Source organism: Pseudofrankia sp. DC12, assembly GCF_000966285.1.
Classification (GTDB): Bacteria; Actinomycetota; Actinomycetes; order Frankiales; family Frankiaceae; genus Pseudofrankia.
This window is the reverse complement of record NZ_KQ031391.1, coordinates 5,545,802-5,603,472: the sequence shown is the minus strand read 5'-3', so window position 1 is coordinate 5,603,472 and position 57,671 is coordinate 5,545,802. Positions and strand designations below refer to the sequence as shown.

The 57,671-nt window shown below is 72.7% G+C and carries 45 protein-coding genes and 1 tRNA gene (2 of these 46 running past the window's edge); 13 read left to right on the top strand and 33 right to left on the bottom strand.

The features are described 5' to 3' along the window. The 3 genes from FRADC12_RS22540 to FRADC12_RS22530 all read right to left on the bottom strand — a co-directional run. A protein-coding gene (locus FRADC12_RS22540) for an SRPBCC domain-containing protein (RefSeq protein WP_045878133.1) crosses the window boundary here: on the bottom strand, positions 1–152 show its 5' end (the start). The gene continues 343 nt to the left of window position 1, outside the view; 152 of the gene's 495 nt are visible here — the first part of the coding sequence; the start codon lies at positions 150–152; its stop codon lies off the left edge, out of view. Positions 153–254: 102 nt separating this feature from the next. Continuing rightward, on the bottom strand, positions 255–1,079 hold the full coding sequence (locus FRADC12_RS22535) for a GNAT family N-acetyltransferase (protein ID WP_045878132.1): 825 nt from the start codon (positions 1,077–1,079) through the stop codon (positions 255–257). 201 nt (positions 1,080–1,280) lie between these two features. Continuing rightward, complete coding sequence (locus tag FRADC12_RS22530) at positions 1,281–2,111, bottom strand: aldo/keto reductase (RefSeq protein ID WP_045878131.1); 831 nt, start codon at positions 2,109–2,111, stop codon at positions 1,281–1,283. 164 nt (positions 2,112–2,275) lie between these two features. On the opposite strand from FRADC12_RS22530, the gene FRADC12_RS22525 reads away from it, so the two are divergent. Further along, entirely contained in the window at positions 2,276–2,680 is a 405-nt protein-coding gene (locus FRADC12_RS22525; RefSeq protein WP_045880050.1) for a ChaB family protein, read from the top strand. A 225-nt stretch (positions 2,681–2,905) separates the two neighbouring features. On the opposite strand, the gene FRADC12_RS22520 is transcribed toward FRADC12_RS22525, so the two are convergent. The 10 genes from FRADC12_RS22520 to FRADC12_RS22475 form a co-directional block, all read right to left on the bottom strand. Then, positions 2,906–3,427, bottom strand: a complete 522-nt coding sequence (locus tag FRADC12_RS22520; protein ID WP_045878130.1) for a flavin reductase family protein — start codon at positions 3,425–3,427, stop codon at positions 2,906–2,908. A gap of 63 nt (positions 3,428–3,490) precedes the next feature. Next, positions 3,491–4,591, bottom strand: a complete 1,101-nt coding sequence (locus FRADC12_RS22515; protein ID WP_045878129.1) for an LLM class flavin-dependent oxidoreductase — start codon at positions 4,589–4,591, stop codon at positions 3,491–3,493. A gap of 93 nt (positions 4,592–4,684) precedes the next feature. Continuing rightward, complete coding sequence (locus tag FRADC12_RS22510) at positions 4,685–6,391, bottom strand: ABC transporter ATP-binding protein (protein WP_052711093.1); 1,707 nt, start codon at positions 6,389–6,391, stop codon at positions 4,685–4,687. After that, positions 6,388–7,446 carry an ABC transporter permease gene (locus FRADC12_RS22505; RefSeq protein WP_045878128.1) on the bottom strand — a complete coding sequence of 353 codons (1,059 nt, stop codon included), beginning with the start codon at positions 7,444–7,446 and terminating at the stop codon, positions 6,388–6,390. The genes FRADC12_RS22510 and FRADC12_RS22505 overlap by 4 nt, the downstream gene beginning before the upstream one ends. After that, positions 7,443–8,432: an ABC transporter permease gene (locus tag FRADC12_RS22500; RefSeq protein WP_045878127.1), complete on the bottom strand. Its 990-nt coding sequence runs from the start codon at positions 8,430–8,432 to the stop codon at positions 7,443–7,445. Before FRADC12_RS22500 ends, FRADC12_RS22505 begins: the two co-directional genes overlap by 4 nt. 119 nt (positions 8,433–8,551) lie before the next feature. Continuing rightward, a complete protein-coding gene (locus FRADC12_RS22495) occupies positions 8,552–10,249 on the bottom strand; it encodes an ABC transporter substrate-binding protein (protein WP_045878126.1) in 1,698 nt (565 codons plus the stop codon). Positions 10,250–10,479: 230 nt separating this feature from the next. Further along, positions 10,480–11,667, bottom strand: a complete 1,188-nt coding sequence (locus tag FRADC12_RS22490) for an acyl-CoA dehydrogenase family protein (protein WP_045878125.1) — start codon at positions 11,665–11,667, stop codon at positions 10,480–10,482. Then, a complete protein-coding gene (locus FRADC12_RS22485; RefSeq protein WP_045880048.1) occupies positions 11,664–12,881 on the bottom strand; it encodes an LLM class flavin-dependent oxidoreductase in 1,218 nt (405 codons plus the stop codon). Before FRADC12_RS22485 ends, FRADC12_RS22490 begins: the two co-directional genes overlap by 4 nt. Positions 12,882–13,021: 140 nt before the next feature. Further along, positions 13,022–14,887, bottom strand: coding sequence for a rhodanese-like domain-containing protein (locus FRADC12_RS22480; RefSeq protein ID WP_045878124.1), 1,866 nt, complete (start codon positions 14,885–14,887; stop codon positions 13,022–13,024). Continuing rightward, complete coding sequence (locus FRADC12_RS22475) at positions 14,880–15,644, bottom strand: alpha/beta hydrolase (protein WP_045878123.1); 765 nt, start codon at positions 15,642–15,644, stop codon at positions 14,880–14,882. The genes FRADC12_RS22480 and FRADC12_RS22475 overlap by 8 nt, the downstream gene beginning before the upstream one ends. Before the next feature lie 518 nt (positions 15,645–16,162). On the opposite strand from FRADC12_RS22475, the gene FRADC12_RS22470 reads away from it, so the two are divergent. From FRADC12_RS22470 to FRADC12_RS22455, 4 genes are all read left to right on the top strand, one after another. Further along, on the top strand, positions 16,163–17,062 hold the full coding sequence (locus FRADC12_RS22470; RefSeq protein WP_045878122.1) for a LysR family transcriptional regulator: 900 nt from the start codon (positions 16,163–16,165) through the stop codon (positions 17,060–17,062). 314 nt (positions 17,063–17,376) lie between these two features. After that, on the top strand, positions 17,377–17,790 hold the full coding sequence (locus FRADC12_RS22465; protein WP_045878121.1) for a Fur family transcriptional regulator: 414 nt from the start codon (positions 17,377–17,379) through the stop codon (positions 17,788–17,790). Positions 17,791–17,816: 26 nt separating this feature from the next. Continuing rightward, on the top strand, positions 17,817–20,045 hold the full coding sequence (katG, locus tag FRADC12_RS22460) for a catalase/peroxidase HPI (protein WP_045878120.1): 2,229 nt from the start codon (positions 17,817–17,819) through the stop codon (positions 20,043–20,045). Between the two features lie 426 nt (positions 20,046–20,471). After that, positions 20,472–21,704 carry a nucleotide disphospho-sugar-binding domain-containing protein gene (locus FRADC12_RS22455; protein ID WP_045878119.1) on the top strand — a complete coding sequence of 411 codons (1,233 nt, stop codon included), beginning with the start codon at positions 20,472–20,474 and terminating at the stop codon, positions 21,702–21,704. 19 nt (positions 21,705–21,723) lie between these two features. Here FRADC12_RS22455 and FRADC12_RS22450 read toward each other — a convergent pair whose 3' ends face one another. Beyond that, a complete protein-coding gene (locus tag FRADC12_RS22450; protein WP_232303966.1) occupies positions 21,724–22,299 on the bottom strand; it encodes a hypothetical protein in 576 nt (191 codons plus the stop codon). A 302-nt stretch (positions 22,300–22,601) separates the two neighbouring features. Here FRADC12_RS22450 and FRADC12_RS22445 point away from each other — a divergent pair, with 302 nt between their 5' ends. Both FRADC12_RS22445 and FRADC12_RS22440 read left to right on the top strand, forming a co-directional pair. Further along, positions 22,602–24,341 carry a bifunctional lysylphosphatidylglycerol flippase/synthetase MprF gene (locus FRADC12_RS22445; protein ID WP_045878117.1) on the top strand — a complete coding sequence of 580 codons (1,740 nt, stop codon included), beginning with the start codon at positions 22,602–22,604 and terminating at the stop codon, positions 24,339–24,341. Continuing rightward, positions 24,338–25,159 carry a hypothetical protein gene (locus FRADC12_RS22440; protein WP_045878116.1) on the top strand — a complete coding sequence of 274 codons (822 nt, stop codon included), beginning with the start codon at positions 24,338–24,340 and terminating at the stop codon, positions 25,157–25,159. Before FRADC12_RS22445 ends, FRADC12_RS22440 begins: the two co-directional genes overlap by 4 nt. 285 nt (positions 25,160–25,444) lie before the next feature. On the opposite strand, the gene FRADC12_RS22435 is transcribed toward FRADC12_RS22440, so the two are convergent. Next, on the bottom strand, positions 25,445–25,858 hold the full coding sequence (locus FRADC12_RS22435; protein WP_052711305.1) for a nuclear transport factor 2 family protein: 414 nt from the start codon (positions 25,856–25,858) through the stop codon (positions 25,445–25,447). 192 nt (positions 25,859–26,050) lie between these two features. Here FRADC12_RS22435 and FRADC12_RS22430 point away from each other — a divergent pair, with 192 nt between their 5' ends. Continuing rightward, positions 26,051–26,698 carry a TetR/AcrR family transcriptional regulator gene (locus FRADC12_RS22430; protein WP_045878115.1) on the top strand — a complete coding sequence of 216 codons (648 nt, stop codon included), beginning with the start codon at positions 26,051–26,053 and terminating at the stop codon, positions 26,696–26,698. Positions 26,699–26,876: 178 nt separating this feature from the next. On the opposite strand, the gene FRADC12_RS35095 is transcribed toward FRADC12_RS22430, so the two are convergent. The 6 genes from FRADC12_RS35095 to nadD form a co-directional block, all read right to left on the bottom strand. After that, complete coding sequence (locus FRADC12_RS35095; RefSeq protein ID WP_232303965.1) at positions 26,877–27,191, bottom strand: PfkB family carbohydrate kinase; 315 nt, start codon at positions 27,189–27,191, stop codon at positions 26,877–26,879. A gap of 87 nt (positions 27,192–27,278) precedes the next feature. Beyond that, positions 27,279–27,851 (bottom strand): hemerythrin domain-containing protein, encoded by a 573-nt coding sequence (locus FRADC12_RS22420; protein ID WP_045878113.1) that lies wholly within the window; start codon positions 27,849–27,851, stop codon positions 27,279–27,281. 482 nt (positions 27,852–28,333) lie between these two features. Beyond that, positions 28,334–28,410: transfer RNA gene (locus FRADC12_RS22415), tRNA-Ala, on the bottom strand. A 152-nt stretch (positions 28,411–28,562) separates the two neighbouring features. Then, entirely contained in the window at positions 28,563–29,318 is a 756-nt protein-coding gene (locus FRADC12_RS22410; RefSeq protein ID WP_045880046.1) for a histidine phosphatase family protein, read from the bottom strand. Next, positions 29,315–29,782 (bottom strand): ribosome silencing factor, encoded by a 468-nt coding sequence (gene rsfS / locus FRADC12_RS22405; RefSeq protein WP_045878112.1) that lies wholly within the window; start codon positions 29,780–29,782, stop codon positions 29,315–29,317. The genes FRADC12_RS22410 and rsfS overlap by 4 nt, the downstream gene beginning before the upstream one ends. Before the next feature lie 344 nt (positions 29,783–30,126). Continuing rightward, positions 30,127–30,768, bottom strand: coding sequence for a nicotinate-nucleotide adenylyltransferase (gene nadD, locus FRADC12_RS22400; RefSeq protein WP_045878111.1), 642 nt, complete (start codon positions 30,766–30,768; stop codon positions 30,127–30,129). Positions 30,769–31,560: 792 nt separating this feature from the next. Between nadD and pgm the strand changes: the two genes are divergently transcribed. Beyond that, entirely contained in the window at positions 31,561–33,237 is a 1,677-nt protein-coding gene (gene pgm, locus FRADC12_RS22395; RefSeq protein WP_045880045.1) for a phosphoglucomutase (alpha-D-glucose-1,6-bisphosphate-dependent), read from the top strand. Between the two features lie 63 nt (positions 33,238–33,300). Here the strand turns inward: pgm and FRADC12_RS22390 are convergent, their stop codons facing one another. Further along, positions 33,301–34,509 (bottom strand): DUF4349 domain-containing protein, encoded by a 1,209-nt coding sequence (locus FRADC12_RS22390; RefSeq protein WP_052711092.1) that lies wholly within the window; start codon positions 34,507–34,509, stop codon positions 33,301–33,303. Between the two features lie 326 nt (positions 34,510–34,835). On the opposite strand from FRADC12_RS22390, the gene FRADC12_RS22385 reads away from it, so the two are divergent. Next, the gene (locus FRADC12_RS22385; protein WP_052711091.1) at positions 34,836–37,403 is read left to right on the top strand and encodes a tetratricopeptide repeat protein; all 2,568 of its coding nucleotides are present in this window, start codon (positions 34,836–34,838) and stop codon (positions 37,401–37,403) included. A gap of 65 nt (positions 37,404–37,468) precedes the next feature. On the opposite strand, the gene FRADC12_RS22380 is transcribed toward FRADC12_RS22385, so the two are convergent. The 5 genes from FRADC12_RS22380 to aceB all read right to left on the bottom strand — a co-directional run bounded on the left by FRADC12_RS22380 (position 37,469) and on the right by aceB (position 43,345). Next, positions 37,469–38,746: an FxsB family cyclophane-forming radical SAM/SPASM peptide maturase gene (locus tag FRADC12_RS22380; RefSeq protein WP_084011110.1), complete on the bottom strand. Its 1,278-nt coding sequence runs from the start codon at positions 38,744–38,746 to the stop codon at positions 37,469–37,471. A 6-nt stretch (positions 38,747–38,752) separates the two neighbouring features. Continuing rightward, complete coding sequence (locus FRADC12_RS22375) at positions 38,753–38,953, bottom strand: hypothetical protein (RefSeq protein WP_157488985.1); 201 nt, start codon at positions 38,951–38,953, stop codon at positions 38,753–38,755. Between the two features lie 136 nt (positions 38,954–39,089). Beyond that, positions 39,090–40,511 (bottom strand): vWA domain-containing protein, encoded by a 1,422-nt coding sequence (locus tag FRADC12_RS22370; RefSeq protein ID WP_045878108.1) that lies wholly within the window; start codon positions 40,509–40,511, stop codon positions 39,090–39,092. 58 nt (positions 40,512–40,569) lie between these two features. Continuing rightward, complete coding sequence (locus FRADC12_RS22365; RefSeq protein ID WP_045878107.1) at positions 40,570–41,454, bottom strand: AAA family ATPase; 885 nt, start codon at positions 41,452–41,454, stop codon at positions 40,570–40,572. 247 nt (positions 41,455–41,701) lie between these two features. Beyond that, on the bottom strand, positions 41,702–43,345 hold the full coding sequence (aceB, locus tag FRADC12_RS22360; protein WP_084011109.1) for a malate synthase A: 1,644 nt from the start codon (positions 43,343–43,345) through the stop codon (positions 41,702–41,704). A 269-nt stretch (positions 43,346–43,614) separates the two neighbouring features. On the opposite strand from aceB, the gene FRADC12_RS28670 reads away from it, so the two are divergent. Continuing rightward, positions 43,615–44,595, top strand: coding sequence for a glycosyltransferase family 2 protein (locus FRADC12_RS28670; protein ID WP_052711090.1), 981 nt, complete (start codon positions 43,615–43,617; stop codon positions 44,593–44,595). A gap of 126 nt (positions 44,596–44,721) precedes the next feature. Here the strand turns inward: FRADC12_RS28670 and FRADC12_RS22350 are convergent, their stop codons facing one another. Together FRADC12_RS22350 and FRADC12_RS22345 are read right to left on the bottom strand one after the other, a co-directional pair. Further along, positions 44,722–45,978, bottom strand: a complete 1,257-nt coding sequence (locus tag FRADC12_RS22350; RefSeq protein WP_045878106.1) for a glutamate-5-semialdehyde dehydrogenase — start codon at positions 45,976–45,978, stop codon at positions 44,722–44,724. Positions 45,979–46,233: 255 nt separating this feature from the next. Continuing rightward, positions 46,234–48,486 (bottom strand): MMPL family transporter, encoded by a 2,253-nt coding sequence (locus FRADC12_RS22345; RefSeq protein WP_045878105.1) that lies wholly within the window; start codon positions 48,484–48,486, stop codon positions 46,234–46,236. 723 nt (positions 48,487–49,209) lie between these two features. On the opposite strand from FRADC12_RS22345, the gene FRADC12_RS22340 reads away from it, so the two are divergent. Both FRADC12_RS22340 and FRADC12_RS34080 read left to right on the top strand, forming a co-directional pair. Continuing rightward, entirely contained in the window at positions 49,210–50,604 is a 1,395-nt protein-coding gene (locus FRADC12_RS22340; RefSeq protein WP_045878104.1) for an exonuclease SbcCD subunit D, read from the top strand. Next, positions 50,604–53,912 (top strand): AAA family ATPase, encoded by a 3,309-nt coding sequence (locus FRADC12_RS34080; protein ID WP_045878103.1) that lies wholly within the window; start codon positions 50,604–50,606, stop codon positions 53,910–53,912. The genes FRADC12_RS22340 and FRADC12_RS34080 overlap by 1 nt, the downstream gene beginning before the upstream one ends. 42 nt (positions 53,913–53,954) lie before the next feature. Here the strand turns inward: FRADC12_RS34080 and proB are convergent, their stop codons facing one another. The 4 genes from proB to rplU all read right to left on the bottom strand — a co-directional run. Then, positions 53,955–55,070: a glutamate 5-kinase gene (gene proB, locus FRADC12_RS22330; protein WP_045878102.1), complete on the bottom strand. Its 1,116-nt coding sequence runs from the start codon at positions 55,068–55,070 to the stop codon at positions 53,955–53,957. A gap of 1 nt (position 55,071) precedes the next feature. Next, a complete protein-coding gene (obgE, locus tag FRADC12_RS22325) occupies positions 55,072–56,841 on the bottom strand; it encodes a GTPase ObgE (RefSeq protein ID WP_084011108.1) in 1,770 nt (589 codons plus the stop codon). A 278-nt stretch (positions 56,842–57,119) separates the two neighbouring features. Continuing rightward, positions 57,120–57,383: a 50S ribosomal protein L27 gene (gene rpmA / locus FRADC12_RS22320; RefSeq protein ID WP_013423136.1), complete on the bottom strand. Its 264-nt coding sequence runs from the start codon at positions 57,381–57,383 to the stop codon at positions 57,120–57,122. A 4-nt stretch (positions 57,384–57,387) separates the two neighbouring features. Further along, positions 57,388–57,671 carry the 3' portion of a 50S ribosomal protein L21 gene (gene rplU / locus FRADC12_RS22315; protein ID WP_045880039.1) on the bottom strand. Its footprint extends 34 nt past the window's final position, so the window shows 284 of its 318 coding nt (coding positions 35–318); the start codon falls outside the window, past its right edge — the gene reads right to left on this strand; the stop codon is at positions 57,388–57,390.

Genomic DNA, 57,671 nt, shown 5'->3' with positions numbered 1-57,671 from the left:
GCGCCGTGGAAGTAGCGGACGGTCTGGTCCGGGTCGGTGATCGCGGCCCAGATCCGCTCCGGGGTGGCCTTGATGAACACCTGGTAGATCTGGGTCGCCTTCGCCGTGGTCCGCGCGGCGACCGCGCACGGCTGGCCCGCCGTCTTCGCCAACCTCAAGACGCTGCTGGAGACCGGCGACGTGCTCCCCCGCGCTCCCTGGGAGACGCCGGCCCCGAGCCGATGACCGGCCTGGCGGCGAGCTGACCAGGGGCGTCAGCCGAGATCGGTGTGCGGGACGTAACGCTCGAGGTCGAACAGGCCGGGCCGGCTGACCATCAGGGTGTCCTGGTCCTCGATCCGGTAGCCGGCCTCGACCAGGGCACGCGCGACCGGCTGCGCGCCGAACGCGGCCACGCTCACGGTCAGCCGGTCCGCGGCGGCCAGGCGCGCCGCGGCGAGCACGATCTGGGTGCACGCCGCGGCGTCGTCGCCCCCGGCCGGGCCGACATGGCAGATGACGCCCTCGACACGGGTGAACACGTAGCCACCCGGGCCGGCCCAGACCGCGACGCCGGGCAGGCCGGCGTACCAGGCCAGGTGCCGGGCCCGTTCGCCGCCGCTGGCCGCGGCGTCCAGCCCGGCGACCTCCTCGCTCGACGCGGCCCTGAGCTCGGCGCCAACGCCGAGCCGTGCCGCCGGTCCACCGCGCAGGTACCAGAGTGGCTGCCCGGGCACCAGCCCGTACCGCAGGTACAGCGCCTGCGCCCGCCGGTCCGAGGACGCGAAGGTCACGACGTCCGCCCCGGCGGGCGGCAGGACCGCGTCGAGCAACCGGCGGCCATGGCCGCCGGACTGCGCCCGCGCCGCGATGAACAGATCACCGAGGTGGGTGAGCGTCCCACGGGTCAACGTGCCGGCGAAGCCCTCGACGACGCCGTCGCCCGCCACGGCGACCATCAGCCGCCCGGCGGCGCGCTCCAGATCGAGGAAGTCGGGTGCGCCGTCCGGCCAGCCGGCGCGGATCTCGTGCTCGTCCGCGATGGCCCGGACCTCCGCCAGGTCACCCGGCGCCGCGTCCCGCACGATCGGTTCACCCATCCGCCGATCTGACCACGTCCCCTCGCCTGGGGCGACGGGTTTCCCCGGAGCACCCAGCGGCCAGCGGCCGGGCCGTAGATCGCTGCATCGGTCCGCGCATGGTCGTGCTCAGGAGGCGTTCGTGACCACCCGCGGGCGCTATCGACGATCACGGCACCTAGGGTGGCGCGCGACGGGGCAGGCAAGATCCACCAAAGGCCTCTAGGTCAGGGCCGGGTCGTCGGGGTCGGCGCCGCTGCGGCTCTGCGGTCGGTCGACGATCGCCGCCATCTCGGCGTCGGTGAGGGTGAAGCCGAAGATGTCGAGGTTCGCCCGCTGCCGGGTGGGCGTCGCGGACTTCGGGATCGGGACCACGCCGCGCTGCAGGTGCCAGCGCAGCACGACCTGCGCGGGCGTCACGCCGTGGCGGGCGGCGAGCTCGGCGAGCGGCGGCTCGGTCAGCAGGGCGGTCTTGCGGGCCAGCGGCTGCCAGGCCTGCGTGACGATGCCGTGCGCCTCGTCATAGGCACGCACCGCTTCCTGGGCGAAGTACGGGTGCATCTCGACCTGGTTGACGGCCGGGGCGACGCCCGTCTCCGCGATCAGGCGGTCGATGTGGGCCGGGTTGAAGTTCGAGACGCCGACCGACCGGACCAGCCCGTCGTCGCGCAGGCGCAGCAGTGCCCGCCAGGACTCGACATACCGGTCGAGGCGCGGCAGCGGCCAGTGGATCAGGTAGAGATCTACGTACTCCAGGCCGAGCCGCTTGCGGGACTCGTCGAACGCGCGCAGCGCCGGCTCGTAGCCGTGGTCGACGCCCATCAGCTTCGTGGTCACCAGGATCTCGTCGCGGGGCACGTCGCTCGTGGCGATGCCCTGCCCGACGCCGGCCTCGTTGTAGTACGACGCGGCGGTGTCGATCAGCCGGTAGCCCGCCGCGAGCCCGGCCCGGACGGCCTCGGCCGCCGCCGCGTCATCGGTCCGGTAGGTCCCCAGCCCGAGCACGGGCAGCGGGTGGCCGTCGTTCATCGGCCTGGTCGGCACGGTCGCCATACCTGCGACCCTCCCACACGCCCGCGCCTCCGCTCAGGGCACGCCCGCACCGGCCGCCGGCCTTGCGCGGCCCAGTGTGGTTGGCGGGTCGACGCAGGGGTAGTTACTGCCGCCAACGGCTCCCGGACCTCGGGGATGCCGCACTACGGGAGGTGCCCGCGAACATGCCCGGCAGGCAGGACATGCCGTCGACCGTCGCGCGGTCGTCGCGCAAGGCCCAGGACACCTGGGTGAAGACCCACGACTCGGCCATCAAGCAGTACGGCGCGGGCCGCCGCGCGAGCCAGACCGCGTACGCCGCGCTCAAGCACTCGTTCGAGAAGGTCGGTGATCACTGGGAGGTCAAGGCGGGGGGCGCGAAGGGCCCGTCCGACGCCCAGGCGGCGACTCCGCGCACCGTTCAGCGAACCAGCCACGGCGGGGTCGACACCCAGGCGACCAAGGCCCACCTGCTCGAGATCGCCCGACGCCTCGACATACGCGGCCGGTCGTCGATGACCAAGGCCCAGCTGGTGACCGCCATCGAGAAGGCCAACACGGCCGCGACCTCGAAGGCCCGCCGCCACTGACCGACCCCCGGCGCACCCGCCGCCCGCCCCTCGCCCCATGGGAAGAGCGCTCCGGTCCTGCGATGTGGTCACAGCGGTGTGGTCACCGATCGAGGCGAACCGCGGTCACGACGTATGAGCCGACCGCGGCGCCGAGGCCAGGCTGCGCTCGATATGCCCAGGTTCAGCGCCCAGCGCGGCCCCGGCCGGGCTGGGCTCCCCGGCCGGTCGGGCCGGGTCGGCTGGTCAGGCGTGGGCGTGCTCGGCCAGGCCGTGGTAGCCCGACCGGTAGAACAGCAGCGGGCGGGCTGTCTCGTGGGTCGCGTGACCGAGCCCGAGGACGTGCGCGGTGACGATCACATGGTCGCCGCCGTCGTACTCGGCCGCGATCCGGCACTCCAGATGCGCCAGCGTTCCGTCGATGACCGGATGGCCCGTGAGCTCGCCCTGCTCCCACCGGACGCCCGACCACTTGTCGGTACCGCTGCGGGCCATCGCGGCGCTCACGTCCCGCTGCTCGGCGGACAGCACGTTGACGACGAAGTCGCCGGTGCGCCGGATCACCGCGAAGGACTTCGACCTCCGGGCCACCGAGAACGCGACCATCGGCGGGTCGAGCGACAGGCTGAAGAAGGACTGACAGGTGAGTCCCACCGGCTGCCCCTCGCTCGTGGAGCTGATGACGGTCAGGCCGGAGGCGAAGTGGCTCAGGACGGCGGTGAACAGGGAGGGGTCGGTGACCGGTCCGGTCGCGTGGCTGACAGTCATGGTCTCTCCTGTCGGGGTAGGCGGCGTTGGAAGTCGGAAGGCAGCCCCACAGGCGCGCGGGCGTCAGCTGGCGGGCGTCCAGCCGAGTGCGGGCGCGACGGTCCGGGCCAGGTCGGTCAGCAGCCGGACGTTCTCCGCCAGGCCGAACGCCGGCGGCAGGAACAGCACCAGCTCGTCCGCGGCGGCGAGGCCCTGGTCGGCCAGGACCGCCGCGGCGACGGTGTCGGGGGCACCGTGGTAGACGGGGCTCATCAGGAAGCCCTTGGGCAGGTCGGCCGAGAAGGTGGGTGCCAAAGCGCCCTTCGGCCGGGACGCGGCCGGCCCCTGGGTGCGCCGTTCCAGGTCGTAGGCCGCGTAGGTCGCGCGCAGCTCGGCGGTCGTCCCCGGTAGCACCGACGCCGCGACCGCGACCGGCGGCGGCGGGGTGCCGTGCGCGGTGGTCCAGGCGGCGCGGTACTCCCCGATCAGCCTGGCCTGGTACTCGGGGAAGGACTCCTCGGTCACCTCGTGCAGGATCGTGCCGGTGATGAGGCGCAGCCCCTGGCGGGCGGCGTTCACCGCGGAGGCGATGTGGCCCGAGCCGTACCAGATCCGGTCGCGCAGGCCCGGGCTGTGCGGGGTGACCTTCAGGGCCGTGCCGGCCGGCGGCCCCGCGGGGCCGCGCTGTCCGGTGACGGTGTGGATGGTCTCGCCCGCGACGCCGGCGAGGAACCGGGCCAGCCGCCGCTGGCCCTCGGTCCGGGCATCCGTCGCGACGGCGCCGAAGACCTCGTCCCAGCTGTCGGTGCCGCTGGAGAACGCCAGCTGCAGCCGGCCGCAGGTCAGCAGGTCGGCGGTGCCGGCGGCCTCGGCCAGCAGGATCGGGTCCTGGTAGCGCATCGGGATGACCGCGCTGCCCAGGGTGATGGTCGTGGTGTGCTGGCCGGCGGCGGCGAAGAACGGCAGCGGCGAGGACAGGTAGTTGTCGAAGTGCCGCTGGTAGGCCCAGCCGGACTGGTAGCCGAGCGCCTCGGCGGCCACGAACAGCTCGATGCCCTCGCGCAGGCCGCGGGCCGCCTCGCCGGTCGGGAACGAGACCCGGGTGTTGAACCCGAGCCGCTTCGTGGGCCGCCGGGCCGAGCCCTCGGCATGCTCGGCATGCTCGGCGTTGGCGAGCGTGGTCATCTGTGCTTCCTCCGGTCGTGTGCGGGCCCGGGATTCGCCCGGGCGCCGGCGAGCTGGGCCGCCGGGCGCCGGGCCCCCGGATGTGGACGGCCGTCAGGAGCCAGCGGTTGCCGGCAACGTGTCCTCCCGCGCCCGGGCCGCGGTGCGTTGCCCGGGGATGGCATCGATGAGCTCCCTGGTGTGCGGGCTGCGCGGGCTGGTGAACACCTCGGCGACCGGCCCCTCCTCGACGACCCGCCCCTGGCTCATCACCGACACCGTGTGGGAGATCTCCGCGACGACGGCCAGGTCATGGGAGACGAACAGGTAGGACAGTCCGAGCTCGGTCTGCAGCTCGCTGAGCAGCCGCAGGATCTGCTCCTGCACCAAGACGTCGAGCGCGCTCACCGGCTCGTCGAGCATCAACAGATCCGGGCTGGGCGCCAGGGCTCTGGCGATCGCGACCCGCTGACGCTGGCCGCCGGACAGCTCTGCGGGCAGCCGGTCGAGATAGGACGCCGGCAGCGCGACCTGGTCGAGCAGCTCCCTCGCGCGGGCGTGCCGGCTGCGCCGGTCGCCGATCTTCATCGCCACCAGCGGCTCGGTGATCGACTGCTTGACGGTGAACCGGGGGTCGAGCGCGGCGAACGGGTTCTGCTGCACCAGCTGCGCCCGCCGCCGCAGCGGCCGCTGCCTGCCCCAGGACAGGCCGCCGATCTCAATGCCGTCCAGCACGACCGAACCGCTGGTCGGCTTCTCCAGGCCGAGCGCGACCCGTAGCGTCGTGGTCTTGCCGCAGCCGGACTCTCCGACCAGGGCGTGCGTCTGGCCACGCGGCACCCGGATGGATACGCCGTCCAGCGCGTTGAAGCCACGCTGGCCCCGGCGCGCGTCGTTCGTGGGGAAGGTCTTGCGGATCTCGGTCAGGGTCAGGATGGGCTCGGGGAGCGGCTGGCCGCGCACGTCGAAGCGAGGCACGACCACGCCGCCGTGGGCGAGACCGGGCGCGGCCGCGATGAGCGCGCGGGTGTACGCCTCCCGGGGCCGGACGAGGATCGTCCGCGGGTCGCCCTGCTCGACGATCCGCCCGCCGCGCATGACGATCACCCGGTCGGCCCGGTCCGCCGCGACGGCCAGGTCGTGGGTGATGAGAAGCAGCGCGATGCCCTGCTCCCGGACCAGGCCGGTGAGATGGTCGAGGATCTTCTGCTCGACCGTGACGTCCAGCGCGCTGGTCGGCTCATCGGCGATGATCAGCTTCGGCCGGCCGGCCAGCGCGATCGCGATCAGGACTCGCTGGCGCAGCCCGCCGGACAGCTCGTGCGGGTACTGCCTGGCGCGCAGCTCGGGTTCGGGGACACCCGCCTGCTCGAGGAACTCCAGCACCTCGGCGGCCACCGCCGGGCCACGGACCCCGCGCAGCTTCACCGCCTCGGCGATCTGCGCGCCGATCCGGGTGGTCGGGTTGAGGCCGACCATCGGGTCCTGAGGGACGAGCCCGACCGCGGATCCGCGCAGCCGCCGCAGGATGCTCTCGCCGGCCCCCGCGGTCTCGACGCCGTCGACGACGGCCGAGCCGGCGGTGATCCGTCCGTTCGCCGGAAGCAGCCCGATGACGGCGTTCGCGGTGGTGGTCTTGCCGGAGCCGGACTCGCCGACGACGGCGACGATCTCGCCGGAGCGGACCGTCAGGTCCAGCCCGACGACGGCGGGGTGCGCCGTGCGATGGCGGACGTAGCCGACGTCCAGACCGCGGATCTCGACCAGTGCCGGGGACGACAGCTCGGCCGCCGGCATGGTCTCGGGAAGGGTCGTCGTCACCGTTCCAGCTCCTGCATCGTCTTCGAGATGTGGTTGAGAGACAGCACGACCAGGGCCACGAACAGACCGGGCAGCAGGCTGATCCAGGAGGCGGTGAGCAGGTAGTTGCGCCCGTTCGCGATCAGCGTCCCCCACTCGGCGGCCGGCGGTTTGGCGCCGAACCCGAGGAAGCTCAGCGACGCGATCGCGATGATCGCGACGCCGCCGTCCAGGACGGCGAGCACCGCGACCGGGCCCCAGGAGTTCGGCAGGATGTGCCGCAGCAGCACCCGGCTCCACGAAGCGCCGCCCGCGCGGGCAGCCTCCACGTAGGGCAGCGTCCTGACCCGCAGTACCTCGGCCCGGGTGGTGCGGGCGAACCCCGGAACGATCGCGACGCCGACCGCGAACGCCACGGGAAGGGTCCCGTACCCGATGGCCGTGACGATCGACAGGGCGAGCAGCAGGTTGGGGATCGCCAGCAGCACGTCGACGACCCGCATCAGCAGCGCGTCGACGAACCCGCCGGCGAAGCCCGCGACGACGCCGATCGTGAGGCCGGCGACGCCCGCGATGCCCAGCGCTAGCAGGGTGGCCTTGATGGTCAGCGCCGAGCCGTGCAGCACCCGGCTGAACAGGTCCCGTCCGTAGGTGTCCGTGCCGAACAGGTGGTGAATGCTCGGAGCCTGGACGACGGCGTCCGTGTGGACGTCGTTCGGCCCAAACGAGGTGAAAAGACCTGGCGCGAACGCGGACACCACGACGAACAGCACGTAGAGCAGCGCCAGGAGGAACATCGGCTTGCGGGCGAGCTGCGCGAGGGCCGCCCCCCGCAGCGCGTCCCGCCGCCCGCCCGGCTCCCGCGCCGCCCTGGAGACGGCGGTGGCCGGCCCGGTCACGCTGACCGAGTTCACGGCCGCGTCGGCCGACACCGCGTGGGCGGCCGCTGCTGGGCTCGGCGCCGGCGCCGCCGATCCGTCTCCGCCGGCCGGCGCCGCGCCGGCCGGGGCTGACGCGGCGCCGGCCGGCGGCTGGTCAGCTGCCTGGCCGGGGGCCAGAAGGGCGTGATCGGTCACAGGCTCCCCACCTCCACGGGTGCGCTGGGTGCCGTTACCTTCCGGCCGCCCGCGGGCGAGATCCGCGGGTCGAGCAGCGGGTAGAGAAGGTCCACGGCGAGGTTGATGAACACGAACATGGCCGCGGTGACGGTCACCACCGCGAGGACCACGGGCACGTCCTGGGACAGCACCGACTCCTGAGCCAGCCGGCCGACGCCCTCCCGGGTGAAGACCGACTCGACGACGATCGAGCTGGTGACCGTGAGGCCGGCGAAGACGCCGAGGACGGTCACGGCCGGCAGCGCCGCGTTGCGGAACGCGTGCCGCACGTGGACGGCGGACCGCGACAGGCCCTTGGCGCGGGCGGTGACGATGTAGGGCTGGCTCAGCGTCTCCTCGAAACTCTTGATGAGAACCTGCGCGAACACCGACGAGACCAGCACCGCGATGGTGACGACCGGCATCACCTCGGAGCCGATGCCCTGAGTTCCGTTCGCTGGGAACCAGCCGAGCTGGAACGAGAAGAGGTCGATGAGCAGCAACGCCACGAAGAACTGCGGGAAAGACGCGCCGAGTGCCGGCAGCCGGGTCAGGAAGATCCGCAGCGGGTTCCAGCGCACGAAGGTCGCCACAAGGGCCAACGCGGTCCCGACGACCAGCGCCAGGATCGCCGCGAGCAGCGAGAGCAGCAGGGTCTGGCCAGCCCGCTGCCCGAGCAGGTGGGTGACCGGGACGCCCTGGGCGATCGAGGTACCGAAGTCGCCGCGCACCGCGCCGGACAGGTGGTGCCAGTACTGCGTCCAGATCGACTCGTCGAGGCCGAACCGGTGTTTCTCGACGGCCAGCTGGGCGGGAGTGAGGCTGTCCTCCTCGATGCCCGCGGCGCCGAGCTGCAGCTGCATCGGATCGCTGGGCAGCAGGTACAGGATCGCGAAGGTGAGGGTGAACGCGGCCCAGAGCACGACGATCGCCTGGAGCACGCGTCCCACGACGTATCGGGTCATGGGCCTGGCTTTCTCACGGGAGTGTGGTTACCGGTGGGTGGTCGCGGGCCTCGTCGCCCAGGGGGCCGCCGCCCGCCCCGGACACGGGACGGGCGGCGGCGAGCGGGCTCCTGCTGGGGTTAGGCCCCGGTGTCCTTCCAGACGTCGTTGAGCCGCAGGAAGCTTTCCGACGTGAAGGCGAAGCCGTGGACGTGGCCGGAGACGCCGGCCTCCTGCACCCGCTCGAACAGCGGGAACGTGACGCCCTGGTCGATCAGGTAGTCCTGCAGCTCGCCGTAGGCCTTCGCGACCTGGCTCTCATCGGTGGTCTGCAGCGCCTGGGCGAAGAGCTCCCTGATGTGCGCGGTCACCTCGGGCGGTGCCGAGTTGGCCGCCAGGGCCTTCGAGTTCGCGACGTCCGGGTTGAGGATGTACTGCAGCGCGCCGGGGGCCGCCCGGGTGAAGTAGTTCGCCGTCAGGTCGTAGGCCCCGGTCCTGGTGTAGGTCGTCTGCTCGGCCGGGGTCAGCGTCCGCAGCTTCAGGTCGATGCCGACCTTCTTCAGCTGGGCCTGCAGCAGCTCCGGCCCCGCGGAGAACTGGGTCACCGGGTAGTCCAGGGCCAGGACCTTGCCGTCCTTGTGGCGGTAGCCGTCGGACCCGAGCACCCAGCCGTCCGCGTCGAGAATCTTCGCGGCGCCGGCCGGGTCGTAGGCCAGCTTCGCGGACTCGGACTTGAAATAGGGCGTCGTGGAGTCGAAGACGCCCTGCACGACCGGGTGGTCCGGTCCGTACACGGTCGCCGCGTACGTCTTGAGGTCCACCGACTTCAGCAGCGCCTTGCGGACCTGCAGGTCGCTCAGCACGTGGCCGTCGGCCGTGTTGGCGAACTGGGTGTAGGAGACGCCGGGCAGCGAGCGCTTCTCGAGGGTGTCACCGGAGGAGGTGATGAGCTTCGCGTCCTGGACCGTGAACGGGTTGCGCGGCCAGGCGACGTCGATCGCGCCCGAGACCAGGTTGCCGGTGCGGACGCTGTCCTCGGCGACGTAGTTGAAGGTCACCTTGTCCAGGTAGGCGCTGCCCTGGTTCTTGACCAGGCTCGACGCCCAGTTGTACGGGGTCGGCCGCTTGGTCAGCACGGTCTCGACCTTGGGCGTGTAGTGGTCGAGCACGAACTGCCCGGATCCGATCACGCCCTGGCCCAGGCAGCGCTGGGTCGGGGTCTCGGTGTACTCGGCCGGGTCGGTGATGGCCAGGTTCGTCGTCGAGGTGGCCTGCAGGAAGGACGAGTTCGGCTGCGAAAGCGTCAGCTTGACCGTCAGCGGGTCCAGGACCGACGCGCCGGTGAGGCCCTGGATGTAGGAGGAGCCGTACGCGGCGCCGCTGCTCGCCCTGGCCGTCGCGATCCAGCCGGCCGCGTCGTCGGCGACGGCCTGGGCGTCGAGCTTCCTGCCGTTGGAGAACGTGATGCCATCACGCAGGTGGAACGTGTAGTTCAGCCCGTCGGAGCTGATCTCCCAGCTCTTGGCGAGCCAGGGAACGATCTTGCCGGTCGCCGGTTCCTGGTCGGTCAGCGAGTCGGCGAAGTTGCGGATGATCGTGCGGTGCTCGATCCAGTAGACCTGGAAGGGGTCGATGCAGGACAGGGCCGGGTTGTCCGGGAAGAACGAGACCTTCAGCGTGCCGCCGGCCTTGGGTGCGCCCGTGGCCGCCGACGAGGCTGCCGGGGAGTTCCCGCCGCCGCAGGCGGCCAGGGCGAGCAGCCCGGCACTGGCCGCGGCCGCGACGAAGGTGTGGCGCCAGGCCCGGGAACCCGGGGCGAGGCGTCTGAGGATGGACATACGGGTGCCCTTTCAGGACGAGAGATCGAACAGAGGTGGCCGGACGTCCAAGGCGGGGGCTGGCCGGACGGCGAAAGGGGTGATCGGTCGCGGCAGGGGCGGTCGATCGGCCGGCAGGGGCGCCTGGCCGGAGGAAGGTGATCAGGCCGGTACGAGGTGATCGGCCGATCGGGGGACCAGCCGGCGAGGACCTGGCCGGCCGAGCGAGAGGGGCGGGGCGCTGCTGGGGGTCAGACCCCGAGAACGCGCCGGCCGCTGGCGAGCAGGACGGTGTCCTCCTGCGGCGGGTGCACCCTGATACAGAGCGCGTCCCGCAGGTGCCGCTCCAGTTGGTGGTGCCGGGACAGGCCCGGGTTGCCCAGCGCCGCGACGGCGGCCTGGGTCGCGGCGATCACCGAGCGGGCGATCGCCACCTTGACGTTGGACAGCTGCGGCAGGATCGACGCGTCGCCGGCCTCGGCCCGCAGCAGGGCGCCGTGCAGCAGCGTCTCGGCCTGAGTGATCTGCAGGTCGATCTCGCCGGCGACCGCCTGGATGCGCTCGGTCTGCGCGACCGGCTTCCCGAGCGCCGAGGGCACCCGGTCGCGGGCGAACTCGGCGAACGCCGTCCGGGCCGCGCGGGCGACGCCCACGTACAGCGCGGCGTGGCCGAAGCCGCCCGGCCCGGCCATCGCGGCCGGGTCCCGGTACACGCCGTCCGGCCCGCGCGGGATCTCGACGAAGGCGTCGGCGGGCAGCTCGACGTTCTCGTAGACCACGTCGTCGGTGTGGGTGGCCCGCAGGCCGACGTGGTCCCAGGTCGGTATCCAGCTGATGCCGGGCAGGTCGCCCGGCACGATGATGTGCCCGACTCGGGGCCGCGCCGCGTCGCCGTCCGGCTCGTCGGCCGTGGCCCACAGGACGTGGTACGCGAGCGCCTCGCCGCCACTCCCGTAGGCCTTGTGGCCGTTGACGACCCAGCCGTCGGCGGTGCGGGTGGCCGTCGTCCTGGGGATGCCGCCCCGGGCGGGCGCGCCCAGCTCCGGCTCGGCGCGGATCGCGTTGACCAGCGCCGGGCCGTCCAGCGACCGGCGCAGCAGGTCGTCGTAGTAGGCCGCCGGCCAGTGCGGGTGCGCGGCCTGGCCGGCGTGGCTCATCAGCAGGTTCGACGCGAGCAGGCCGACGGAGGCGTCGCCCTCGCCGATCGCGGTGAGGATGCGGACCAGCTCGCGCTGGCCGACCCCGGGTCCGCCGAACTGCGTCCCGACGGTGGCGGTGAGCAGGCCGGCCCGGTGCGCGACCCGCAGCCCGGCCCACGGGGTCTCGCCGCTGCGGTCGTACCCGGCCGCGGTCGCGGCGATCTCCGTGGTGACCGCCGCGAGCGCCTCCGTCGACAGGTCCGGGACCGGGAAGGTGAACGTCTCCGTGGCGGTGGTCACTGTGAGCCTGCCGTTGCGTACTGGCCGTACTCGGGCGCGTAGTTGCCCAGGTGGTTGGCCTGCAGGGTGCCGCGCTGGCCGGTCGCCTTGCGGTGCGCGATCTCCTGCCGGACCAGCGGCAGCACGTAGCGGCCGTAGTCGACCGCGTCGGCGAGCGTGTCGTAGCCGCGGATCGAGACCAGCGACGCGCCCCGGTCGACGTAGTCGAGGATCGCCGCGGCGACTGTCTCCGGCGAGCCGACCAGCGCGGTCGACGCACCGGCGGCGTTGGTGACGGCGGCGGTCTTCGTCCACAGTGCCCGGTCGTAGAGCTCGGAGCGGGTCGCGAACGCCAGCGCACGCTGCGAGCCGACGTTCTGCGGGGAGGTCCCGACGAACCGCTTCGCGGCGGAGCCGGCCTTCGCGAAGGTGGCGGCGACCTTGGCGACGTACTCGTGCGCCTTCTCCCAGGCGAGCTGGTCGGTCTGCGCGATGATCGGGCGGAAGGTGACCCAGATCCGCGGCAGCGTGGTCCTCCCGGCGGCGCGCGCGATCCCGTTGACCCGCTCGATCTCCGAGCGCAGGTCGTCGAGCGGCTCGCCCCAGAAGGAGAAGATGTCGGCCTTCTCGCCGCCGACCTGGAAGGCCTCGTCGGACTGGCCGCCGATCGAGATCGGGACCGGCGCCGCATAGGGCGCGAAGCCGGGGCCGAAGTCGTCGAACTTGTAGAACTCGCCAAAGTGGCTGAACGGCGCGGCCTCGGTCCACGAGCGGCGCAGCACCTCGATGTACTCCGAGGTCCGTGCGTAGCGCCTCTCCTTCGGCAGGTAGTCGCCCTGCCGGGCCTGCTCCGCGTCGGACCCGCCCGAGATGAGGTGGACGACGGCCCGGCCCTCGGTCAGTTGGTCCAGCGTCGCGAGCTTCTGCGCGCCGACCGTCGGGAAGGTGGTGTTCGGCCGCAGCGCGACGATCGGGCGAAGCCGCTCGGTGAGCTGTCCGACGGCGCTGGCGACGACGAACGAGTCGGCGCTGTTCGAGCCGTAGGGCAGCAGGGTGTAGTCATAGCCGCCCTCCTCCAGCGAGCGGACGTAGCGGCGGAAGTACTTCAGGTCGATCCCACGGGTGGGGATCGGGTTGAGCTCGGTCGACGGGTTCAGGTGCGAGAGGCTGATGAACTCGACCTCGGGCGCAGCGGTCGCGGGGATGGCGGAACCGAAGTCGGGCGCGGTGGTCACGCGGGGCTCCTCTCGGCGCGGCGGAACGGCGGGGTTCGGGGTGGCGTTGACCGCGCTGATGAACTCGACGGGGTGGCTCGCCTGGCTGGCGGTGCCCGCGGAGCTCTCGGTCTCGGACCTCGGCGACGGGGCGGACTCGGTCATGCGATCGTCCGATCTTGCTGGTCGGGGCCGGGGCCGGGGCCGGTGGCCACGGGGCGAGACAGGTCGGCCGACCAGGCCGACCAGGAGCCCGGGTAGAGGGCCGCGTCGATGCCGGCGACGGCCAGCGCGGCGATCTCGTGGGCGGCGGTGACGCCGGAGCCGCAGTAGACGCCGACCGGCTCGCCGGCGTCGGCGGCCGTGGTGAGGACGGCGAACCGCTCGCGCAGCGCGGCCACCGGCAGGAACCGGCCATCGGCGCCGAGGTTGGCCGCGGTCGGGAGACTGACCGCACCGGGGATGTGACCGGCCCGGGAGTCGATCGGCTCGACCTCGCCGCGGTAACGCTCGGCCCCGCGGGCGTCGGCGAGCACACCACTGGCCGGCAGCGCCGCCGCGGCGTCGGCGTCCAGCACCGGCAGGTGGCCAGCGCTCAGCCGGATGTCGCTCGGCTCGGGCCGCTGCGCTCCGGCGACGACCGGACCGCCGGCGGCGCTCCAGCCGGCGAGGCCGCCGTCGAGGATCCGGACGTCGCCGACCCCGGCCCAGCGCAGCAGCCACCAGGCACGCGCCGCGCTCTGGCCGCCGTTGTCGTCGTAGACGACGACCGGCTGGCCCGCGCGCAGGCCCCAGCGACGGGCGGCCCGTTCGAGGTCCGCCAGCTCCGGCAGCGGGTGGCGGCCCGCCGCCTTCGACGCGGGCGCGGCCAGCTCCGAGTCCAGGTCGACGTAGACGGCGCCCGGAAGATGGCCGTCCAGGTAGTGCTTCTCCCCATCCGGGTCACCGAGTGCCCAGCGCACGTCCAGCAGCGCGGGCACCACCGCGCCGGCGAGCTCCGCCCGCAGGGTGTCGGCGTCGACGAGGACCGTCGCCGCCGCGAGCACCTGGGCGAGGTCGTCGGCCGGCAGCGACCCGGGAGGCGTCCGCTCCGCCACCGCGCGCTGTACGCGGGCCGCGACGGCGGCGTTGACCGGGGCCCGCCGGCCGGCCAGCCGGGCGAGCAGCGCGATCTCGCCGTTGAGGAAGTCGGTCTCGGCGTCGCGGGAGCGCGCCAGGCTCTGCCAGGTGGAGCTGCCACCGCGCTCGTGCCCCTCGATCGGGCGGAACGCGAAGCGGTCCAGCCGCAGCGTGCTTTCCGGGGCGACGTCGGCCGGGTCGTAGCCCGCCGCCGCCAGCACCGCGCGCGCCTCGTCCTGGACGAGCCGCGCGGCACGCTCGCGTCGCGGGCCGGGCGCGTAGAGGGCGTCGAGCGCGAACGTCGCGCTGCCCAGCAGCTTCGCGGCCTTCCAGCGGGAGAGATCGGTGACCAGCTGCGCCTCGAAGCCGGCCGCGACCAGGTCGTCGGTGATCTCCAGGGCCGCCGCGGACGCGGGACCGTCCGGGTAGGTGCCGAGCCAGAAGACCCCGCGGGCCGGCCCGGCCGGGTTCGACACCTCGCCGTCAGCCACGTAGGTCGACGGCACCCAGACCACCGAGCCCACGACCGTGGCGAACCGGCGCAGCGCCGCGCGCTCGGCCTCCAGCCCGTTCTGCACGGTCAGGACCGGCAGCACCTCACCGGCCCGCCACGCGCCACCGGCCACGGGCTGGCGGGCCCACTCGGCGAGCACCTCGTCGGCCTGCTGGGCCTTGGTCGCGAGGACCAGCACGTCCCCGAGCGCGAGACCGACCTCGTCCGGGCCGCCGGCGGCAGGGACGTCGAGCGCCCACGAGCCGTCCGGGTTGAAGTAGCGGACCTGGCCGGCGCGCAGCAGCTCCAGCTGGCGCCCCCGGCCGACCAGGACGACCTCGCGGCCGGCCCAGCGCAGCTCGGCGGCCAGCGTCACCCCGACGGCGCCGGAACCGACGATCACGTATCTAGGCATCGGTGCCCACCGGCGCGCGCAGCGGCTCGGTCACCGCGATCGGGGTCAGCTCGGCGCTGGCGCGCAGCCGCTCGAGGAACTGCACCACCGCCGCGGCGACGGTGCGGTGTGTCTGGTCGTTCAGCGCGTCGTGACGGCCGCCCGCGATCGTCACCAGCTCGGCGCGCGGCGCCGCCGCGTACCAGCCGCGGGCCCCGGCGACCGGGCTGACGATGTCGTCGCGGCCGTGCAGACCGAGCAGCGGCAGGTCGAGCCGGCCGGGGATGGCCGGGTCGAGCCAGGCGGCGGGCGGGTCGGCGAACAGCGCCGCCCGGCGCACGCCCCCGGCGGTGATCCGGGCCTGGTGGGCCGGGCACGCGGTCCGGATGCCGAGCTCCTCGTCCCACTCGGTGGCCGCCGAGTGGCTGACGCGGGCCGGCAGGCCGGCCAGCACGAGCGCGGCCACCGCGGCCAGCTCGCCGTTCGCCGCGAGGTAGGTGGCGAACGCCGCGCCCGCGTCCGAGCCGACCACGATCCGCGGCACCTCCGCGTCCGCCTTGGCCAGCACGTCGAGCAGCTCGTCGCGGGCCCGGCCGGGATCGTCGCTGGGCGCCGCCACGGCGTGGACCCGGTAGGCGTCGTTGGCCAGCCGTCGACCGAACCGCTCGTAGACCTGCGGGTCCTCCCCGCGGCCGGGCAGCACGACGAGCGTGCCGCGCAGCGCCGGGCCGCTGGGCTCGTGCCAGCTGCGGACAGCCGTCTCGGGGGCGAGGGTCATGACGGACCTTTCGTCGAGGAGGTCGAGGGCAGGCGCCAGCGCGCCGCGTCGGGCGGCCTCGGGCAGGGCAGGAGACAACAGCCGGCGACACCGGCGGCCTGGGCGAAGGCGCCGACCGCCGGGCACTGGGGGCCGGGCGGTCGCACGACAAGGAGGTGGTGCCGCGCGCCGGCGCGGCGGTAGTTACGGCGTCAGCGGGTCAACGACAACAGGTGGCGCCGCGGCGCATGAAGTCGATCACGCGACGGCGCGTGAGGCGCCGTCCGGAAGCGCGCAGGGACGCGGCCGAGCGTTCGGCGACCGACCGCGGCACACGGTCCTCGCGACTCATCTCGACCATGTCAGTGAACATAGTAGATTGATGCCTCGGCGGCCAACGACGATTCGCGATCGCACCGATCGCGAACGCTTATCACCCCGGCCGGAATCACGGCTACGATCCGTGATGGCGTTCCGCCGGTCGAGGCCAATCAGCGCAACCCCCGATCGAGAAACGACAGCCCAGCTACCCTGTCGACATGGTGGGCGTACTGGACATAGTCGCGCTCCGCAGTCTTACGTCGATCGCGGACTCCGGCGGCTTCCGCCGGGCGGCCGACAGCCTGCACCTGTCCCAGTCCGCCGTAAGCCAGCACGTCCGGCGCCTCGAACAGGTCTGTGGCCGTCCCCTGGTACGCCGCGGCGGCAACCGCGCGCACTTCACCCCGGAGGGCGAGCTGCTCCTCGCCGAGGCACGCAAGATCCTGGCGGCCCACGATGACGCCCTCGAACGCCTGCGCGCGGCGCACAGCCCCGAGCGCACCCTGGTGATCGGGGCCACCGAGCACGCCGCCGACCTGCTGCTTCCCTCGATCACCGCCCGGCTGCGGACAAGCTTCCCCGGCTGCTCGGTCCGGTTCCGGATCGACCGCGGCAGGCAGCTCAACGACCGGCTCGACGAGGGCGCCCTCGACGCGTCCCTGTTCATGGGCGACGTCCGCGGGCGCAACGTCAGCCCGGCCGGAGCGCTCCCGCTCGCCTGGTACGCCGCACCCGGCTGGCACCCGCCGGCCGACCGGCGCGCAGGCATCCCCCTTGTCGCCATCGACGAGCCCTGCACCATCCGCCGCCGGGCCCTGAAGGTGCTCGGCGACAGCGGCCTGACGGGGTCGGTCGTCTGCGAGGCCGGCCACCTGGCCGGGGTGCTGCACGCCGCGCGCGCGGGCCTCGGCGTCGCACTGCTCGCCCACCTCGGCACGGCGCCGGAGGGCCTGGAACAGCGGTACGACCTGCCAGCGGTCGAGCCCGAGCCGCTGCACGTCCGGGGCCGACGCGGGGCACCGGCGGCGCTGGTGACGGCAGTAGCCGAGGCCGCGGGCGGCGTCCTGCGCGAGCCGCACCCGGACCCGGCCGTCAGCGCGTCAGCTCACCGCGGTTGATCCAGCAGGTGCTGACCGGCGACGTCCCTGGACAGGTACGGGCCGCGGAACCCGCGTCGGGGACCAGCCGGTCCCGCGCCACCGACCGGACGGCACCGTAGACAGCGACGCCGCCGAGACCGCCTGTCGAGTACAGCCCACGGCGCCGGGCTCGGCCGTTGCTCCGCGACCAGGGCCAGGCGCGCGGACCGTCGAACGGGCACTCTCCGCAACAAGGTAACTGCGCGCGAGATCGATCATGAAGCTTTTCTTGACAGATTCCAGAAAAGGGGGCCAGAGTGCTAGGAGTGGTCACGACCTCGGACTGTGAGCGGATGTTGCGCGGGGCTGCCCTGCGGGTCACCCGCCCTCGGGTGGCCGTGCTCGGGGCGGTGTACGCGCATCCGCACGCCGACACGGACTCGATCATCGGGGCCGCCCGCGGAGACCTCCCCGACGTGTCCCACCAGACCGTGTACGACGCGTTGCGCGCGTTGACGTCCGCGGGCCTGGTACGGCGCATCCAGCCGTCGGGGTCCGTGGCCCGCTACGAGTCGCGGGTCGGTGACAACCACCACCACGTGGTGTGCCGGTCCTGCGGTGCCATCGCGGACGTCGACTGTGCCGTCGGCGACACGCCGTGCCTGACCGCGTCCGACGACCGCGGCTACTCGGTCGACGAGGCGGAGGTCACCTACTGGGGCCTGTGCCCCGACTGTTCCACGATCAGGAGTCCGGACCGACCCTGATCCGCCGACGCTCGGAGGGAAGTCAAGTGTCCGAGAACCACGATGCCGCCGTTGGTGACTTGAACAGCAGCGAGAACGGCGGCTGCCCGGTCGTTCACTCGCGTGCCCCGCACCCCACCCAGAGCGGTGGGAACCGCGGCTGGTGGCCCAACCAGCTCAACCTCAGGGTCCTCGCCAAGAACCCGGCGGTAGCCAACCCGCTCGGCGAGGACTTCGACTACGCCGCCGCGTTCAGGACCCTCGACCTGGCCGCCGTGAAGCGGGACATCACCGAGGTGCTGACGACCTCGCAGGACTGGTGGCCCGCGGACTTCGCCAACTACGGCCCGCTCATGATCCGGATGGCGTGGCACAGCGCCGGCACGTACCGGATCAGTGACGGCCGTGGCGGCGCGGGCGCCGGCCAGCAGCGGTTCGCGCCGCTGAACAGCTGGCCTGACAACGGCAACCTCGACAAGGCGCGGCGGCTGCTCTGGCCGGTGAAGAAGAAGTACGGCCAGAAGATCTCCTGGGCCGACCTGATGGTCCTCGCCGGCAACGTCGCCCTGGAGTCGATGGGCTTCCAGACCTTCGGCTTCGGCGGCGGCCGCCCGGACGTCTGGGAGCCCGAGGAGGACGTGTACTGGGGCCCCGAGACGACCTGGCTCGGCGACGAGCGCTACACCGGCGACCGGGAGCTGGAGAACCCGCTGGGCGCGGTGCAGATGGGCCTGATCTACGTCAACCCGGAGGGCCCGAACGGCACCCCCGACCCGATCGCCTCGGCCCGCGACATCCGCGAGACGTTCCGCCGGATGGCGATGGACGACGAGGAGACCGTCGCGCTGATCGCCGGCGGCCACACCTTCGGCAAGACGCACGGCGCCGGCCCGGCGGACAACGTCGGCCCCGAGCCGGAGGGCGCCCCGATCGAGCAGCAGGGCCTCGGCTGGAAGAGCGCGTACGGCACGGGCAAGGGCGGCGACGCCATCACCAGCGGCCTCGAGGGCACCTGGACCCCCACGCCGACCATCTGGGACAACAGCTTCTTCGAGACCCTGTTCGGCTACGAGTGGGAGCTGTTCGACAGCCCCGCGGGCGCGCACCAGTGGCGCCCCAAGGACGGCGCCGGCGCGGACGCCGTCCCCGACGCGCACGACCCGTCGAAGCGCCACGCCCCGACGATGCTCACGACGGACCTCGCGCTGCGGCTCGACCCGGTCTACGAGACCATCTCGCGGCGCTTCAAGGACAACCCGGACGCCTTCGCGGACGCCTTCGCGCGGGCCTGGTTCAAGCTCACCCACCGCGACATGGGCCCGGTCGCGCGCTACCTGGGGCCCGAGGTCCCGACCGAGGAACTGCTCTGGCAGGACCCGGTCCCCCCGGTGACCAGCCCGCTGGCCGACGCGGCCGACGTCGCCGCTCTCAAGGCCCAGGTGCTCGCGTCGGGCCTGTCTGTCCCGCACCTGGTCTCGGCCGCGTGGGCCGCCGCCTCGACGTTCCGCGGCAGCGACAAGCGCGGCGGCGCCAACGGTGGGCGCATCCGCCTGGAGCCCCAGCGTGACTGGGAGGTCAACGAGCCCGACCAGCTCGCGACGGTCCTGCGGACCCTGACCGGGATCCAGGAGGCCTTCAACGGCGCCCAGCCCGGTGGCAAGCAGGTCTCGCTGGCCGACCTGGTCGTGCTCGCCGGCGACGCCGCCGTCGAGAGGGCCGCGAGGAGCGCCGGTGTCGAGGTCGAGATCCCGTTCATCCCGGGCCGCACCGACGCGTCGCAGGAGCAGACCGACGTCGAGTCGTTCGCCGCGCTGGAGCCGATCGCGGACGGGTTCCGTAACTACCTGGGGAAGGGCCAGCGCCTGCCGGCCGAGTTCCTGCTGGTCGACCGGGCGAACCTGTTGACGCTCTCCGCCCCGGAGATGACGGTCCTGGTCGGCGGCCTGCGTGTCCTCGGCGCGAACTACCAGCAGTCGCCGCTCGGCGTCCTGACCGCGGCCCAGGGGGCGCTGACGAACGACTTCTTCGTCAACCTGCTCGACCTGGGCACGACCTGGGCCCCGACAACGCAGGACGCGGACGTCTTCGAGAGCCATGACGAAGGCGGCCGGGTCAGGTGGACCGGCAGCCGCGTGGACCTGGTCTTCGGCTCGAACTCCGAGCTGCGGGCGATCGCGGAGGTGTACGCGAGCGACGACGCGAAGGAGAAGTTCGTGCACGACTTCGCCGCGGCCTGGGCCAAGGTCATGAACCTCGGCCGCTACGACCTGGGCTGATCGCGACCGAGGTTTCCCGGGCGGCCCGGGCCGCCCGGGAAACCCTTGGCCTGCCGTCGGCCGGGACGCGGCCTGGCCGCCAGCCGGGACGAGGGGTACGCATCCCTTCACTCACCGTCGCGGTCTGCGCCCAGACGGGTAGGGCGTCCCCGTGAGGCTGACGGCCTTCCGGCAGCGGCCGCCCTCGGGCTTCCCGTCTGGCCACGAAGCCCGCCCGGTCCGCGACGGTGGCCAGGCCGGGGACCAGCGCGGCTACGTCGCGCCGGCCGCCTCACCCTTTTCGCGCCATCCATGGGGGTCTGTGCGGGAGATCAGGTGGCCGCTCGTAGGGTCGACGCAGGAAGTGGCACGAACCGGCACTCGTGGCCGCGGACTGTACGGCCCTCCTACGGCCATAACTGACACTGAATGGGTGGTAGGCAGACCATGCGAGTGCTGTTGGCGACACTCCCCGAGCTGAGCCACGCCCTGCCGACGGTGCCGGTGTGCTGGGCGCTGAGGGCAGCCGGCGCCGAGGTGCTCGTCGCGAGCGGCGGCGACGTGGTCAAGATCGCGGGTGCCGGCCTGCCGGTGGTGGACCTGCTGCCCGGCCGGGGCATCGCCCAGTTCCTCAATGCCTTCGACGTGGCTGCCCTGTCCACCTCGGGCGACGGCCCGGCCGAGAGCCCGTCCACTCAGCCGGAGCCCGCCGCGCCCGCGCAGCCATCGGTGTCGGAGGCACTGACCGAGGCCCCGGAGTACGCGGGCTTCCTGCCGCACGTGAGCGAGATCCTGCCCGAGGCCGATGTCGCCGAGCTCATGGAGATGATGCACGGCTTCGTCGAGGTCGCCGAGCGGTGGCGGCCCGACGTGATCATCTACGGCCCGATGACCGTCGGCGCGCTGGCCGCCGCCGCCAAGCTGGACATCCCCGCCGTCGAGCACGGCTTCGGCTTCCTGCGCACCGCGGGCCTCGACCCGCTGCTGCGCGCGCTGGCCGGCGAGGTGTTCGACCGGCACTGCGTGGACCTGCCGGGCAAGCGGTACGGGATCGACGTGGCACCGCCGAGCATGCTGGAGAGCGAGCCACAGGGCTGGTCGATGCGGTACGTCCCCTACAACGGCGGCGCGGTCGTGCCCGACTGGCTGAACGAGGCGCCGGCCCGGCCGCGGGTGCTCGTCACGCTGGGCAACCTCATCCCCCAGCTGTCGGGGTCGAGCGGGCACAACCTGGTCGGGCGAATCCTCCAGCAGGCGGCCACCGTCGACGCCGAGTTCGTGCTGGCGCTGGGCGCCGTGGACCCGAGCGGCCTCGGCGGGCTCCCGCCGAACGTCCGGGCCGTCGGCTACATGCCGCTGACCCAGCTGCTGCCGACCTGCTCCGCGGTCATCCACCACGGGGGCGCGGGCACCAGCATGGGCGCGCTGGACGCCGGCATCCCGCAGCTCGTCGTTCCGCACCTGTTCGACCACCAGCACACCGCGGACGTGGTGGTGAAGCGCGGCGCCGGCATGGCGCTGGACCTGGTGGCCGAGCCCGACCTGCCAGCCGGCCTCCTGGACGCGCTGGTGCGCGACGAGCACCTGCGCGCGGGTGCCCGCGAGGTCCAGGCGGAGATCCGCGCCATGCCGACCCCGGCCGAGATCGCGACGCGCATCTTCGACCTGGTGGCCGGCTGACCAGCTGGCTGAACGGCCGCTACGTCGAGGAATCGGGGCTGTCGGCGCCCGCGAGGAGGGAGAACGCGCGGTCACGCCGCCGGTCCCAGCGCTCGGCCCGCTGCCTGGCCCGCGCCATCTTCGGCGGGTCATAGCGGCGCCGCGCCCATGGGCTTCGTGGTGCCGCGAGCCGGGTCACACCCCAGATCCCGAGCACGGTCACGAAGACGCTGAACATCGCGACCCAGGGCTTCCCCTTGATCGCGGTCAGCACCGTGAGGGACAGGTTGAACAGCACGAGGGCCACCAGCGACCAGCGGGCGGAACGCTCGTCGTCGCTGATGTCGGCCAGGCCGAAGGGCGCGGCCCGGACCAGGAAGAGCCCCGTCAACGCCGTTGCGACGATCACGGCGTCGACCGAGGAACGCCCCTCCTTGGTCCAGTAGACATCCTGCAGGTGGAGCAGGAGCGCGAACTCGTCGAGCACGAGGCCGGCCCCGATGCCGAAGACCAGCGCGAGAACATCCCGCCACGGCCCGGCGCCGCTGGTCCCAAAACCGATCGTGCCGGTGGTCAGCATGATGAGAACACCGAAGAACTCATGATGCACGTGCACGCCACCTGCCGAGATGTTCCCGGGCCACCATCGGACGTTCGCCCGGATAAGCCGGGCCGAGGTTCTGATGAACAGGAATCCGCCGACAAGGCCGACGAGAAGCAGAAGCAATGGCTGGCGACCGGTTCTGATGATCTGGTCATGATACGAGCCGGCAAGCCAGGACCACCTCATGCGCGGAGTCTTGCAGTTCGCCCCCGCGCAGGCCCGGCGCGCGTTTGCGATCAGGGCGGGCCGTCGATATTCATGTGACTCCAGGGACCGGGTCCGAGGCCTCATTCGAAAGGCAGGCGGCGGGCGTAGTGGTCGACGTCGAAACGCAGCTCCCGAGCGCCACGCTGCCCAGGTTCCACCGGGGCCGCACCCTGGCCGCCGGGCGCCGGCAGCGCGAGCGGGTCCGCCGACTGGCCGCCCTGGGGGCCGTCGCGGTCGCCGCGTTGGACGTCGCGACGGCGCTGCTGCCCGCTCCCCGGGGCCGGCTCGTCGCCCTCGTCGAGGTGCTCCCGGTCGAGCTGCCGCAGACCGCCGGCGCCGCCCTGGTCTTCGTCGCCGCCGCGCTGTGCCTGCTCGGGCGGGGGCTGCGCCGTGGGCAGCGGCTCGCGCTGCTCGGTACCGAGGCCGCCCTGGCCGGGTCGGCGGCACTGCATCTGCTGCGCGGCCTGCAGTTCGAGGCGGCGGCGGTGAACGTGCTGGTCGGTGGCCTGCTGTGCTGGCAGCGGGCGGCCTTCCCCGTCCGGGCGAACGCCGCGACGGTGCGACGGGCGCTGCTGCTGGCCGGCTCGGGAGCGGTCGTGGCGGTGGGCGCGGCCACGGGCTTCGTGCTGGCGGTCGGCGGGCATCAGCACGCCGGGGAGTCGGCCCGCGCGGTCGTCGAGCGGCTGGCCGGCGACGACCAGGCCCCGCTGCCGGCCGGGACCTTCGTGACGCCGGCACTCACCAGCGCCGGGCTCGCGCTTCTGATCACCGTCGGGTGGCTGGTCCTGTCCCCCCGGCTGCCCGTTCCGCGCGGCCAGGCCGCGCACCTGGCCGACCGGGAGCGGGCCCGCGCGGTCGTCGCGGCCCATGGCGGCGACACGCTGGCGTACTTCGCGCTGCGGGACGACAAGCAGTGGATGTTCAGCGGCAACAGCGTCGTCGCGTTCGCGGTGCGCAACGGGGTCTGCCTGGTCTCCCCCGACCCCATCGGGCCGGTCGTCGACCGGGAGCAGGTCTGGGCGGACTTCAGTGCCTACGCCGAGCGGCACGGCTGGTCGCTCGCCGTCGTCGGCGCCTCCCGCGACTGGCTGCCCCGCTATGAGGAGGTTGGCCTGCGGCCGGTCTACCTGGGTGACGAGGCGATCCTGGACTGCGCGGCGTTCACCCTGGAAGGCCGGACGATGAAGAGTTTGCGCGGCGCGCACAACCGGCTCACGAAGGCCGGCTGCACGGTCAGCTTCCACGACCCCGCGCGGCTCGGCGGGGAACTCGCGGCGGCGCTGACCGGCCTGGCCGGTGACACCCGGCACGGCGACGCCGAGCGTGGGTTCTCGATGACCCTGTCGCGCCTGTTCGACCCGCTGGACACCGGACTGCTGCTGACGGTCGCGCACGACCCGGCGGGTGCCCCGCTGGGGTTCATCCAGTGGGTGCCGTCCAGCGACATCGACGGCTGGTCACTGGACGTGATGCGGCGTTCGGCGGACCCCGACACCCCCAACGGCGTCACCGACTTCATGGTCATCGCCACGGCGATCCACCTGCGCGAGCGGGGCGAGCGCGGCCTGGGTCTCAACTTCGCGATCCTGCGCGCCATCCTGGCCGACGAGAGCCCGGGGCGCGGCACGGCGCTGTTGCGGAACGCGCTGCACCGGCTGTCGGAACATGCCCAGATCGAGTCACTCTGGCACTTCAACGAGAAGTACCGTCCCCAGTGGCGGCCCCGCTACGTCCTGCTGGACGCGCTGGAGCACGCCGCGGTCCAGGGCATCACCATCGCCGAGGCGGAAGGGGTCGACGAGATTCCGGTCATCGGCCGTTTCCTCTCCGCCGGCGGCAGTTCGTGATCGCGTTCGCCTGGTCCCTCGCGGCCGCCGTCGCGGCGGCGGTTCTCTACGGGACCAGCAGCGTGCTGCAGGCCCACGCGGCCGGACGCGGCGCCGCGGTCGCCGACCTGCTGCGGCACCCGGCGTACCTCCTCGGGCTGCTGTTCGACGGCGTCGCCTGGCTGTTGTCGCTGCTGGCGTTGCGGCACCTGCCGCTGTTCGTCGTCCAGTCGGTCCTGGCCGGCTCCCTGGCGGTCACCGCCGTGCTGGGCTTCGTCGTGCTGCGGGTGCCGCTGCGACGTTCGGCCGCCGTCGCCGTCGGGGTGCTCGTCACCGCCCTCGTGGTGCTGGCCGGCTGCGGCGGCCACCAGCCGGCGACGACGACCAGCGGTGCCGTCCGGCTCGGGCTGCTCGTCGGCGCGGTCGCGCTGCTGGTGCCGGCGGCCCTGGCCCGCGGGACCGAGCCCTTGGGCCTGGCGCTCCTGGCCGGGCTGGCGTACTCGGGCGCGGCCCTCGGCGCCCGCGCCCTGCAGGGTCAGGCGACCGGGCTCGTGCGCCTGCTGGAACAGCCGCTGGCCTACGCCGTGCTGCTGTACGGCGCGGCGGGAACCTACGCCTACGCCCAGGCGCTTGAGCGGGGCGAGGTGACGGCCGTGACCGCGACGCTCTGGTCGGTCGAGGTCGTCGTCCCGGCCGTCGTGGGGCTGTCCGTGCTGGGGGACACGGTCCGGTCGGGCTGGTGGCCCGCGCTGGCGCTGTCGCTGGTCGCGGTGCTCGGCGCGACCCTCGTGCTGTCCAGATCGGAAGGCGCAAACGCTCCCGTGCACGCCACCACGTAGTACGGCCGGCGCCCTCTGGACTTGTTCTCCGCACCTGCACCCTATGGTCAGGACGAGCGATCTCTTGTCGGCCCACCGTCCGGCTGCCGGGCGTCCGGAGGGTGAAATCTGACAGGATTCAACTCGTTCGATCACAGCGGGTGCGGGTTGTCGATGCGAGCCCCACTTCATGATCAAAAATGGCATCGGCCGGGGCATCGAAACCCCATGTGCGGAAGACAGGTCTAGAGGCCCAACACGGCGCGGACGACCCGGTCGCGCAGCGCCGCCGGAAGGTGGGCCAGGTCAGCCGCTCGCCGGCTTGGCGAAGTCCATCCGGAGACGGGTCAGTTTCGAGGCCTTGATCCGCCAGGTGCCGTCGGCCTTCTCATAGGTCTCGTGGTAGTGGCCGAACCCGTTGAGATCGGTTCCGTCCGGGAAACGAACCCGATCCTCCATCGCCCAAATACCGTCCGCCGACGACGGCGAGGTCATGGTGATCTCCGGGGTATGGCACTGATGGACCGTGACAGTGTCCGCGAGCGCGACCCGAAGGAACTCCAGAAAGGCATCCCCACCGGTGACGACATTTCCACCGTAATCCGTGGTGTCGATAACGACGTCATCCGTGAGGACCTGGCGATAACCCTCCCAGTCCTTCGTGTCGAGTAATCGGCAGTACCTGGCCTTGAGCTGCTTGATCGCCTCGATGTCATCCATGGGCGTCATCACCATTCCCTTCGGAGCAAGGCCGCGCCTGCGCACGCCGCCGACGAGACGGTGGCGCCAGCCGTCGCCCGCGACCAGCGACGTCATCCGTCGCGGTTGATCACGAGAGTCTGAACGTAGCTGCCAGGCGGCAGGCAAGTCAAAACTTGTCGGTCGTCAGGCATCTTTCGTAGGCTGTCAGCCATGAGTGCGTCTGCCAGCGGACTCCGACGCACGCAGGCCGAGCGCCGCGCGGCATCCGAGGCGGCGTTGCTGCAGGCGGCGGCGGAGCTCATCGCCGAGGTCGGCATCGATCGGGCGTCGCTACGCGGCGTCGGAGTCCGTGCCGGCATCAGCCGAGCGATGCCCGCCTACCACTTCGGGTCGAAGGATGGCCTGGTCGGCCGGCTGATCGACCACGCGTACGGACGGACCTTCGAAGCGACGATCGCGGCCCTTCACCTGACCGATGACGACATCGAGCGGCTTCCCCGACTTGAGCTGCTGCGCGCGATCATCGAGACCTACATCAAGATCGTGAGTTCCGGCGGGAGCGTCGAAGAACGGGCCGTCGTCGTCATGTGGGGCGCCACCTTCCCCTCAGGAAGCGATCTACCAGCGATGATCCGCGCCGACGAGGCGACTCACGCGGCCCTGACGCACGTCATCCAGCAGGGGCAGCACGAAGGCTCCATCCAGCCGCACGTCGACGCCGACGCGGCGGCCCTGCTCATCATGGGCATGGCACGTGGAGTGGCTGCGCTGTCCCTCTCCCACCCGGACGCGGCCGACCCGGCTCGCGTCCGCGAACTGTGCGGAAAGGCCATCACCGCCCTCCTGGGAACGCCCTAAGCGAGGCGTCACCGAACGGTTGGTTCCGCGATCGCAAAGGTCGGCCCGCCAGAGTGCGGCGCAAAATGGGATGGCGGCGAGGACCAGGACACCCGGCTGGCCTCGTCGTTCGGCCCGGCGGCGACCGCGTACGCGAAGCACCGCCCCGACTATGCGCACGCCGCGGTGCGCTGGGCGCTCAAGCCCGCACCCGGCCCCGCGAGTGCTCGATCTCGGCGCCGGAACCGGAAAGCTGACCGCCGCGCTGGTCGCGCTGGGGGCCGGCGTCATCGTGGTCGAGCCCGACCCGGCGATGCCGACCGAGCTGCGGATCGCGCTCGCCGGTCGCCAACCCAGGCCGGGTCGTGTTGAGCGAACCGGAGGCGGCACCGAGCCGCAGAGCCTTGATCATGTCCGCGCCCCGGGCGAGCGCGGCGGTGATCCCCGCGGTCATCGAGTCGCCCGCGCCGTGGTGGTCAACCAGGTGGAACGTCGGCGCTAACGCGCAGACCAACGCGCGACAGCTCATCGACCTGCTGGCCGGCGCTGACACCCAGTAGCGCCGGCCAGCCGACGGCTCGGTCGAGGCGACGGCGTGCGCTCAACGCACCGCGTCGCGGACGCGATCGATGATCGACGCGACAGGCCCCACGGTCCACTGCGCGGCGGTCGAACCCGCGGTGGACGGATGCGGGTGGGTGGGAGCGATCTTCTCCGCCGTGCGCAGCCGGCGGCCCATCTTCTCGAGCTCCTCCTCGTCGCGAACGCCCCGCACCCGCGGAAACTCCTCGCTCTCCTCGTGCTCGGCGTGATCGGAGACCGCGCGCTCGAAGTCGGCCAGCCTGGCGTCGAACTCGGCGCTGTTGACGTCCATCTTCTCCAGCGCCTTGAGAACGTGGCTGGCTTCGTCCTCCTCGTGGTCGCGGGCCGTGGCGACGGCCTTCTCGACCTGCGAGGTTACCGGTCGAACGATCATCTCCTCGGCGGTCTCGTGGACCGCGAGCAGGGCGCGCAGCTCGTCGAAGGCCTGCTGCTTGTGCTGACCCGTCTCGGTCCGGACCTCGGCGAACAGGTCACGAATACGAGCGTGCTGGTTGAGCAGGACGGCCACGACGTCGTCCGCTGGCAGCGCGGCCGCTCGGGCCCGCTCGACGTCGGCTTCACTCATCGTCATGGCTTCCTCCTCGCGGTGCCGGTTGTTCGTTCTGTGCGCAGGTCTCGCCATGCCCCTGCGCTTCGGGCCTAACCGCTCACACGGACGCGTTTTCGAGGAGATTGTCCTGTTACGCAGCGCTACGACGCCGACGGTCACCGCGGCTCACGGTTCGGCATCATGAACGCCACCGCCGGCACGGTGGCGCCTGTCCCCACCTTTACTGCCTCGGCTGCCAAGCTGGTAAATGCCGGCAGCCCTACCTTCTCGTCTCGACCGTCGAGGCCCTCGGCGCCACCGACAACCTGATCAACGCTCGGTGCTTCCCAGACCGCTCCGACGGGCCAGACCCGCATTCCCCCACACAAACCACCATCGAACTCGACCACAGCACGACTGGACCCTCAAAGGGCACAGCAAAATGCCGCCCGGGCTTCACCCGAACGGCGCATCGACTTCCAAAACCCAGAGCCATCAAGATCATGTTTCGAACTTGGCAACTTTGGTGGAGCTGAGGGGATTCGAACCCCTGACCCTCACACTGCCAGTGTGATGCGCTACCAGACTGCGCCACAGCCCCATATTCGTTTTTCCCCTGCCGGGGGCCTTACTGTACTACACGTTCCGCTGGTCGGTGTTTAGCCGTCTTTGCCGTCCGTGTCCGTACTTTACTACCCTGCCGCTCGGCTCAGCCGACCTGCACGGGAGACCTCCCGTGCGACCGACCGGTGGTCAGCGGGCCGGTTGCGGCCGTGTCGGCGAGTCTATCGGATCCGTGTCCGGCGCCGAGGCGGAGCCCTCGCCGACCAGGCCATCGCCGATCATCACCGTCTGGCTGGGTAGCACCACCGAAGTGGCCCCGGGCCGCGGATCGAAGTCGACCTTACCAGCTCGCGGGACCCCGACATTGTGCTCCCGGACGCGGAACCGTCCGTGCTCGCTGCCCAACAGGGTCCACCGGCAGTTGGCCAGCGGACCGAAGTGCCACCAGGTGTCCGGCGGCAGCCCGAGCAGGTGGCCGATGAGCGACCGGGCGGTGCCTCCGTGCAGCACGAACAGCACGAGGCTGTCCGGGCCGCCCGGGAGTCCAGCGGCGACGAGCTCGTCGAACAGCGCGCCGGCCCGGTCCGCCACCTCGAAGTAGGTCTCGCCTCCCCCGCGACGGATGTCCTCGCCGCGCCGCCAGGCGGCGTCCTCCTCGGGATAGAGCCGGCTTGCCTCCTCGGAGTTCAGCCCGGACCATCGACCGAGGTCGATCTCACGCAGCCTGGCGTCCGACCGGTAGGGCAGCCCGATCAGCTCGGCGGTCGCGCGGCAGCGGATCAGGTCGGAGGAGACCACCAGGTCGGGCCGCATCGCGGCGATGACGGGCGCTACCCGCGCGGCCTGCGCTCGGCCGACCTCGTCCAGCGGCGGGTCAGCCTGGCCCTGGAAGCGCCCGGAGTCGTTCCAGCCCGTCCGGCCATGCCGCAGGAGCAGCAGCCTCACCAGGAGCCGGCCCGCCCGCTCGGGTCGCCGAGGGAGCCACACCCGGCACTGCCGACTCCGGCTCCGGAGCCGCCGCCGACGGGGACGGCGGTCCTGGCCGCGGCGTCCCGGTCGGTGAACTCGATCTGTGGGCAGTCCTTCCAGAGCCGCTCGAGGTCGTAGAAGTCGCGCTCCTCGGTGCGCTGGACGTGCACGACGATCTCGACGAAGTCGAGCAGCACCCACCGGCCCTCCCGCTCGCCCTCGCGGCGCAGCGGCTTGACCCCGATCAGGCGCAGCTTCTCCTCGACCTCGTCGACGACGGCCTTGACCTGCCGTTCGTTGTCGGCGGAGGCGAGCACGAAGCAGTCCGTGAGGGCCAGCCGGTCGCTGACGTCCAGGACCGTGATGTCCTTCGCGAGCTTGTCGGCGGCGGCCTGTGCCGCGATGAGGGCGAGTTCGACGGCCCGGGGGGAAGCGGTCACGCTACGAGTTCTCCAAGAGGTTGGTCGCCGGTGTGGCGGAGCGGGGCGCCGTCGTCCGCGGGCACACGACGCCAACCAGGACACGGTAGCCGTCGACGCACGGGAGGTCACGGCGGTATTGCCCCGGTTCGTCTGGCCCGTGACCAGGGTCACCGCCGACAGACCAGGACCGAGCCCGCCCCGACGGCCGGGGCAAGGCCGTCCGGGCTGGCCGAACGGCCGTCTGACCGGCCCGTTCGCCCAGGCCCGCCTACCAGGGTCGCACAGCGCCGGCCGGCGGAGCCCGACGTGGACCGTGGTCCGCCGGGCGCCCCGCCGCTACCGGAACGGGGAGAACGAGCGCCTCAGCCCTGGCCAGCGGGAAGGCCGCCGGAGTGGGGCTGGTAGAGGCCCCGCTTCACGATGTACCGGACGACCGCGTCCGGGGTCAGGTACCAGATGGGCGCGCCGCGGCCGACGCGGTCGCGGATGTCGGACGACGAGATCGCCAGCGCCGGCACCTCCAGCAGGCTCAGGGACTGGGCCGGCAGGCTGGCGTCGAAGGTCAGCACATAGCCCGGCCGGGTCACGCCGACGAAGTGCGCGAGCGGGAACAGCTCGTGGACGTCACGCCAGGTGAGGATCTGGGCGAGCGCGTCGGCGCCGGTGATGAAGAAGAGCTCCGCGTCCGGGTACTGCTCCTTCAGCTCGCGCAGCGTGTCGATCGTGTAGGTCAGGCCGCCTCGGTCGATGTCGATGCGGCTGACGGTGAACTGCGGGTTGCCCGCGGTGGCGAGGAACGTCATGAGATAGCGGTCCTCGGCCGGCGAGACCTCGCGGTCCGCCTTCTGCCAGGGCTGGCCGCTGGGAACGAAGACGACCGCGTCGAGAACGAACAGCGCGGCGACCTCGCTCGCCGCGACGAGGTGGCCGTTGTGGACCGGGTCGAACGTTCCGCCCATGACGCCGAGCCGTCGCACCAGGGGCGCCGTGCCACCGCCGCTCATCGGTACCTCGGGTCCGGCGCGGGCGACAGCGCCCGGCCGTCGGGGATCCGCCGGCCGGCCGTCAGCCGGAGCCACCGTGGCGGCGCTGCCTCGCCGCGGTCGCGAAGGCCCTTGTTTGGCACCGTCGGACAGTAACGCCGTACGCGGACGACGCGCCCCGCTCAGCCGGGATGGAACCGCAGGGAGTGACTCGCGCCATACCCTTGACAGAGGCGGCCCCGCTCGGGCCGGCTGACATGCGTCGCACCGTGCGGACGCGGAGTACCGACCACACAAGTGCGGAGTACCGACCACACAAGTGCGGAGTACCGACCGCGGGAGTGGAGGCAGCCCGACAACGCGGTGGTAGGAGGCCCGTCGGCGACGAGTCACCGGTTGGTAACCCCGTCGACGCCAAAGAGCCCCACCGAGTGGCCTCCTGGCGGCTAGGCTCGGGGGCGCCGACGGAGGCACTGGTCACAACGGCTCGCGCCCACGGCGGTGGACCTGAACCGCCCGGCTCGACGTGCCCCACGTCGGAACAGCGGAAACAGTGCCCGCACCACCGGTCAACACCTGGCCCGCCCAGACGCACGGCGCCACCGGGCGGGCGCCCTGGCGGTATTGGAGGCCGACCATGCCGGTACCCGGCTCGCGCCCCAGCGGGCGCCATGCGACTCGGCCTGGCCCGGCGCGTCCTGGCGGCTCAAGCCGGCCGCTGTCGGCCGCGCGGCCCGACTCCGCGCCGCCCCGGCCCGCGCCGCCCGGCTCGGGCACGCCCGGCCGGCCGCTCGCGCACCGCCGGATCCGGCCGTGGCGGTAAGCCCGGGCCTCAGCCCGTTCGCCGGCAAGCCGGCGGACCCGGCCGAGCTTGTCGACGTCGACGCCCTGATCGCCGCCTACCACGACGTCCACCCGGACGCCGCCGACCCGGCGCAGCAGGTCGCGTTCGGGACGTCCGGCCACCGTGGCTCCTCACTGAACGGCTCGTTCAACGCCGACCACATCCTGGCGACGACCCAGGCGATCTGCGAGTACCGGTCGGCAGCCGGCTTCGACGGTCCGCTGTTCGTCGGTATCGACACGCACGCGCTGTCCGCCCCCGCGCTCCAGAGCGCGCTGGAGGTGCTGGCCGCGCACGGGATCGACGTCCGGATCGCGCCGGACGGCGAGGCCACCCCCACGCCGGTGATCTCGCACGCGATCCTCACCCACAACCGGTCCGGCCGGCCGGGGGTGGCCGACGGCATCGTCGTCACCCCGTCGCACAACCCGCCGACCGACGGCGGGTTCAAGTACAACCCGCCGCACGGCGGCCCGGCGGGCACCGAGGTCACCGGCGCGATCCAGAACCGGGCGAACGAGCTGCTGCGCGCGGGCCTGGCCGGGATGAGCCGGCTGCCGTACGAGAAGGCTCGCGCGGCCGCGACGGTGCACGACTACGTGACCGCCTACGTCGACGACCTGGTCGAGGTCGTCGACCTGGGCGCCGTACGCGGCGCCGGCGTCCGGATCGGCGTCGACCCGCTGGGCGGGGCCAGCCTGCGTTACTGGCAGGCGATCGCCGAGCGCTACGAGCTGGACCTGACGGTCGTCAACGACCGGGTCGACCCGACGTTCGGCTTCATGACCCGCGACTGGGACGGCAAGATCCGGATGGACCCGTCCTCGCCCTACGCGATGGCGTCGCTGCTGCGGCTGACCGGCGCGACGCCGGCGGACGGGCGGCTCGGCTTCGACGTCGCGGTCGCCAACGACGCGGACGCCGACCGGCACGGCATCGTCACCCCCGGCGCCGGCCTGCTGAACCCGAACCACTACCTGGCCGTGGCGATCTCCTACCTGTTCGCGCACCGGACCGACTGGGCCCCGACGACCGCGATCGGCAAGACCCTGGTCAGCTCCAGCATGATCGACCGGGTGGCGGCCGGGCTGGGCCGGGACCTCGTCGAGGTGCCGGTCGGGTTCAAGTGGTTCGTCCCCGGGTTGACCGACGGCAGTCTGGGGTTCGGTGGCGAGGAGAGCGCCGGCGCGTCGTTCCTGCGGGCCGACGGCACGGTGTGGACGACCGACAAGGACGGGCTGATCGCCTGCCTGCTGGCCGCCGAGATCACCGCCGTCACCGGGCGCGACCCGGGCGTGCTCTACCAGGAGCTCACCGAGAAGTACGGCGCCCCGGCCTACCAGCGGGTCGACGCCCCGGCCAGTGCCGCGCAGAAGGACGTCCTGAAGAAGCTGACCCCCAAGGCGCTCGGCGCAGCCACGCTCGGCGGCCAGCCGATCGTCGCGACGCTCACCCACGCCCCCGGCAACGAGGCGCCGATCGGCGGGATCAAGGTCGTCGCCGACGACGCCTGGTTCGCCGCCCGCCCTTCCGGCACCGAGGACGTCTACAAGATCTACGCCGAGAGCTTCCGCGGCCCCGACCACCTGGAGTCCGTCCTCGCCGAGGCCCAGGCCATGGTCGACGCGGCGCTGGCCCGCGGCTGACCGCACACCGCGGGGCCGGCGAAGGTGGGCCTGACCATCGCCCGACGGCCAGGCCCACCCGGGTCAGCCCTCGCCGCTCGTCGTCCCGGTGGAGGGCTCATCGTCCGAGGCGACCGGCCGGCCGGCCGCCTCGGCGGGCTTGGCGTTCGCGGCGCCGACAGGTGCCGCGGGAACCGCCCGGCCGCCCGTCGCACCGGCGGCGCGATCGCTGGTACGACGTCGGAGCCGGCCCGGCAGCCGGTAGAGCAGGTAGAGGACGGCGCCGACCAGCGCGATGAGGGCGACCACGCCCAGCGCGGAGATGATGCCCTCCAGGCCGCGCAGGAAGCTGCGGCCCGCGACGCGGAAGGCGTGCACGAACCCGTTCTCCTGGCCCGGCTTGTGGACCTCGGCGCCCTTCTCGGTGAGGTCGATCGTCAGGGTGCCCAGATCGCTCTGGTCGGCGAGGACCTTGCGCTGGCCCTCGATCTGCTCGATCTGCGTCTGCACGCCGTCGATCTGCTGCTGGACGGCGAGGATGTCGCCGATGGTCGTCGCCTTCGACAGCAGGGTCAGGTAGGTGCTCCGGGAGGTCGTCAGCGCGTCCTCGCGGGCCTGCAGGTCGACGTACTGGGCGGTGACGTCCTGTGAGGACGTCGTCGACGAGTTCACGGTGCCGACGCTTGTGACGGCGTCCTGCAGCTTGCCGAACGAGGCGGCCGGCACCCGGATGGAGATCGTCGCGGACTGCGGAACGCCGTCACTGGTCGTCGCCGTGCCGGTGATCTGACTGGCCGAAAGGTAGCCGCCCAGTCCCTGTGCCGCGGCGGAGATCTTGCGGATGGAAGGAGCGACGGCACCGGCCAGCACCTCGACGCTGACCGAACCGGTCCAGACGATCCGCGGCTGGACTCCGGCCGGCCGGCCCGCCCCCGAGTCACCGCTCGTCGGGGGTGCCACACCGGAGTTCGTGGGGACCGCCGCCACCCTAGCGGCCGGGCCGGCGGAGTCGGCGCCCACGCCGATCCCAGCAGCCTCGGCCGGTTTCGGGACGGCCATGTCCGCACCGCTCGTGCTGCTGCTCGAGCTCTCGCCACCGTGGGAGCCGACGGCCGTGCCCAGCACGGCTGTCAGGGCGACCACGACGGCCAGCCCGACCACGCCGGCGAGCACGCGACGGCCGGTCACCCGTAACCGGCGGCCGCCGGGCAACGGGAGGCTCCGTCCCTCGGCCACCTCCGTGCGGCCAGCACCTGGGCCTTCCCGGGCGTCCAGCCTCTCGTCCACGGTCATGGCCGCGCTCCTCGTCAGTCCGGGCGGTGCGCCCCGGGCACCACGCATGACGTTGGACGCGCCTGATCCACGAACGGTTCACATCCGCGCAAAACGTCGAGCGACCCGCCTCGGTCTGCCGGCTCGTGCGGCGACGGCGCGGGCACGGGCACGCGACCAGGCGACACCGGAGCGGCCGCGTGGCCGAGCCGGGTGGTGCCGGGGTTCTGACCCCGGACCCGGGGCCGAGGCGATAGCTTCCTGCTGTGTCGGATCTTGGGCAGCCTTGGCGCGTCTTCCTGAGCCATACCGGAGACATGCGGCGTTGGCCGGCGGACCGTTCCTGGGTGACGGCCGCCGAGGACGCGGTGAAAAGGCTGCGGCACGCTCCCGTCGACATGGCGTACTTTGCCGCCGACGACCGGCCGCCCGCGAAACTGTGCGTCTCGCTGGTCGAGAACTGCGACCTCTATGTCGGCATCATCGGCACCCGGTACGGCTCACCGGTCCGCGACGATCCCGAGCGGTCTTACACCGAACTGGAGTTCGACACCGCGACGGCGCTCGGAAAGCGGCGCCTGGTGTACCTGGTCGACGAGGCCGCGGCACAGCTCGCCGCCGATGCTGGCGATGCGGGGGCTGCGGGTGCGGTGCCAGCCCTCGATCCGTGGGCAGCCCGCCAGACCGCCTTCCGGCAGCGGGTGCTCGACAGCGGGCTGACCGCGACGTTGGTCACCAGTCCCGCCCAGGTGGAGGCCGGCCTCGTCCAGGCCATCGCGCAGCTGATGCTGGCCGACGCGGTCGAGGCCTCCCCCGTCGGCACCAGCGCGATGCCGGCACCCGCGCCGCTGCGGGTGCCGCGTCAGCTCCCGCCCGAGGCCGCGGCGTTCATCAACCGGGTCCACCATTTCCAGCGGCTGAGCGAGCTCCTCGCCGCTCCGGATGACCGCCGGGCATTCGTCGGAGTGATCAGCGGTCCGGCCGGAGTCGGCAAGACCAGCTTCGCGGTGCACGTCGCGCACGGGGTCCGCGACCAGTTCCCCGATGGGCAGCTCTACGTCGACTTTCGCGGCTACAGTCCGCAGCCACCGCTGTCTGCCGAGGAGGCCCTGGACCGGTTCGTGCGCGCGCTGGGCGCGGACGACGCCCGGATTCCGACCGGCCTGCACGGACTCGGGGAGCTGTACCGGTACCTGCTGGACGGACGGCGGGTGCTCGTCATCCTCGACAACGCGCTGAATGTCGACCAGGTCCGGGCGCTGCTGCCGCCGCCCGGCTGCGCCGCCATCGTGACGACGAGGGGACCGCTCTCCGGCCTGGTAGTGCAGGACGGCGCGACGCGGATAACGCTGGAGCCGCTGGAGCCGATCCACGCGGAAGCCCTGCTGCGCACGCTCACCAGCGCGGGCCTCGGCCAGCCGGCGGTGGACGGGACGAATGACGATCCCCCGTCGGTGCCGGGTGACCCGGTAGCGGCACTCGCCCGGCAGTGCGGCTACCTCCCGCTCGCGCTACGGATCGCGGCCGAGCAGGCGACGCTGTCGGGGCTGAGCCTCGCCGAGCTGGTCGACGAGCTCGCCGACGCCCGGGGCCGGCTGGACGCGCTGGCCGGGCTCGACGAAGACCCGGGCTCAGCGGTACGCACCGTCTTCTCCTGGTCCTATCGGAACCTTTCCGAGCCGCTGCGCCGCGCGTTCCGGCTGCTCGCGCTGCACCCCGGCGGCGAGCTGCCCACCGCCGCGGCAGCCGCGCTCCTGGGCATCCCGACCGCCGCGGCAGGACGCACCCTGGACAGCCTCGTGGCGTTCAGCGTGCTGGAACGGCCGAGCCGTGGCCGCTACCGCTTTCATGACCTCGTCCGCGAGTACGCGGCCGAGCGGCTCGGGGCGGACGAACCGGCCGACGACCGGCGGGACGCGCTCGACCGCGAGCTGGACTGGTACCTGCGCGCCGCCGACGCCGCCGACCGCGTGCTCGCCCCGCAACGCCGGCACGTACCGGTCGACGCCCCGCTGCCCGCGGTCCCCACGACTGCGTTCGGCGGTCACGACGCGGCCCTCGCCTGGTGCGACGCCGAACGGCACAACCTAACCGCGATGACCGAGCTGGCCGCGGCCACGGCACGCCCGGTTGCCGCCTGGAAGCTCGCCCTCGCACCCGTCACGTTCTTCAAACGGCGCCACTTCGACACAGACTGGCTGGCCGCGAGCGAAATCGCCGTCGCGGCCGCGCGGGCGGCCGGGGATGTGGCCGCCGAGGCGTGGGCGCTGACCAACGTCGGCGGCGCCTGTCTCACGCTGGGCCACCTGGACCGCGCCTGGGAGGTCTACGAGGAGTCGCTGGCCGGCGCCCGGCGCACCGGCGACCAGGTCGGCGAGGCGATGACGCTCTCCAACCTCGGCGAGCTCGCCCTGGAGCTCGGCCGCCATGACCAGGCGTTGAGCTTCGGCCAGCAGGCGCGCGACCTCTGGCGAGCCCTTGGCAGTCGCGATCGCGACGAGGCATTCGTGCTGCGGGACGCGATCGCGCCCGCGTACCTGGCCCGCGGGCAGTACGACGACGCTCTGCGCGCGTACCACGAGGCCTACGATCTGTGCCGGGGCACCGACCTACAGGCCGAGGGCCTGATTCTGCGCGACCTGGGCCACGTTCATCTTGCCATGGGCAACGCGGCCGAGGCGTCAGCGGACTACGAACGATCGCTGGTGGTGCACCAGACCAGCGGCGACCGGGTCGGCGAGGCGAACACACTGCGGGCGCTGGCTACCGCCCGACTCACGCTGGACGACGCCGCCGGAGCACAGGGCGCCCTGTTGCAGGCCCTCGCGATCCTGCGCGAACAGGACCACCTGGCCGAGGCCGACGCGGTCCTCGCCACACTTCGCGAGCTCGGCCTCCACACCGGCGACGCCTGACGCCAGTCCGCCCGGCGCGAAGCGGTACTCGCCGGCGTGGCGGGCCGCGGCGGGCCGACGCCCGGTCAACCGGCGCGGACGGCCGCCAGGGTGGTGCCCCGGCGGTCGAGAGCGTCCTCGACGCGGCGCTGCATGTGGGCGATCAGCGCGTACTGGTCCGCGCAGTACACGGTTGGGTTGGTGAAACCGCTGCCGGGTCGGTAGCGGTGCGGGAACAGCCCGGCCCCGCAGGTCGCCACGACGTCGCAGCGGTGGCATTCGGCGGAAAGGCCGTGCAGCCCGAGCTGGCGCTGCACGAAGGCGGGTACGTCGAACAGCGCGTCGAGCGGGTCCGTGAACACGGTTCGACCGCTGGCGGCAGCGCCCTGCCCGACGGCCTTCAGCGTGTCCACCTGCTCATAGGAGCCGTCGGACTCGATGACGACCAGCGCGACCGGGGCGAGCCCGAATGACTCGTGGGCGCCCACTCCCCCGAGCAGCAGATGCAACAGCGACTCGAAGGTTCGCACTGAGAGCTGCCGGGCCGGCGCGTCGAACCAGCTGTCGAACAGCGGGATCAGCCAGTCGGCGTACGGGGTTCGACCGGCGCCCGGGGTGAGGCCTGGCGGCGGGTTTTCCCAGGTGCCGTGCGGGAGCAGGAAGTCCGCACCCTCCACGCCCAGTCTGAGCAACTCGCCCCAAACCTGGGCCGGGTCCGCCTCCAGTTGAATGGTGCACAGCAGTCCGAGGAAATGCGAGCGGAACTCGGGCCGCTGCATCATTCGAATAGCCGCGACCACCTCGTCGTAGCTGGACCGGCCGTCGGCATAGGTGCGATGCAGGTCATTGGCATACCGGTCGCCGTCCAGGCTGATCCCGACGCCGATGTCCTCCTCGACGAGGAAGGCCGCCATCGCCTCGTCGAGCAGCACCCCGTTTGTCTGCACCGTGACGATGACCTCCGTCAGCGGGGCAAGGCGCTCGCGCAGAATGCGGACGATCCGGTGCAGCCGGTCCGGGCCCGCGAGGAGCGGCTCGCCGCCGTGCAGCCGGAAATTCACGAAGTCCAGCTCGTGAGTCCGCACGTGCTCGGCGATCCTGTCCGCTGTCGCGGCCGCCGTCTCGTCGGTCATGAACCGCGGCTGGGCTCGCCACGACTGATCGGCCAGATGGTAGACGTAGCAGTAGTCGCAGTCGAGGTTGCAGCGCGACGCGACCTTCAACACGAACTCACGGAACGGCGTAGGCGTCCACCCGGGTGGCAATGGCGCACCCCATGCCGTTGCCGCCCGGGCCGCCGCGGGCGCGGAGCCCGCGGTGGCCGGCCCGCGAACTGGCACCGGCCACGGCAGCGCGGCGGGCATCGCCCGTCAGTTCTCGCCGGCGGCCGGCCGGGCGGCTGACGCGGATGAGGAACGGCGGGGCCGGAACAGACACGGGCCAGAGTTGTGCACGTAGGCGCCACTGACCAGATCGCCGTCGGCGGAGGCCCGGCGAGCGAGGGCGTGGTCGAGCGCGGATATCTGCGGCTCGTTGTCGGTCATGATCGGGTCGGCGGCGGAATTAAACATCGTCGGCTCCCTGCACACCTGGGCGGAAGCCACCGCGTCCGAGCATTCGGTCGCTGTCACGGCCCCGCACGAGAAGTGTGCCAGCCGAGTCCAGCGAATTTCGCCGAATCCGTCAGAAGTTTGCCCGATCAGGCAATCAGGTCGGCAGGAGGCGTTCGATGAAGGCTTCGAGCTGTTCGACGTTGCGGCACTCGACCATCTCGTCGACGATGTCGCCGTAGGCCTTGGTCGCCGAGTCGCCGGAGCCCCAGTAGGACTTCGGCTCCGGGTTGAGCCAGTAGGCGTGGCGGGCCTGGGAGCACAGGCGCCTGAAGATGGTCGACTCGGTGGCGCGGTAGTTGTTGCGGGCGTCGCCGAGGACGAGCAGGGAGGTCCTAGGGCCGACGGCGTCGGGGTAGCGCTCGGCGAAGACCTCGATGGCGTGGCCGTAGTCGCTGTGGCCGTCGAACCAGACCAGGTCCGCCTCGCTGGCGATCCGGCCCATCATGTCGCCGAGGTCGACGCCGCGCAGGAACCGGGTGACCTCGTCGGTCGTGTCGATGAAGCCGAACGCCCGCACCTTGGAGAACTGCTCGCGCAGGGCATGGGTAAGCATCAGGGTGAAGTGCGCGAACGACGCCACCGAGCCGGAGACGTCGCAGAGCACGACCAGTTCCGGCTTGTGCGGCTTGTGCGGCCGGTGCTTGGTCTCCAGCGGCACTCCGCCGGTCGCCAGCGACGCGCGCACGGTACGCCGGAAGTCCAGGCGGCCGGTGCGCCCGGAGCGGCGCTTGGCGGTCAGCCGCGTCGCGAGCCGGCGCGCCAGCGGGTAGACCTGGCGACGCAGCTCGACGAGGTCCTGGTGCGAGGCCCGCAGGAACTCGACCTGGTCGGTGAGCGGCTTGACCGCGGTCCGCTCGGTGGCCTGCAGGCCGCGCTCCTCGGCCATCCGGCGGCGGATCTCGGACTGGATCATCTCCTCGAAGGAGCGGATCCGGTCGGTGATGGTCTGCCGGGCGATCCGCTCGGCGAGCCCGCCGCGTTCCTGCGGCCCGAGCATCGCGGCGAGCAGGGCGGCGAGCAGGGTGTCCGGGGACATGGCGCGCAGCACCCGGAAGACGAACCACGAGCGGCCGTTCTGCCCGCCGCCGGGGGCGGAGCCGAACGCGGCGACGGCCTGGCGGGCGAGGTCACGCAGCGACTCGTCGTCGCCGTCGAGCAGGGCCTGCTGGAGCTGCTCGCGCAGCGCCTTCTTCAGCGCGTCCAGCTCCTCGCGGGTCGGCTCACGCTGCTCGCCGCTGGGCTCGCCGTCGCCGAGGCCGGTGACGCCGTCCCTGCCGACGGCGACGCCGTCACCGATCCGGGGCGGGAAGTACAGGTCGAACAGCGTATCGAAGGCATTGCGGTAGAGCGGCCGCTTGCACATCGTGGTCGCGAAGGCGGCCCGGACGGCCTCCCGGTCCAGCCAGCCGATCGCGCCGACGGCGCGGGCCGCGTCGACGGTCTCGGCCGTGCTCACCGGCACGCCGGCGCGCCGCAGGGCGGCCGTGAACTCGACCGTGCGGTCCACCAGGTTCATCGGAACCCCCTGTTCATCCGAACCCTGCTCATCCGAACCCCCTGCCGACCGGGTCGGGTCAGTTGGCGCCGAGCTTGAGCTGGCTGATCGCGCGGGCATGGTCGCTCGCGTGCTTGAGCACCACACCCAGGGTGCTCTTCACTTCTTCCTCGTCCAGCGAGTCGAAACCGAGCGCGAGCACGGTCTGGCCCCAGTCGATGGTCTCCGCGATCGACGGCGCCTTCTTCAGCTCCATCGCCCGCAGCGCGCGGACCGTGCGGACCAGCGCCTCGGCCAGCTGCTCGGGCAGCTCCGGCACCCGGGCGAGCAGGATCTCCTTCTCCCGGGCCGCCGACGGGTAGTCCAGGTTCAGGTAGAGGCACCGGCGCTTGAGCGCCTCCGACAGCTCACGGGTCGCGTTCGAGGTCAGGACGACGAACGGCCGGCGGGTCGCGGCGATCGTGCCCAGCTCCGGGATGGTCACCTGGAAGTCGGAGAGCACCTCCAGCAGCAGGCCCTCCACCTCGACGTCGGCCTTGTCGGTCTCGTCGATGAGCAGCACGGTCGGCCCGTCGCGGCGGATCGCGGACAGCAGCGGCCGGGCGAGCAGGAACTCCTCGCTGAAGATGTCGTCGTGCGTCGAGCGCCAGTCACCACCGCCGTCGCCGGACGCGGACTGGATGCGCAGCAGCTGCTTCTTGTAGTTCCACTCGTAGAGCGCGCGCGCCTCGTCGAGGCCCTCGTAGCACTGCAGGCGGATCAGCTCGGCGCCGGTGGACGCGGCCAGCGCCTTGGCGAGCTCGGTCTTGCCGGTACCCGCCGGGCCCTCGACCAGCAACGGCTTGCGCAGCCGGTCCGCGAGGAAGAGGGTGGTGGCGATCGCCTCGTCGGCGAGGTAGCCCGTCTCCCGCAACCGGCCGCGGACGTCCGCGACATCAGCGAAGGCGTGTTCCTGCAACGACATGGACTTCCCCGCCCTACGTCCGTCTCATCGCCGCGCACGGCGCGCGCGGCACGGCGTCGAGTCGGCGCGCACGGCCAACACGTCGCTCTGATCCCCTTGGATCCGTTATCCGTCCGTCCCATATTGCCAGCGCACCGGGCCAGAATCGCGTACTGCTACGAGTCCGGGATGTGATGAGCGCGGAGGGTTATGTTTCGCGTGGATAACTTTCCTGGTCAGCAGCGTGCGGGGCACCACTCGTGACCGGTCAGATCCGGTCGTAGGCGGGCAGTGTGAGGAACTCGGCGAAGGGTTCACCGAGCGCGGTCTGCTCGAATAGCTCGAGGGCGTCGGCCCACCTCCCGGCGGCCTTTCCGGTCTCGGTCGCGTCGGCGGGGCGCAGCCGGGCGACCTCCTCGGCGAGGATCTGGCGGACCAGGCCGGCGGTGACGACCCGGCCGTCGGCGAGCTTGGCGCCGGCGGCGACCCACTGGTAGAGCTGGCTGCGCGAGATCTCGGCGGTCGCCGCGTCCTCCATCAGGTTGTCGATGCCGACCGCCCCGGAGCCGCGCAGCCAGGTCTCCAGGTAGCGCAGCCCGACGCTGATGTTGATCCGCACCCCGTCCTCGGTGATCTCGCCCGGTGTCGCGGCGACGTCAAGGAGAGCCTCGGCGGTGACGTGAACGTCGGGGCGCTGCCGGCTGAGCTGGTTCGGCGCGGTCCCCAGGACGCCGTCGAAGACCTCGGTGCAGACGGGCACCAGGTCGGGGTGCGCGACCCAGCTGCCGTCGAACCCGTCCCCGGACTCGCGCACCTTGTCGGCCCGGACCTTCGCCAGAGCGGCAGCGTTCACCTCGGGGTCGCGCCGCGAGGGGATGAACGCCGCCATGCCGCCGATCGCGTGCGCGCCACGGCGGTGGCAGGTCGAGACCAGCAGCTCGGTGTACGCCCGCAGGAACGGCGCGGTCATCGTGACGGCGTTGCGGTCGGGCAGCAGGAACTCGCCGGGGCGGGCGGCGAACGTTTTGATCGTGGAGAACAGGTAGTCCCAGCGGCCCGCGTTCAGCCCGGCGGAGTGCTCGCGCAGCTCGTAGAGAATCTCCTCCATCTCGAACGCCGCGGGCAGCGTCTCGATCAGGACGGTCGCCCGGATGGTCCCGGGGCGAAGGCCCAGGGATTCCTCAGCCGAGGTGAACACGTCGTTCCACAGCCGGGCCTCGAGATGGCTCTCCATCTTCGGCAGGTAGAACGCCGGGGTCCGGCCGGCGGCGGCGAGGGCCCGCGCGTTCCGGAAGAGATAGAGCCCGGCGTCGAACAGCGAGCCCGACATGGGGACGCCGTCGACCACGACGTGCCGCTCGGGCAGGTGCCAGCCGCGCGGCCGGACGACCAGGGTCGCGGGCCGCTCGCCCAGGCGGTAGACCCGGCCGTCCGGATTGGTGAACGACAGCGTGCCGGCGATCGCCGCGGCCAGATTGCGCTGGCCGTCGAGCAGGTTCGCCCAGGTCGGGACGTTGGCGTCCTCGAAGTCCGCCATGAACAGGCGCGCGCCGCTGTTGAGCGCGTTGATGACCATCTTCGCGTCGGTCGGGCCGGTGATCTCGCAGCGGCGGTCGGCCAGGTCGGCGGCGGGTGGGGCGACGGTCCACGAGCCGGCCCGGACGTCGGCCGTCTCGGGCAGGAAGGCGAGCGACCCGCCGGCGGCGATCGCGGCCCGCCGTCGCGCCCGGTTGGCCAGCAGCTCGAGGCGCCGGGCCCCGAAAGCGTGCTGCAGCCCGGCGACGAACGCCACCGCCTCGTCGGTGAGGACGTCCGCCACCAGCGTCGCGGCGTCCGCGGCCGCGAGCCCAGCCACGTCCCGCTCGACCTGGACGCCGTCCGTCCCGCCCGCTGCCTCGCCCGTCGCACCCATCGCGCCTCCATCACTCGCCGGCCAGCCCCCAGTCTGGCGGCGGCGGGGCTCGCGGGCGACGCCTGGACAGATATATCCGGGCGCGCGCGGTAGGGACCCGCCGGTCCCGCGTGGCCGTCGCCGCCTCGAGAAGCGCTAACACTCACGTTAATGTCGGTCCTATCTTCCACACGGAAGTAAATTATGAAACATGACTCCTGGGGCCTCCTACGTGAATGAAGGAGAAATACGGAATACTCTTCCCGTGAACCTCGGAGAAGGAGGCTGGAATGCCGGCAGAGCCGCTGCCGATCACCGTCATTGTGCCGATCTACAACGGTGCGGCACTTCTCGGTGAGGCGTTGACCAGCGCGTTGGCACAAGAACCGCCGCCGGCGCGGGTGATCGTGGTGGACGACGGCTCCACCGACGACCCCGACTCGGTCCTGGCCCGGTTCCCGACGGTCGACGTGATCAGGCAGAAGAACCAGGGCGTCGGCGCGGCGCGCAACGCGGGCCTGCGGGCGACGGACACCGCCTACGTCGTGTTTCTCGACCAGGACGACCGCTTGGTGCCCGGGGCGCTGGCACACGCGACGAAGCTCCTGGACACGGACCCGCGCGCCGCGTTCGTCTCCGGCCGCAACCGGATGATCAGGGCCGACGGCGCGCCGTGGGAGTCCGGCGCGGCGGGCATACGGCCGGCGGTACGGCGTCATCACTACCGCGAGCTGCTCTATCAGTCCTGGATCGTGCCACCATCGACCGTGCTGTTCCGCCGTTCCCTCCTCACGACGGCCGGAGGCTGGTCCGAGGACCGCAGGCTGAACGGCGCCGACGACTACGAGCTATACCTGCGGCTCGCGCGGCAGTACCCGGTCCTGGACACCGAGGATTGCTACGCGGAGTACCGGATGCACGGCGGAAACACCTCGAGCGATGCCCAGAAGATGCTCGACGGCATCACTTTCGTGCTGCGCGCCGAGCGTATGCACACGCAAAGCAGCGTTGAGCTGGAGCGGGCCCGCCGGTCCGGGCTTGCGTTCTGGCAGGCGGTGCTGGGTCTCAAGGCCGCGGGGCAGGAGCTGATGTTGGCGGCCAAGAACCGTCAGGACATCCCCGCCGCCGCCGGTAAGGCCGTCGTCATGATTGCCCGCCACCCGGTCTCTTTCGGCGAGCTGGTGAAGGACCATCTCGTGCACGCGTCCGCCCGGGCCGGCGGTGGGGGTTTTCGCGCGGTACTCGTCGAGACCCGCCGCAGGCTCGGCTGATCACGGCGGGTCCGCCGGCCCGCGGCCGGCAACACCGTGTCCGCGCGGCGGCACCCGCTCAGGGCTGAGCCGCGGCTGGCCTGACGGCCGCGAGCCAGCCCGCGCGCGGCGCAGGTGCCGCGCCGGTCAGACGATGTGCCCGTCGCCGATGCCGATCCAGGTGGTCGACGTCAGCTCGGGCAGGCCCATCGGGCCGCGGGCGTGCAGCTTCTGGGTGGAGATGCCGATCTCGGCGCCCATGCCGAACCGCTCGCCGTCGGTGAACCGGGTCGAGGCGTTCACCATGATCGCGGCGCTGTCGCAGGTGGCGATGAACCGCCGGGACGCGGCGAGCGAACCGGTGACGATCGCCTCGGTGTGCCCACTGCCGTAGCGGCGGATGTGCTCGACGGCCGCGTCGAGGGAGGGAACGACCTTCACGGCGAGATCGAGCGAGAGGTACTCGGCCGCCCAGTCGTCCTCCGTCGCCACGAGCGCGGTCGGGTCCGCCGCGCGGACGGCCTCGTCGCCGTGGACCGTCACGCCGGCCGCGGTCAGCACGCCGAGCACCTTCGGCAGGAACTCCGCTGCGACGCCGGCGTGCACGAGCAGCGTCTCGGCGGAGTTGCAGACCGAGACCCGCTGGGTCTTGGAGTTCAGCGCGATCTTCAGCGCCATGTCGAGGTCGGCGTCCTTGTCCACGTAGACGTGGCAGATGCCGATCCCGGTCTCGATCACCGGGACCGTCGACTCCTCGACGACGGCGCGGATCAGCCCGGCACCGCCGCGCGGGATGAGCACGTCGACGAGGCCGCGCAGGCGCATGAGGTGCTTGACCGACTCGTGGTCGACCCCGGGGACGAGTTGCACCGTGTCGGCCGGGAGCCCGGCGGCGACCGCGGCGTCGCGCAGCACACCGACGAGCGCGGTGTTGGAGCGCTGGGCGGACGCGCTGCCGCGCAGCAGCGCCGCGTTGCCGCTCTTCAGACAGAGCCCGGCGGCGTCGACGGTGACGTTCGGCCGGGCCTCGTAGATGATCCCGACGACGCCGAGCGGGACGCGGACCTGGCGCAGCTCGATGCCGTTGGGCAGCACCTGGCCGCGCAGCACCTCACCGACCGGGTCGTTGAGCCCGGCGACCTGGCGCAGGCCGTCGGCCATCGCGGTGAGCCGGGCGTCGGTGAGGGTGAGCCGGTCGACCAGCGCAGGGGCGGTGCCGGCCGCCCGCGCGGCGGCGACGTCCTCGGCGTTGGCCTCGATCAGTTCGTCGGCGCGGGCCAGCAGGGCGTCCGCCATGCCCAGCAGGGCGGCGTCCTTGGCCGCTCGCGTCAGTGGGGCGAGGACCGCCGCGGCCTGCTTCGCGCGTACCGCGCTCGCTCGGACGTCATCCGCGGAGACCTGCATGACCCGTTCCCTTCTCGGCGGCGAACAGGGCAACCCGGCTCGGGGCCGGCGCCGCGCGCCATCCAACGAGGCTACCTGCCCGGATTCCGCGGTGCGGCATCAGGCGAGCACCGCCGGGCGGACCGGCCCGGGCCGACCAGGCGACCCGGTGCCCGCCCGGCGCCGGGCCAGACGGCGAAGGCCGCGTGGTCGGTGGACCACGCGGCCTTCGCTCGTCGGGTGCGAGCGGCGGTCAGCCGCCCGCGGGTGTCGCCGTCAGTCGGCGGCCCTGGCCAGCTTCGACGGCCACCAGATCCGCCTGCCGATCTCGTGCGACAACGACGGGACAAGGATCGACCGCACGATGATCGTGTCCAGGAGCACGCCGAAGGCGACCGTGAAGCCGATCTCCGCCAGCGTGACCAGCGGCAGCACCGCCAGCACCGCGAACGTCGCGGCCAGCACCACGCCCGCCGAGGTGATCACACCGCCGGTGACGGACAGGCCGCGGGTGATGCCGGCCCTGGTGCCATGGGTGAGCGTCTCCTCCCGCACCCGGGTCATCAGGAAGATGTTGTAGTCGATCCCAAGTGCCACCAGGAAGACGAAGGCGAACAGTGGATAGGCCGGATCCGCGTTGGCGAAGCCGAGCACGTGGTTGAACACGACCGCCGAGACGCCGAGCGCCGCGGCGAACGACAGCACCACCGTCAGGATCAGCAGGAGCGGCGCGACGAGCGCCCGCAGCAGCAGCCCCAGGACGATCAGGATCACCAGAAGCACGATCGGGATCACCAGGTCGCGGTCGTGCCGGGACGCCGCGTTGACGTCATGGTTGACCGCCGTCGAGCCGCCGACCAGGGCTTCCGCGCCGGGGACCGCATGCGCCGCCGCCCGGATGTTCATGACGGTCGTCTCGGCCTGCTTGGTGTCGTACCGGTCGGTGATCGCCGCGTCGATCACGATCCGGCCGTCGACCGGTTTGACCTGGACCGAGGCGGGTGGGCAGGTCGCGCTGGCCGCGAGCTGCGCCGGAGTGACGGCCCCGGAACGGACCAGCTCACCTATCTTGGCGTAGCTCGCCTCCACGCACACCGAGCCCGGCTTCGTGTCGACGCCGGGGATCTTCGAGACCGCGGCGATCACGGCGCCGGCCTTGTCGGCCCTCGCGGTGATCACGGCCGGGGCTCCGGCGCCCGCGTCGAAGTTGGCGTCGTAGATCTTCTGGCCGACGATCGCGTCCGGCTGGGTGGTGAAGGTGTCCAGCGTCGAGAGACCGCCGGTCTTCAGCGTCGGCAGGAACGCCACGCAGATCAGCAGCAGCACGGCGGTGCCGATCCAGCCGAGGCGGGAGCGCTTCTCGATGGTCGTGGCGAAACGCGACCAGGCGCCGTGGGTGGCGACGTCGGCCTGGTTGTCGAACCGCGGGATCCGGGGCCAGAACACCCACCGGCCGACCACCACGAGGAATACTGGCAGGAAGACCAGCATCATCACGACGGTGCAGGCGACACCGATCGCGCAGACCGGCCCGAGGCTCTTGTTCGAGTTCAGCTCGCCGAGGCTGAGGCAGAGCAGGCCGAGGATGACGGTCAGGCCGGACGCGGCGATCGCCGGGGCGGCCCCGCGCCAGGCGGCCATCATCGCGTCGATCCGGCCGCGATGGTTGTGCAGCTCCTCGCGATATCGGCTGACCAGCAGGAGTGCGTAGTCCGTACCGGCGCCGATCACGACGACCGACAGGATGCCCTGGCTCTGGCCGGTGAGGGTCAGTGCGCCGTGCTTGGCCAGCGGGTAGATGACCAGCGAGGACGCGCCGAGCGCGAGCCCCGCGCTGAACAGCGGGAAGAACCAGAGCACCGGGCTGCGGTAGACGACCAGCAGGATGATGATGACGACCAGTCCCGCGGCGAGCAGCAGCTGGCCGTCGAGGCCGCCGAACGCGTCGATGAACGCGACCAGCAGACCACCCGCGCCCGCGCTGTGGACCACGAGGCCGGTCGGCGCGCCCGCCTTGGCGACGTCGATGACGGCCTTCTCGGTCTTGCTGAGGTCGTCGCCGTTGACCGCGGTGTCGCCGTGTTTGCCGATGAGCGGGACGGCTGTGGAGGCGACCGAGTCGTTCTTGGAGAACTGCGGCAGCCCGATCTGGTCGGCTGCAACTCCGTCGACCGTGCCGAACTTGGCGCGGTCAGCGGCGATCTTCGTCTTGTCCGCGCCGGTCAGACCGCCGGCCCGCTGGTAGACGATGAAGCCGGGGATCGTCGCGATGTCCTGGAACTTCTCAGATTCCGTTTGGACCTTGGTCGACTCCGCGGATCCCGGCAGGTAGGAGGCCTGGTCGTTCTTCTGGACCTGACTGAGCTTTCCTTGGAACTGAAAGCCACCGCCGGCGATCAGGAAGACGACGAGCGCGGCGAGCCCGAACGCATAGACGAACCATGGCCGGCGACGCCCGGAGCTGGGCGTGGCGGGCGGGGGCGGCGGCGCGGTCCCGGAGCGTTCCTCCGCGGCCAGGTCACTGGTCATCGTGTCTCTCCCGGTCGGCTTTCGGGTCTCGGCTCGGTGGCGACGGGCGCGGTCCGGCCGAACGGCCCGTCGAGGCAGGTGCTGATCTGGATGACGCGGCGGTGCCTGCGAGCAGCCGGGCCCGCCGGAGCGGGACCGCTGGTTTGGCACGGACCGTACTGGCCGGGTGTGACGCGTCGTGGCCAGCCCACGTCTCGATGATGGCGCCGTCCCCAGCTGGCGCCATCAGGTTTTCGGCGGATCAGCGGTGGACGCCGCCATCCTCCGGTTGGCCTCACTATCTCATTATCTCACTCGCTCAACAAGTCTCTACTCAGACATTGGTCGCACCTGCGCCTGAGCATCAGATGGCCTGGCGAGCGCGCGCCGCAGGTTCCGACCGCCGCGAGCCGGCCCACAGAGCGCCCGAAGGCGTGAAGTGAGATACGCCACATGACTGGCGCCGCCACTCGCTCCGGGCGCGTCGCCGGGCCATGGCCGGCCGGCCCGGCCTGGATCGCGTCATGGAGGCGAGCATGCCCGCCCCCCCGGCGCCGCGTCGTCCGCCCACGGGCGACACTCCGGGTACGCACCCCCGCGTATCGGCAGCGGCGCACCCGCCCGCTCGGCCACGCGATGCGGCCCGCCACGGCCCCAGCCTTACGATCATGGGTGCACCAGGGTGTCGCGACGCGACCAGAGCGGGACGCGCGAACGACGAGGCTCGACAGGGGAGAGGCGCGCATGCTCGTCCTGCACACGTCCGACTGGCACCTCGGACGGCGCCTGCACGGCTTCGACCTCGCCGCCGCGCAGGCCGCGTACGTCGACCACCTCGTTCAGGTGACCCGCACCGAGCGGGTCGACCTCGTCGTGGTCGCCGGCGACGTGCACGACCGCGCGATCCCCCCGGTGGGCGCGCTACGGCTGTTCGACGAGGCACTGTCCCGGCTGCGCGACACCGGCGCCCAGGTGGTCGTCATCAGCGGCAACCACGACGCCGCCGCGCGCCTCGGCGACAAGGCCGGGCTGCTCGACCCCCGGGTCAGCATCCGCACCGATCCGGCCCGGCTGGCGTCCGCGGTCGTCGTCGAGGACAGGTTCGGGCCGGTCCGGGTCTACCCGGTCCCCTACCTGGAGCCGGCCGCCGTCACCGACGTGCTTCCCGCGGTGGATGACCCGGCCGACGAGCTCGACGCCGACGTGGACCTCGACGCTGGAGCGCAGGAGCGAACTGGCGAGCCCGCACCGGGGCTGCCGTCCCCGGCTGTGATTGAGGGGCCAGCCGAGCCCCCCTTCCCGGGCATGGTCTCGCTGTTCGACGAGGACGAGCTCGCCCCGAGCCTGGTGCCCGCCGTCCCCCGCCCGCCGGCGTTCCACGACGGGCGCCGCCGGGCCCGGGCCACGGCGCTGACGCACGCCGCGACGATGCGCCGAGCGATGGCCGCCGTCCGGGCGGACCTGGCCGACCATCCCGGCGCCCGGTCGGTCGTCGTCGCGCACGCGTGGGTCACCGGGGCCACCGGCAGCGACAGTGAGCGCGACCTCGGCGTCGGCGGCGCAGCGCACGTGCCCGCGGCCCTGTTCGACGGCATCACCTATGCGGCGCTCGGCCACCTGCACCGCCCGCAGCGCGTCCTCGGCCGAGCCGACCTGCGCTACAGCGGCTCGCCGCTGGCCTACTCGTTCTCCGAGACGCAGGACGCGAAGGCCTCGCTGCTCGTCGAGCTCGGACCAGCGGGACTGGCCCGCGTCGAGCCGGTCCCGGTGCCGGTGCACCGCCGGATGACGGTCCTGCGCGGCCCGATCGAGCAGCTGCTCACCCGGCTGGAGTACGGCGAGCACGTCGAGGACCTGGTGGCGGTGGTACTGACCGACGACGCCCGCCCCGTCGACGCGATGAGCCGGCTGCGCGCCCGGTTCCCGCACACCCTGGTGCTGCGGCACGAGCCCGAGCATGCCCCGGCGCCCGACAGCCGGACGTTCATGCAGCGGACCCGTGGACGCGACGACCTCGGCGTCGCCGCGGACTTCGTCGACTTCGCGCGGGGCAGGCCCGCCGACGCGGACGAACGCGCCCAGCTGGCCGAGGCTCTGACCGCCGCGACGACCTGGGCCGATGCCCGCGGGGAGGCCTGATGCGCCCGCACCGGCTGGAGCTGGTCGCGTTCGGCGCCTTCCCGGGTGAGGTCGACCTCGACCTCGACCGGCTCGGCGCCGGTGGGCTGGTGCTGCTGTGCGGCGAGACCGGCGGCGGCAAGACGACGCTGCTCGACGCCCTCGGGTTCGCGCTCTTCGGCACCGTCCCCGGCCTGCGGGGCGTGCGCGACCTGCGGTCACATCACGCCTCACCGGACGTCGCCCCACGGGTGCGGCTGGAGTACTCGGTGCCGGCCGGGCGCTTCCGGGTCACCCGGTCGCCCGGCTGGGACCGGCCGCGGCGACGCGGCGACGGCACCCAGCGCCAGCACCCGACCGCGCTGCTCGAGCGGTGGACCGGCTCGGGCTGGGCGCCGGACGCCACCCGCAACGAGGACGTGGGCCTGGAGGTCAACGGGCACCTCGGCATGCGGCCGGAGCAGTTCTTCCAGGTCGTGATGCTCCCCCAGGGCCGGTTCGCCGACTTCCTGCATGCCGACAATGACGCCCGCGAGGCGCTGCTCAAGCAGCTGTTCAGCGTCGGGCGGTTCGAGCGCGTCGAGCAGTGGCTCGCCGACCGGGCCAAGCGCGCCGCCGACGACCACGGCCTCGCCCGCCAGGACCTCGACCGGGTCCATGCCAAGGTCACCGAGGCGGCGGGCCGGCCGGACGCCGGCGACGCCACCGCCGAGGCCGTCGGCTCCGGCCGCGGCGGGGCCACCGACGATCCACCCGGGCCGGACTGGGCCCGGGCGCTCGCCAACGACGCCGCCGCGACGGCCGCGACGGCCGACCGGCACCGAGACGAGACGGGGCAGCTCCGCGAGCAGGCCGAACGCGCGCTCGCCGCGACCCGTGAGGCGGTCCGCCGGGCCGAGGAGCGCGCTCGGCTGCTCGCCCGCCTCGCCGAGCTCGACGAGCAGGCGCCTCTGGTCGCTGAGCTCGCCACCGAGCTCGCCGCCGCGGCCCGGGCCGGCGCCGTCAGCCGCGCCATCACCGAGACCCTGCGCCGAGGTGCCGAGGCCACCCAGGCCGAGGGCACGCAGGCGCAGGCCCGGGCCGCGGCGGCCGCGGCGGCCGTCGCGGCGGGCGACGGGTCCGCGGGCGACCGGCCTCGGGTGAGGCCAGACGCCACCGCCGACGAGCTGGCGACCCTCGCCGCCGACGCCCACGCCGAGTCGGGCCGGCTGGAGCGGTTCGGCCTCGTGCTCGACGCCGCCCGCGACGACGAGACGCAGGCCGACCTGGCCGACCGCGAGGCGCTTGGGCACGCCCAGGCGGCCGCCATCCGGGAAACCGAGATCGCCACGACGCTGCCGGCCCGGCGCCGCGTGGCCCAGGGTCAGGCCGACGCCGCCAGGCGCGCGGCGCGGCTCGCGCCGGCGCTCGCCGAGCGGTCCCGCCAGCTGTCCGACCTGGCCGACGCGGTGCGCGAGCACCGGCGGGCGCTCGCCGAGTCGACCGACACGGCCGCGAGCGCCACCCAGGCCAGGACCCGCGCGATCGAGCTGCGCCAGCAACGCTTCGACGCGATCACCGCCGAGCTCGCCGCCGCGCTGGCGGACGACACGCCCTGCCCCGTGTGCGGCGCGCTCGACCATCCCGACCCGGCCGAGGTGCGCGCCGACCACGTCAGCAAGGACGCCGAGCAGGAAGCCGAGCAGGAGGCCAACCGGCGCGAGGCCGCGGCCGGAGCCGCACGAGACCGGGTCGCCGGGCTGACTGGCCGGGTCAGGACGCTGCGCGCGGCCGCGTTGCGCTCCCCCGCCGCACTCGCCGACGACGAGACCGACCGCACCGACGCGAGCACGGACGAGACCGCGACCGGCCGGCCCCATCAGGGCGTGGGCGAACCCGGCACGGCGGGAGCCGGCGAGCAGGGACCTGGCGAGGACCCCGCGGCGGCCGTCGCCGAGATGCTCGCCGACCTGCGCGGCACGTTGCTCGACGAGGCGGTGCTGCTGGCCGCCGACGACGCCCCTGCCGACGTGGCCGAACCGGACCGGACGGCCGGCGAGATCCACGCGGCCGCCCGGGCCTTCGCCGCGGCGGCGGCCCAGGCGGCCTCGGGCGCCCGTGATTTGGCCGAGGCCGAGGCCGATCTCGCTGCGCTCGTCGAGTCGCAGACCAGGGCCCATACGGATCTCGCCACCCATCGCGCCGAGGAGCGCGCGGCCGGGCTGCGGGCCGCGGCGGCGCGGGACCGGGCCGCCGCGGCGCGGGCGACGGTGCCGCCGGCATTGCGCGACCCGGCCCGGCTGGCGAGCCAGGTGGACGCGGTCGCGAGGTTCGCTCGGGCCTGCACCCACGCCGAGCAGGCTGTGCGGGCCGCCGCCCGGGCACACGACGAGCTCCGCCGCGCCGAGGCCGCGGCCACCGACGCGGCGACGGAGGCGGGTTTCGCGGACCCGGGCGCCGCGCTCGCCGCGGTCCGCGAGCCAGTTTGGCTGGCCGACGCGCAGGCCCGCGTCCAGGCGCACCACGACGAGCGGGTCGAGACCCGGTCGCGGCTGGCGGCCCCGGACCCGGCGACGACAGACCCAGCGACGACAGACCCGGCGGCGGGCGACCCGGCGGCGGCCGACGACCCGTCGGCTCACCTGGACAGGCACGAGCGCGCGGCCGCGGCGGCGCGGACCGCGCACGAGCAGGCCTGGGCGAGCGCCGCGACCGCGGCGCAACGCGCCCGCCGGCTTGCGGAGCTGGTCGACGAGTTCGCCCGCGCGCACGCGGCGCTCGCGCCCCGGCGGGCGGCGGCGGAACAGCTGCGCCAGCTGGCCGATCTCACGGCCGGGCGGGCGCCGGCCAACCAGCACGGGATGCCGCTGTCGAGCTATGTGCTGGCGGCCCGGCTGGAGGAGGTCGCGCAGGCGGCGAGCCGCCGGCTGGCGGCGATGAGCGGTGGGCGCTACACGCTCGTCCACGACACCGGCGAACGCCGCGACCGGCGCCGCAAGGCCGGCCTCGGGCTGCTCGTGGTGGATGCCTGGACGGGCCGGTCCCGCCCGACGGCGACCCTGTCCGGCGGCGAGACCTTCCAGGCCGCGCTGTCGCTCGCGCTCGGCCTCGCCGACGTCGTCAGCACCGAGGCCGGCGGCCACGCGATCGACACGTTGTTCGTCGACGAGGGCTTCGGCACGCTCGACCCGGACAGCCTCGACGAGGTCATGAACGTCCTCGACGAGCTGCGCGCGGGCGGCCGTCTGGTCGGCGTCGTCAGCCACGTCGCCGACCTGCGCCTGCGCATCCCGACGCAGATCCAGGTCCGTAAGGGTCCCAGTGGCAGCACGGTGGAGACCACGGCCTGACGGCGGCTCAGGGCCCTGCGGGATCCGGGGCCGGCTGCCGGCTCAGCGGGAGGGCAGCAGCAGGACGAGGTCGTCGCGATGGACGACCTCGCGGTCGTAGCCCGGGCCGAGGTCGGCGGCCAGCTCGGCGGTGCCGCGGCCGAGCATGCCGGGCAGCTCGTCCGCGTCGAAGGCGACCAGCCCACGGGCGATGGGACGCCCGGCCGGGTCTACCAGCTCGACCGGGTCGCCGGCGGAGAAGTCGCCATCCACCGAGGTCACGCCGGCGGGCAGCAGGGACGCGCTGCGCCCCACCACCGCGGCGACCGCGCCGGCGTCCAGGTGCAGGCGGCCCATCGGCGCGGTCGCGTGCGCGAGCCAGAGCAGCCGGGCGGCTCGGCGCGGGCCGGTCGGGTAGAAGACCGTGCCGACCTCGGCGCCCGTCAGTGCCTCCGCCGCCCTGGCCGTCGACGTGACGATCGTGGTCACCCCGCCGGACGCCGCCATCCGCGCAGCGTCGATCTTCGTCGCCATCCCGCCGGTGCCGACGCCGGCCGCGCCGGCGCCCTTGACCGACAGGCCGTCGAGATCCGCGTCCGAGCGGACCTCGCGCACCAGGTTCGCCGGCCCGAGCCGGGGGTTCGCGTCGTAGACGCCGTCGACGTCGGACAGCAGCACCAGCAGGTCCGCGGACACCAGGTGGGCGACGATGGCCGCGAGCCGGTCGTTGTCGCCGAACCGGATCTCCTGCGTGGCGACCGCGTCGTTCTCGTTGATGATCGGGACGATGCCGAGCTCCAGCAGCCGGTCCAGGGCGGTGCGGGCATTGCGGTAGTGAGCGCGGCGGACCACGTCGGTCGCGGTCAGCAGCACCTGGCCGACCTTGTGGCCAGACTGGCTGAACGCCTCCGCGTACTGGTGCACCAGCGCGCTCTGCCCGACGCTCGCGGCCGCCTGCAGGGTCGCCAGGTCACGCGGCCGGCGGGACAGGCCCAACGGGGCGAGACCGGCCGCGATCGCGCCGGACGACACCAGCACCAGCCGTCCGCCGGCGAGCGGGCGGACAGCCCGGACCAGGGCACCGAGCCGCTCGGCGTCCAGGCCGCCGGCGGCACTCGTCAGCGACGACGACCCGACCTTGACGACGATCCGCTGCGCGTTCTGGACGAACGAACGCACGTCAGTCCTCGTCGTGGGCCGCGGCGGGAGGCACAGTCGTCTCCCGGCCGTCGTCGCCGACCCAGACGACCGTCGGGCCGCCGTCCGCCTCGCCGTCCCGGTCCTCGTCATCCTCGTCGTCGTTGTCGGCCCAGTTCCCGTCGGCCGAGCCCTCGTCGTCGTTCCACACGGCGTCGTCCCAGCCCACGTCGCGCGCGCCGGTCCGGGTGACGACACCGTCCTCGTCGACGAAGACCTCGTCGTCGCCATCCCCCGCCGCCTCGAACGCGGCCTGGGCGTCGTCGTCGACGGCCACGCCGGCCCGGCGGGCCAGCCGCTCGGCGCGGGTCAGCCGGACCGACGTGCGCAGCCGGTCGTCGCTGCCGCGCGGGCCCATCACGGGCTCGGTGGCGCGCCGGTTGCCGCTGCCACCGACGGTGGCCACCCCCGCGGTCTCCGCCTCGGCACGGCCCGTCGCGTACTGGGCCAGCGCACCGCGGCCGGACAGCGTCGGCTCCCAGTCGAAGGTGACGTCACCGATGGTGACCTCGGCGCCCGGCTCGGCGCCGAGCTTCGCGAGCTCCGTCTCGACGCCGAGCCGAGCGAGCCGGTCGGCGAGGAACCCGATCGCCTCGTCGTTGCTGAAGTCGGTCTGGCGCACCCAGCGCAGCGGCTTCGCACCGGTGACGACGTAACCGCCGTCCAGCGCACGGACCGCGAACTCGACCTCGTTCACGGCCTTCGGGCGCAGCACGATCCGCGTCGCCGCCTGGGCCGGCGTGGACCGGCGGTGCTCGGCGACCATTCCGGCGAGGTACAGCGACAGCTGCCGCACGCCCTCCCGGGTGGCCGAGCTGATCGAGAAGACCTCCAGGCCCCGGGCCCGCAGGTCGGCGGTGACCATCTCCGCGAGCTCCCGGGCGTCCGGCACATCGATCTTGTTGAGGACGACGAGGCGCGGCCGGCCGGCGAGACCGGTCGAGTACGCCGCCAGCTCGTGCTCGATGGTGTCGAGGTCGGAGAGCGGGTCCCGGTCCGGTTCGAGGGTCGCGCAGTCGAGAACGTGCACGATCATCGAGCAGCGCTCGATGTGGCGCAGGAACTCCAGCCCCAGGCCGCGGCCCTGGCTCGCACCCGGGATGAGGCCTGGCACGTCGGCGACGGTGTAGGGCGGCAGGTCACCGGCCTGCGCCACGCCGAGGTTCGGAACGAGGGTGGTGAACGGGTAGTCGGCGATCTTCGGCTTGGCCGCGGACAGCACCGACACCAGTGACGACTTGCCGGCGCTCGGGTAGCCGACCAGCGCCACGTCGGCGACCGACTTCAGCTCCAGGACGGCCTCGAGGCTCTCCCCAGGCTCACCCAGCTCAGCGAACCCGGGCGCCTTGCGCCGGGCCGAGGCGAGCGCGGCGTTCCCCCGGCCGCCGCGGCCACCCTGCGCGAGCACGAACGAGCTACCGAACCCGACCAGGTCGACGATCTCCTCGCCGTCCGGCGTGAGCACGACCGTGCCGTCGGGAACCGGGAGGATCAGGTCCTCCCCGTCGGCGCCGCTCTTGTTGGAGCCCTGACCGGGCCGGCCGCCGGTGGCCCGGCGGTGCGGGTGGAAGTGGAAGTCCAGGAGGGTGGTGACGCCCGGGTCGACGACGAGGCGGATGTCGCCCCCTCGGCCGCCGTTCCCACCGTCGGGGCCGCCCAGCGGCTTGAACTTCTCCCGGTGGATGGACGCGCACCCGTGCCCGCCGTCACCGGCGGCGGCGTGCAGAACCACCCGGTCGACGAACGTCGGCACTGCCTGGCCTCTCCTGGTCTGCCGGCCCTATGGCCGGTATTGCGGATCTCGTCCGCCGTGCGCGCGGGATCGCGGACATGGCTGAAGCCGCGCCGGGCAATGGTCCCGTGCCCAGCGCGGCTTCGACGATCTACTCTGCTGTCCCGTGACGGTCGACAGGTCCTGGGGAGCGACCCTCGGGCCGTCATAGTCGCGGCGGATCCTGGTAGCTGACCCGAGAACCGCCGACGACGCTCGCGTGGATTCCTCAGGGGCCCGCGCGGGACCAACGGCGGCAGCTAGGCCGCGGGCTCCAGCGCGAGCACGTTGATCACCCGGCGGCCACCGCGGGTGCCGAACTGGACGTGGCCCTCGGCCAGGGCGAACAGCGTGTCGTCCTTGCCGCGCCCGACCAGCGCGCCCGGGTGGAAGTGGGTGCCGCGCTGACGGACGAGGATCTCGCCCGCCTTCACATACTGGCCACCGAACCGCTTCACGCCCAGTCGCTGGGCGTTGGAGTCACGACCGTTGCGCGAGGAGCTCGCGCCCTTCTTGTGCGCCATCCGCTCAGGCCTTCTTGGTCTCGATGCCGGTGACCTTCAGCCGGGTCAGCTTCTGACGGTGACCCTGCCGCTTGTGGTAGCCGGTCTTGTTCTTGAACTTGTGGATCCGGATCTTCGGACCCTTCACGACGCCGACGACCTCGGCGGTGACCTCGGCGGCCTCAAGGGCACCCTTGTCCGTGGTCACCGACTCGCCGTCGATGAGAAGCACCGGCACCAGGTTCACGGCCGCACCCGGCGCACCCGGCAGAAGCTCGACATCGACCACATCGCCGACGGCGACCCTGT

Excerpts from the sequence above, each read along its gene's own strand:
- FRADC12_RS22535 (WP_045878132.1), bottom strand. The coding sequence starts at position 1,079 with ATGGGTGAACCGATCGTGCGGGACGCGGCGCCGGGTGACCTGGCGGAG.
- FRADC12_RS22530 (WP_045878131.1), bottom strand. The coding sequence starts at position 2,111 with ATGGCGACCGTGCCGACCAGGCCGATGAACGACGGCCACCCGCTGCCC.
- FRADC12_RS22525 (WP_045880050.1), top strand. The coding sequence starts at position 2,276 with ATGCCCGGCAGGCAGGACATGCCGTCGACCGTCGCGCGGTCGTCGCGC.
- FRADC12_RS22520 (WP_045878130.1), bottom strand. The coding sequence starts at position 3,427 with ATGACTGTCAGCCACGCGACCGGACCGGTCACCGACCCCTCCCTGTTC.
- FRADC12_RS22515 (WP_045878129.1), bottom strand. The coding sequence starts at position 4,591 with ATGACCACGCTCGCCAACGCCGAGCATGCCGAGCATGCCGAGGGCTCG.
- FRADC12_RS22500 (WP_045878127.1), bottom strand. The coding sequence starts at position 8,432 with ATGACCCGATACGTCGTGGGACGCGTGCTCCAGGCGATCGTCGTGCTC.
- FRADC12_RS22495 (WP_045878126.1), bottom strand. The coding sequence starts at position 10,249 with ATGTCCATCCTCAGACGCCTCGCCCCGGGTTCCCGGGCCTGGCGCCAC.
- FRADC12_RS22480 (WP_045878124.1), bottom strand. The coding sequence starts at position 14,887 with ATGCCTAGATACGTGATCGTCGGTTCCGGCGCCGTCGGGGTGACGCTG.
- FRADC12_RS22475 (WP_045878123.1), bottom strand. The coding sequence starts at position 15,644 with ATGACCCTCGCCCCCGAGACGGCTGTCCGCAGCTGGCACGAGCCCAGC.
- FRADC12_RS22470 (WP_045878122.1), top strand. The coding sequence starts at position 16,163 with ATGGTGGGCGTACTGGACATAGTCGCGCTCCGCAGTCTTACGTCGATC.
- FRADC12_RS22465 (WP_045878121.1), top strand. The coding sequence starts at position 17,377 with ATGTTGCGCGGGGCTGCCCTGCGGGTCACCCGCCCTCGGGTGGCCGTG.
- FRADC12_RS22455 (WP_045878119.1), top strand. The coding sequence starts at position 20,472 with ATGCGAGTGCTGTTGGCGACACTCCCCGAGCTGAGCCACGCCCTGCCG.
- FRADC12_RS22435 (WP_052711305.1), bottom strand. The coding sequence starts at position 25,858 with ATGGATGACATCGAGGCGATCAAGCAGCTCAAGGCCAGGTACTGCCGA.
- FRADC12_RS22430 (WP_045878115.1), top strand. The coding sequence starts at position 26,051 with ATGAGTGCGTCTGCCAGCGGACTCCGACGCACGCAGGCCGAGCGCCGC.
- FRADC12_RS22420 (WP_045878113.1), bottom strand. The coding sequence starts at position 27,851 with ATGACGATGAGTGAAGCCGACGTCGAGCGGGCCCGAGCGGCCGCGCTG.
- nadD (WP_045878111.1), bottom strand. The coding sequence starts at position 30,768 with ATGAGCGGCGGTGGCACGGCGCCCCTGGTGCGACGGCTCGGCGTCATG.
- FRADC12_RS22390 (WP_052711092.1), bottom strand. The coding sequence starts at position 34,509 with ATGACCGTGGACGAGAGGCTGGACGCCCGGGAAGGCCCAGGTGCTGGC.
- FRADC12_RS22380 (WP_084011110.1), bottom strand. The coding sequence starts at position 38,746 with ATGCCCGCCGCGCTGCCGTGGCCGGTGCCAGTTCGCGGGCCGGCCACC.
- FRADC12_RS22375 (WP_157488985.1), bottom strand. The coding sequence starts at position 38,953 with ATGTTTAATTCCGCCGCCGACCCGATCATGACCGACAACGAGCCGCAG.
- FRADC12_RS22370 (WP_045878108.1), bottom strand. The coding sequence starts at position 40,511 with ATGAACCTGGTGGACCGCACGGTCGAGTTCACGGCCGCCCTGCGGCGC.
- FRADC12_RS22365 (WP_045878107.1), bottom strand. The coding sequence starts at position 41,454 with ATGTCGTTGCAGGAACACGCCTTCGCTGATGTCGCGGACGTCCGCGGC.
- aceB (WP_084011109.1), bottom strand. The coding sequence starts at position 43,345 with ATGGGTGCGACGGGCGAGGCAGCGGGCGGGACGGACGGCGTCCAGGTC.
- FRADC12_RS28670 (WP_052711090.1), top strand. The coding sequence starts at position 43,615 with ATGCCGGCAGAGCCGCTGCCGATCACCGTCATTGTGCCGATCTACAAC.
- FRADC12_RS22350 (WP_045878106.1), bottom strand. The coding sequence starts at position 45,978 with ATGCAGGTCTCCGCGGATGACGTCCGAGCGAGCGCGGTACGCGCGAAG.
- FRADC12_RS22345 (WP_045878105.1), bottom strand. The coding sequence starts at position 48,486 with ATGACCAGTGACCTGGCCGCGGAGGAACGCTCCGGGACCGCGCCGCCG.
- FRADC12_RS22340 (WP_045878104.1), top strand. The coding sequence starts at position 49,210 with ATGCTCGTCCTGCACACGTCCGACTGGCACCTCGGACGGCGCCTGCAC.
- FRADC12_RS34080 (WP_045878103.1), top strand. The coding sequence starts at position 50,604 with ATGCGCCCGCACCGGCTGGAGCTGGTCGCGTTCGGCGCCTTCCCGGGT.
- rpmA (WP_013423136.1), bottom strand. The coding sequence starts at position 57,383 with ATGGCGCACAAGAAGGGCGCGAGCTCCTCGCGCAACGGTCGTGACTCC.